This is a genomic window from Variovorax gossypii (assembly GCF_003965815.1).
Taxonomy (GTDB): domain Bacteria; phylum Pseudomonadota; class Gammaproteobacteria; order Burkholderiales; family Burkholderiaceae_C; genus Variovorax; species Variovorax gossypii.
On sequence record NZ_RXOE01000007.1, the window covers coordinates 222,363 to 276,990 of the forward strand.

At 69.0% G+C, this 54,628-nt stretch carries 56 protein-coding genes and 1 riboswitch (2 of these 57 only partly in view); of the genes, 21 read left to right on the forward strand and 35 right to left on the reverse strand.

Going from position 1 to position 54,628, the window contains the following annotated elements; translation table 11 throughout:
* From EJP69_RS23300 to EJP69_RS23335, 8 genes are all read right to left on the reverse strand, one after another.
* On the reverse strand, positions 1-1,090 hold the 5' portion of the coding sequence (locus EJP69_RS23300) for a peptide chain release factor 3 (protein ID WP_093205838.1). The gene continues 539 nt to the left of window position 1, outside the view; only the first 1,090 of its 1,629 coding nucleotides appear in the window; its start codon is at positions 1,088-1,090; the stop codon falls past the left edge of the window.
* An 80-nt stretch (positions 1,091-1,170) separates the two neighbouring features.
* A complete protein-coding gene (locus EJP69_RS23305) occupies positions 1,171-1,785 on the reverse strand; it encodes a GNAT family N-acetyltransferase (protein WP_093304622.1) in 615 nt (204 codons plus the stop codon).
* Positions 1,782-2,858, reverse strand: coding sequence for an alpha/beta fold hydrolase (locus EJP69_RS23310; protein ID WP_093304620.1), 1,077 nt, complete (start codon positions 2,856-2,858; stop codon positions 1,782-1,784). The genes EJP69_RS23305 and EJP69_RS23310 overlap by 4 nt, the downstream gene beginning before the upstream one ends.
* Entirely contained in the window at positions 2,855-3,298 is a 444-nt protein-coding gene (locus tag EJP69_RS23315) for a hypothetical protein (RefSeq protein WP_093304618.1), read from the reverse strand. Before EJP69_RS23315 ends, EJP69_RS23310 begins: the two co-directional genes overlap by 4 nt.
* A gap of 51 nt (positions 3,299-3,349) precedes the next feature.
* Positions 3,350-4,270, reverse strand: a complete 921-nt coding sequence (locus EJP69_RS23320; protein ID WP_093304616.1) for an alpha/beta fold hydrolase — start codon at positions 4,268-4,270, stop codon at positions 3,350-3,352.
* Between the two features lie 35 nt (positions 4,271-4,305).
* A complete protein-coding gene (gene phaP, locus EJP69_RS23325; RefSeq protein WP_093205828.1) occupies positions 4,306-4,806 on the reverse strand; it encodes a TIGR01841 family phasin in 501 nt (166 codons plus the stop codon).
* Positions 4,807-4,966: 160 nt separating this feature from the next.
* Positions 4,967-5,614, reverse strand: coding sequence for a single stranded DNA-binding domain-containing protein (locus EJP69_RS23330; RefSeq protein WP_093304614.1), 648 nt, complete (start codon positions 5,612-5,614; stop codon positions 4,967-4,969).
* 144 nt (positions 5,615-5,758) lie between these two features.
* Positions 5,759-7,834 (reverse strand): hypothetical protein, encoded by a 2,076-nt coding sequence (locus EJP69_RS23335; RefSeq protein ID WP_126472661.1) that lies wholly within the window; start codon positions 7,832-7,834, stop codon positions 5,759-5,761.
* A gap of 178 nt (positions 7,835-8,012) precedes the next feature.
* Positions 8,013-8,081: riboswitch (S-adenosyl-L-homocysteine riboswitch) on the forward strand.
* Between the two features lie 67 nt (positions 8,082-8,148).
* Here EJP69_RS23335 and ahcY point away from each other — a divergent pair.
* The 4 genes from ahcY to EJP69_RS23355 all read left to right on the forward strand — a co-directional run bounded on the left by ahcY (position 8,149) and on the right by EJP69_RS23355 (position 11,912).
* Positions 8,149-9,588 (forward strand): adenosylhomocysteinase, encoded by a 1,440-nt coding sequence (ahcY, locus tag EJP69_RS23340; protein ID WP_093205822.1) that lies wholly within the window; start codon positions 8,149-8,151, stop codon positions 9,586-9,588.
* A gap of 29 nt (positions 9,589-9,617) precedes the next feature.
* On the forward strand, positions 9,618-10,403 hold the full coding sequence (locus tag EJP69_RS23345; RefSeq protein WP_126472662.1) for a TlyA family RNA methyltransferase: 786 nt from the start codon (positions 9,618-9,620) through the stop codon (positions 10,401-10,403).
* Between the two features lie 10 nt (positions 10,404-10,413).
* Positions 10,414-11,238, forward strand: coding sequence for a methylenetetrahydrofolate reductase [NAD(P)H] (gene metF / locus EJP69_RS23350; protein WP_126472663.1), 825 nt, complete (start codon positions 10,414-10,416; stop codon positions 11,236-11,238).
* A 62-nt stretch (positions 11,239-11,300) separates the two neighbouring features.
* Positions 11,301-11,912 carry a septal ring lytic transglycosylase RlpA family protein gene (locus EJP69_RS23355; protein ID WP_126472664.1) on the forward strand — a complete coding sequence of 204 codons (612 nt, stop codon included), beginning with the start codon at positions 11,301-11,303 and terminating at the stop codon, positions 11,910-11,912.
* A gap of 9 nt (positions 11,913-11,921) precedes the next feature.
* Here EJP69_RS23355 and EJP69_RS23360 read toward each other — a convergent pair whose 3' ends face one another.
* The gene (locus EJP69_RS23360; protein WP_126472665.1) at positions 11,922-12,875 is read right to left on the reverse strand and encodes a 23S rRNA (adenine(2030)-N(6))-methyltransferase RlmJ; all 954 of its coding nucleotides are present in this window, start codon (positions 12,873-12,875) and stop codon (positions 11,922-11,924) included.
* 197 nt (positions 12,876-13,072) lie between these two features.
* On the opposite strand from EJP69_RS23360, the gene rplM reads away from it, so the two are divergent.
* From rplM to mdtD, 4 genes are all read left to right on the forward strand, one after another.
* Positions 13,073-13,504: a 50S ribosomal protein L13 gene (gene rplM / locus EJP69_RS23365; protein ID WP_093205810.1), complete on the forward strand. Its 432-nt coding sequence runs from the start codon at positions 13,073-13,075 to the stop codon at positions 13,502-13,504.
* Positions 13,505-13,516: 12 nt separating this feature from the next.
* Positions 13,517-13,909: a 30S ribosomal protein S9 gene (gene rpsI / locus EJP69_RS23370; protein WP_093205808.1), complete on the forward strand. Its 393-nt coding sequence runs from the start codon at positions 13,517-13,519 to the stop codon at positions 13,907-13,909.
* Between the two features lie 183 nt (positions 13,910-14,092).
* Entirely contained in the window at positions 14,093-14,458 is a 366-nt protein-coding gene (gene erpA / locus EJP69_RS23375; RefSeq protein ID WP_007827949.1) for an iron-sulfur cluster insertion protein ErpA, read from the forward strand.
* A gap of 90 nt (positions 14,459-14,548) precedes the next feature.
* The gene (gene mdtD / locus EJP69_RS23380; protein WP_093205806.1) at positions 14,549-15,976 is read left to right on the forward strand and encodes a multidrug transporter subunit MdtD; all 1,428 of its coding nucleotides are present in this window, start codon (positions 14,549-14,551) and stop codon (positions 15,974-15,976) included.
* Position 15,977: 1 nt separating this feature from the next.
* On the opposite strand, the gene EJP69_RS23385 is transcribed toward mdtD, so the two are convergent.
* Together EJP69_RS23385 and EJP69_RS23390 are read right to left on the reverse strand one after the other, a co-directional pair.
* On the reverse strand, positions 15,978-17,102 hold the full coding sequence (locus EJP69_RS23385; protein ID WP_126472666.1) for an anhydro-N-acetylmuramic acid kinase: 1,125 nt from the start codon (positions 17,100-17,102) through the stop codon (positions 15,978-15,980).
* Positions 17,103-17,139: 37 nt separating this feature from the next.
* A complete protein-coding gene (locus tag EJP69_RS23390; RefSeq protein WP_126472667.1) occupies positions 17,140-18,486 on the reverse strand; it encodes a M23 family metallopeptidase in 1,347 nt (448 codons plus the stop codon).
* A gap of 185 nt (positions 18,487-18,671) precedes the next feature.
* Here EJP69_RS23390 and tyrS point away from each other — a divergent pair, with 185 nt between their 5' ends.
* Positions 18,672-19,880: a tyrosine--tRNA ligase gene (gene tyrS, locus EJP69_RS23395; RefSeq protein ID WP_093205800.1), complete on the forward strand. Its 1,209-nt coding sequence runs from the start codon at positions 18,672-18,674 to the stop codon at positions 19,878-19,880.
* A gap of 35 nt (positions 19,881-19,915) precedes the next feature.
* On the opposite strand, the gene EJP69_RS23400 is transcribed toward tyrS, so the two are convergent.
* Positions 19,916-20,536 carry an OmpA family protein gene (locus EJP69_RS23400; RefSeq protein WP_126472668.1) on the reverse strand — a complete coding sequence of 207 codons (621 nt, stop codon included), beginning with the start codon at positions 20,534-20,536 and terminating at the stop codon, positions 19,916-19,918.
* A gap of 11 nt (positions 20,537-20,547) precedes the next feature.
* On the reverse strand, positions 20,548-21,084 hold the full coding sequence (locus tag EJP69_RS23405) for a FecR family protein (RefSeq protein WP_126472669.1): 537 nt from the start codon (positions 21,082-21,084) through the stop codon (positions 20,548-20,550).
* 152 nt (positions 21,085-21,236) lie between these two features.
* Here EJP69_RS23405 and EJP69_RS23410 point away from each other — a divergent pair, with 152 nt between their 5' ends.
* Complete coding sequence (locus EJP69_RS23410) at positions 21,237-22,154, forward strand: cation diffusion facilitator family transporter (protein ID WP_126472670.1); 918 nt, start codon at positions 21,237-21,239, stop codon at positions 22,152-22,154.
* Entirely contained in the window at positions 22,151-22,594 is a 444-nt protein-coding gene (dtd, locus tag EJP69_RS23415) for a D-aminoacyl-tRNA deacylase (RefSeq protein ID WP_126472671.1), read from the forward strand. The genes EJP69_RS23410 and dtd overlap by 4 nt, the downstream gene beginning before the upstream one ends.
* Positions 22,595-22,612: 18 nt before the next feature.
* Here dtd and ybeY read toward each other — a convergent pair whose 3' ends face one another.
* On the reverse strand, positions 22,613-23,080 hold the full coding sequence (ybeY, locus tag EJP69_RS23420; protein WP_126472672.1) for an rRNA maturation RNase YbeY: 468 nt from the start codon (positions 23,078-23,080) through the stop codon (positions 22,613-22,615).
* A gap of 1 nt (position 23,081) precedes the next feature.
* Positions 23,082-24,038, reverse strand: a complete 957-nt coding sequence (locus tag EJP69_RS23425; protein WP_176947543.1) for a PhoH family protein — start codon at positions 24,036-24,038, stop codon at positions 23,082-23,084.
* 20 nt (positions 24,039-24,058) lie between these two features.
* Here EJP69_RS23425 and ruvA point away from each other — a divergent pair, with 20 nt between their 5' ends.
* Complete coding sequence (gene ruvA / locus EJP69_RS23430) at positions 24,059-24,631, forward strand: Holliday junction branch migration protein RuvA (protein WP_093205790.1); 573 nt, start codon at positions 24,059-24,061, stop codon at positions 24,629-24,631.
* A 22-nt stretch (positions 24,632-24,653) separates the two neighbouring features.
* On the opposite strand, the gene EJP69_RS23435 is transcribed toward ruvA, so the two are convergent.
* The 8 genes from EJP69_RS23435 to EJP69_RS29565 form a co-directional block, all read right to left on the reverse strand.
* Positions 24,654-25,649, reverse strand: coding sequence for a Bug family tripartite tricarboxylate transporter substrate binding protein (locus EJP69_RS23435; RefSeq protein WP_126472673.1), 996 nt, complete (start codon positions 25,647-25,649; stop codon positions 24,654-24,656).
* A gap of 30 nt (positions 25,650-25,679) precedes the next feature.
* Positions 25,680-26,957, reverse strand: coding sequence for an alkyl sulfatase dimerization domain-containing protein (locus tag EJP69_RS23440; protein WP_240652272.1), 1,278 nt, complete (start codon positions 26,955-26,957; stop codon positions 25,680-25,682).
* Positions 26,954-28,288, reverse strand: a complete 1,335-nt coding sequence (locus EJP69_RS23445) for a DUF1254 domain-containing protein (RefSeq protein WP_126472721.1) — start codon at positions 28,286-28,288, stop codon at positions 26,954-26,956. The genes EJP69_RS23440 and EJP69_RS23445 overlap by 4 nt, the downstream gene beginning before the upstream one ends.
* A 9-nt stretch (positions 28,289-28,297) precedes the next feature.
* Positions 28,298-29,686, reverse strand: a complete 1,389-nt coding sequence (locus EJP69_RS23450) for a DUF1254 domain-containing protein (RefSeq protein WP_126472674.1) — start codon at positions 29,684-29,686, stop codon at positions 28,298-28,300.
* A 49-nt stretch (positions 29,687-29,735) separates the two neighbouring features.
* The gene (locus tag EJP69_RS23455) at positions 29,736-30,728 is read right to left on the reverse strand and encodes a Bug family tripartite tricarboxylate transporter substrate binding protein (protein WP_126472675.1); all 993 of its coding nucleotides are present in this window, start codon (positions 30,726-30,728) and stop codon (positions 29,736-29,738) included.
* 22 nt (positions 30,729-30,750) lie between these two features.
* Complete coding sequence (locus EJP69_RS23460; protein WP_126472676.1) at positions 30,751-32,862, reverse strand: acetate--CoA ligase family protein; 2,112 nt, start codon at positions 32,860-32,862, stop codon at positions 30,751-30,753.
* A gap of 22 nt (positions 32,863-32,884) precedes the next feature.
* The gene (locus EJP69_RS23465) at positions 32,885-33,949 is read right to left on the reverse strand and encodes a porin (protein WP_126472677.1); all 1,065 of its coding nucleotides are present in this window, start codon (positions 33,947-33,949) and stop codon (positions 32,885-32,887) included.
* A 138-nt stretch (positions 33,950-34,087) separates the two neighbouring features.
* Positions 34,088-34,243, reverse strand: a complete 156-nt coding sequence (locus tag EJP69_RS29565) for a hypothetical protein (protein WP_170217215.1) — start codon at positions 34,241-34,243, stop codon at positions 34,088-34,090.
* Here EJP69_RS29565 and EJP69_RS23470 point away from each other — a divergent pair.
* Positions 34,242-34,856, forward strand: coding sequence for a Crp/Fnr family transcriptional regulator (locus EJP69_RS23470; protein WP_093206039.1), 615 nt, complete (start codon positions 34,242-34,244; stop codon positions 34,854-34,856). The two genes, EJP69_RS29565 and EJP69_RS23470, sit on opposite strands and share 2 nt — an antisense overlap.
* 9 nt (positions 34,857-34,865) lie before the next feature.
* Here the strand turns inward: EJP69_RS23470 and EJP69_RS23475 are convergent, their stop codons facing one another.
* The 7 genes from EJP69_RS23475 to EJP69_RS23505 are packed head-to-tail and all read right to left on the reverse strand — an operon-like array spanning position 34,866 to position 41,352.
* Positions 34,866-35,459, reverse strand: a complete 594-nt coding sequence (locus EJP69_RS23475; protein WP_126472678.1) for a YdeI/OmpD-associated family protein — start codon at positions 35,457-35,459, stop codon at positions 34,866-34,868.
* Positions 35,456-36,412, reverse strand: a complete 957-nt coding sequence (locus EJP69_RS23480; RefSeq protein ID WP_093205772.1) for a phosphatidate cytidylyltransferase — start codon at positions 36,410-36,412, stop codon at positions 35,456-35,458. The genes EJP69_RS23475 and EJP69_RS23480 overlap by 4 nt, the downstream gene beginning before the upstream one ends.
* Entirely contained in the window at positions 36,409-37,101 is a 693-nt protein-coding gene (locus EJP69_RS23485) for a lysophospholipid acyltransferase family protein (RefSeq protein WP_093206037.1), read from the reverse strand. The genes EJP69_RS23480 and EJP69_RS23485 overlap by 4 nt, the downstream gene beginning before the upstream one ends.
* Before the next feature lie 47 nt (positions 37,102-37,148).
* Positions 37,149-37,595: a hypothetical protein gene (locus EJP69_RS23490; RefSeq protein WP_093205770.1), complete on the reverse strand. Its 447-nt coding sequence runs from the start codon at positions 37,593-37,595 to the stop codon at positions 37,149-37,151.
* On the reverse strand, positions 37,585-38,934 hold the full coding sequence (locus tag EJP69_RS23495) for a phosphatase PAP2/dual specificity phosphatase family protein (RefSeq protein ID WP_126472679.1): 1,350 nt from the start codon (positions 38,932-38,934) through the stop codon (positions 37,585-37,587). The genes EJP69_RS23490 and EJP69_RS23495 overlap by 11 nt, the downstream gene beginning before the upstream one ends.
* Before the next feature lie 31 nt (positions 38,935-38,965).
* Complete coding sequence (locus EJP69_RS23500; protein ID WP_126472680.1) at positions 38,966-40,732, reverse strand: bifunctional alpha/beta hydrolase/class I SAM-dependent methyltransferase; 1,767 nt, start codon at positions 40,730-40,732, stop codon at positions 38,966-38,968.
* Complete coding sequence (locus tag EJP69_RS23505) at positions 40,729-41,352, reverse strand: CDP-alcohol phosphatidyltransferase family protein (RefSeq protein ID WP_126472681.1); 624 nt, start codon at positions 41,350-41,352, stop codon at positions 40,729-40,731. Before EJP69_RS23505 ends, EJP69_RS23500 begins: the two co-directional genes overlap by 4 nt.
* Before the next feature lie 88 nt (positions 41,353-41,440).
* Here EJP69_RS23505 and ruvB point away from each other — a divergent pair, with 88 nt between their 5' ends.
* Together ruvB and dmeF are read left to right on the forward strand one after the other, a co-directional pair.
* Positions 41,441-42,505 carry a Holliday junction branch migration DNA helicase RuvB gene (gene ruvB / locus EJP69_RS23510; protein ID WP_126472682.1) on the forward strand — a complete coding sequence of 355 codons (1,065 nt, stop codon included), beginning with the start codon at positions 41,441-41,443 and terminating at the stop codon, positions 42,503-42,505.
* Positions 42,506-42,511: 6 nt separating this feature from the next.
* Positions 42,512-43,471, forward strand: coding sequence for a CDF family Co(II)/Ni(II) efflux transporter DmeF (gene dmeF / locus EJP69_RS23515; protein ID WP_126472683.1), 960 nt, complete (start codon positions 42,512-42,514; stop codon positions 43,469-43,471).
* 40 nt (positions 43,472-43,511) lie between these two features.
* Here dmeF and EJP69_RS23520 read toward each other — a convergent pair whose 3' ends face one another.
* Complete coding sequence (locus EJP69_RS23520; RefSeq protein WP_126472684.1) at positions 43,512-45,257, reverse strand: lysoplasmalogenase family protein; 1,746 nt, start codon at positions 45,255-45,257, stop codon at positions 43,512-43,514.
* A gap of 94 nt (positions 45,258-45,351) precedes the next feature.
* Between EJP69_RS23520 and EJP69_RS23525 the strand changes: the two genes are divergently transcribed.
* Positions 45,352-46,221, forward strand: a complete 870-nt coding sequence (locus EJP69_RS23525; protein ID WP_093205753.1) for a UDP-2,3-diacylglucosamine diphosphatase — start codon at positions 45,352-45,354, stop codon at positions 46,219-46,221.
* 28 nt (positions 46,222-46,249) lie between these two features.
* On the opposite strand, the gene EJP69_RS23530 is transcribed toward EJP69_RS23525, so the two are convergent.
* Entirely contained in the window at positions 46,250-46,495 is a 246-nt protein-coding gene (locus EJP69_RS23530) for a hypothetical protein (protein WP_126472685.1), read from the reverse strand.
* 246 nt (positions 46,496-46,741) lie between these two features.
* Between EJP69_RS23530 and EJP69_RS23535 the strand changes: the two genes are divergently transcribed.
* From EJP69_RS23535 to EJP69_RS23555, 5 genes are all read left to right on the forward strand, one after another.
* Positions 46,742-47,941, forward strand: coding sequence for an acyl-CoA dehydrogenase family protein (locus EJP69_RS23535; protein WP_126472686.1), 1,200 nt, complete (start codon positions 46,742-46,744; stop codon positions 47,939-47,941).
* Positions 47,942-47,950: 9 nt separating this feature from the next.
* Positions 47,951-49,102 (forward strand): acyl-CoA dehydrogenase family protein, encoded by a 1,152-nt coding sequence (locus EJP69_RS23540; protein ID WP_126472687.1) that lies wholly within the window; start codon positions 47,951-47,953, stop codon positions 49,100-49,102.
* Positions 49,103-49,175: 73 nt separating this feature from the next.
* The gene (locus EJP69_RS23545) at positions 49,176-50,297 is read left to right on the forward strand and encodes a CaiB/BaiF CoA transferase family protein (protein WP_093205743.1); all 1,122 of its coding nucleotides are present in this window, start codon (positions 49,176-49,178) and stop codon (positions 50,295-50,297) included.
* 13 nt (positions 50,298-50,310) lie between these two features.
* Positions 50,311-51,870, forward strand: coding sequence for a long-chain-fatty-acid--CoA ligase (locus EJP69_RS23550; protein WP_240652273.1), 1,560 nt, complete (start codon positions 50,311-50,313; stop codon positions 51,868-51,870).
* Positions 51,871-51,914: 44 nt separating this feature from the next.
* A complete protein-coding gene (locus EJP69_RS23555; RefSeq protein WP_126472689.1) occupies positions 51,915-53,063 on the forward strand; it encodes an acyl-CoA dehydrogenase family protein in 1,149 nt (382 codons plus the stop codon).
* 18 nt (positions 53,064-53,081) lie between these two features.
* On the opposite strand, the gene EJP69_RS23560 is transcribed toward EJP69_RS23555, so the two are convergent.
* The 3 genes from EJP69_RS23560 to EJP69_RS23570 form a co-directional block, all read right to left on the reverse strand.
* Positions 53,082-53,459, reverse strand: a complete 378-nt coding sequence (locus EJP69_RS23560; protein WP_093205737.1) for a hypothetical protein — start codon at positions 53,457-53,459, stop codon at positions 53,082-53,084.
* A 73-nt stretch (positions 53,460-53,532) separates the two neighbouring features.
* Positions 53,533-54,360, reverse strand: a complete 828-nt coding sequence (locus EJP69_RS23565) for an AP2 domain-containing protein (protein ID WP_126472690.1) — start codon at positions 54,358-54,360, stop codon at positions 53,533-53,535.
* A 221-nt stretch (positions 54,361-54,581) separates the two neighbouring features.
* Positions 54,582-54,628: the 3' end of an AP2 domain-containing protein gene (locus EJP69_RS23570; RefSeq protein ID WP_240652274.1), read on the reverse strand. 781 nt of this gene lie beyond the right edge of the window; only the last 47 of its 828 coding nucleotides appear in the window; its start codon lies beyond the right edge, outside the window; its stop codon occupies positions 54,582-54,584.

Here is a 54,628-nt window from a genome sequence, read left to right on the forward strand (position 1 = left end):
AGGCCTCTTCCACCGCCTCGCGGCGCTGGCTCATGAAGGTCACGACGCTGGTGGGGCGCAGTTCCTTGGCGGTGCGCTGCACCTTCAGCTTCATGCCCGGCGTGTACTTGCCCGAGGCCATGCGCACGAAGGCGATGCGGTCGCGGTGGTTGGCGTCCATGTTGGCCTGCACCTTGAAGACCACGCCCGCGAAGTCCTTGTCCTCGGGCTGGATCTCCTTGACCACCGGCTGGCGGTTGACCAGCGTGGTGCTGGTGCGCGAGCGCGGCGAGGGCGCCAGGTCGACCAGCGCGTCGAGCACTTCCATCACGCCGAAGTTGTTCACGCCGGAGCCGAAGAACACGGGCGTCTGCTTGCCGGCCAGGAAGGCCTCGCGGTCCCAGGCGGGCGATGCGCCGGTGGCGAGCTCCATGCTTTCCATGGCGGTCTCGAAGTCGGCGCCGAAGCGCTTGACCAGCGTGTCGCGCTCGGCGAGCGGGATGGTCTCGAAGTCCTGCGGCAGCCGCTCGCTGCCCGACTCGAACACCGTCATCGCCTGCGTGCGCAGGTTCATGATCCCGCGGAAGCTCTTGCCCTGGCCCACGGGCCAGGTCATGGGCACGCAGGGCATGCCCAGCTCGCGCTCCACCTCGTCGAGGATGTCCAGCGGCTCGCGCACTTCGCGGTCCATCTTGTTGACGAAGGTGATGATGGGCGTGTCGCGCTGGCGGCAGACCTCGATCAGCCGCCGCGTCTGCGCTTCCACGCCGTTGGCCGCGTCGATCACCATCAGCGCCGAGTCGACGGCGGTGAGCACGCGGTAGGTGTCTTCCGAGAAGTCCTTGTGGCCGGGCGTGTCGAGCAGGTTGATGACGTGGTCGCGGTAGACCATCTGCATCACCGACGAGGCCACGGAAATGCCGCGCTGCTTCTCGATTTCCATCCAGTCGGAGGTGGCATGGCGCGAGGCCTTGCGCGCCTTCACCGAGCCGGCGATCTGGATCGCGCCGGAGAAAAGCAGCAGCTTTTCGGTCAGCGTGGTCTTGCCGGCGTCAGGGTGGGAAATGATCGCGAAGGTGCGGCGGCGGCGGGTTTCGGCTACGAAAGACAAGGTGGGCAATCTGCGGGGGGAATCCGCGATTTTAAAAGGCCGGCGGTTTCCGCCCCCGCCGGCCCGTGCGAAGGGGCACTTCAGCCCCCGAGCGCCTCGCCCATCCCATACGCCCGCATCTGCGCCTCGAACCGCGCCACGTCCTGGCTCAGCACCACCAGGTCGTGCGTCAGCCCCTGGCGGTCCTTCACGTGCTTGCCCAGCAGCGCCTCGGGCTTGAAGCCCAGGGCCTGGAAGACGGCGATGGCGCCGCGCTGGTCGACGGTCATGCGGGCGACGAGCTTTTCCGCTCCGCGCTCGATGGCCAGCGCGCAGGCCTCGCGCGCGAGCTTGTGGCCCAGGCCGCTGCCTCGCAGCTCGGGTGCGGCGAGCACGCGAAGCTCGGCGACGTGGCTGGACCAGGAATGCGGATCGCGGATCACCGCCGCGCAGCCGAGCACCGCCTCGTCGCGCACCGCGAGCACGCTGTCGATGTCGCCGCGCTCGATGGCGCGCACCCAGGCGCTCATCACCTTGGGCTGGGTGATGTCGCGCGGCAAAAAGAGCAGGTCGTGCGCCGGCAAGGCCTGCGCGAAGGCGAGCACGGCGCCGGCGTCTTCCGCGCCCATGAGGCGCAGGACGATGCTGCCCTCGCTGCTCGTCACGGTGCGCGGGTAGGTCCGCGAGAAAGAGTCGGTCACGATGGTGATGCTCATGTCGATCGCACTCCAAGCCATTCGTCGAGTTTGGGCCACAGCCTGCGCACGGCGTTCGGGCCGGCGGCGAGGCTGACGTGGCCACCCTTGAGCACCACCTCTTCCTTGTCGGTGGAGCCTATGCCGGCGACGAGCGGCTGGCCGGCCTCGTACGGAACGATGTGGTCGTGCTGCGCGAGCGCGTGCAGCACCGGCACCTTGATGTTCTTCAGCTGCACCTTGCGCCCGCCGAGCACCAGTTCGCCCTTGAGCAGCTTGTTGCCCCACATCAGTTCCTTGACGGTCTGGCGGAAGTACTCGCCGGCCAGCGGCAGCATCTCGTTGCCCCAGCGGTCGAACATGCGGTACGACTTGACGAACTCGTCGTTGTCCATGTTGTCCCACAGCTGCACCATGCCGGCGCTCCGGCCCGCGGGGCGCAGCATGTCGAAGGAAGTGAAGAGCATCTCGGGCGGCACGTTGCCCACGGTGTCGATGAGCCGGTCGACATCGAAGTAGCGGCGGTCCGACCATGCGTGGAACAGCTTCATGCGGCTGAAGTCGACGGGCGTGGTGAAGAGCGCGAGGTTCTTCATCGGCCCGTCGGGGTGCAGCGCGGCGTACAGCGTGGAGAGCACGCCGCCCATGCAGTAGCCCACGAGCGTGATGTCTTCCTCGCCGGAGCGCTCCTGCACGTGCCGGATCGAGTCTGGGATGAAGTCGAGCACGTAGTCCTCGATGCGCAGGTACTTCTCCTGCGGGCGCGGCGCGTTCCAGTCCATCATGTAGACGTCGTAGCCGCGCAGCAGCAGGTGCTCGACCATGCTCTGGCCCGGCGCGAGGTCGAGGATGTAGCCGCGGTTGGTGGTCGCCATCACGATCAGCAGGGGCACGCGGTAGATCTCGTCGACCATCGGCCTGTAGTGGTACAGGCTCAGCGTGCCCCGGCGGTGGATTTCGTCCTTGGGCGTCTGGCCGACGGAGGGCGCGGTCGAGGCGAGGAAGTCCAGGCCCTTGATGTTGCGCTGGATCGCGCGCTCGATCTCGGCGGCGATGTCGGGCAGGGCGAAGGTGTCGTCTGCCGCTGCGGTCATGACGGGCGCTTTCCGGCGGGCTTGCGCGTACGGGCCGGTGCTGGGGGGGCTTTCGATGCCGTCGGCGCAGGCGCGGCCGCAGGTGGCTGGCGGGTGCGGCGCGGCCCCGGCGCTGCCTTGGCGGTCGCGGCGGAGGACGCGTTCCCGCCTTCCACCGCGCGGGCGATGCGCGCCAGGTGGTCGTCGATGCGCTGCAGCTGCTCGCCGAGCACCTGCAGGTCGGCGCGCGTGGGCAGGTTCAGCATCGTGAGGTAGCGCGCCATGAGGTCGCCCAGCGCATTCTGCGCGGTGAGCGAGGCGTTCATGCCGCCGTGCATGCCCTGGCGGAACGGGTCCGAGGCCATGGTTTCGTTGGCGAATTCGTTGGTGCTCTTTTCCCACTGGGCCGTGAGTTCGCGCCACATGGCCATCGGGTCGAGGGGAGAGAACTTGTTCGTCATGGCGGAAGCTCCCTTCTTGTCTGTCGCCTTGTTCCGTTCGTGCCTGCTGTCTCAGCTGCCCGCGTGCCGCGCCGTGTGCGCCGCGATGGCGTCGACGATCTGCGGCCACATCGGGATCGGCAGCGCGTGCCCCATGCCCGGGATGCGCAGCAGCTGCGCGCCCGGAATCGCATCGGCCACGTCCACGCCGCAGGCCACCGGCACCAGCGGATCGTCGTCGCCGTGGATCACCAGCGTCGGCACGCGCACTTCGCGCAGCGCGGGCTTGCGGTTGCCCGAGGCCAGAATGGCGGCGAGCTGCCGCGCCACGCCGGCCGGGTTGAGTCCGCGCAGAAAGACGAGCTGCGCCTTCTCGGCATCGCGCGCCTCGTCCAGCGGAAAGCTCGCCGGGCCGCGCAATATGCGCCACACCTTGGCGTGGTGCGCCTGGTAGGCATCGAAGGTGGTCGGCGCGGGCGAGAAGAGCACGGCCATCGCCTCGGGCGTCGGCGGCGGCAGGCCCGGCGCGCCGGTGCTCGACATGATGCTGGTGAACGACAGCATCCGCCGCGCGTGGTGGATGCACATCTCCTGCCCGATCGCGCCGCCCATCGAGGCGCCCACGACGTGGGCCCGCTCGATGCCCAGCGCGTCGAGCAGCCCGACGCAGTCGGCCGCCATGTCGCGCAGGTTGTAGGGCGTCCGCAGCGGCTGGCCGGCCATCGCCTGCACCATCAGCGCCTGGATGTCGGGCACGCCCAGCAGCGTGAGGTGCGTCGAGTGGCCGATGTCGCGGTTGTCGAAGCGGATCACGCGGTGCCCGCCGGCCTCGGCGAGCCGGGCGCAGAAGGCGTCGTCCCACGCCACCATCTGCGCGCCGAGGCCCATGACCAGGAGCAGCGGCGAGCCGGCCGGGTCGCCGAAGCTGTCCCAGGCCAGCTCGATGTCGTTGGCGCGCGAGCGCCGCTCCACGCGCGGCGCGACCGTGGTCATGCTTGCGGCTCCGGCTTGTTCCTGCCTGCGGGCTCTTACTTGCGCTGCAGCAGCTTCGTCACTTCGTCCACGTTGGCCTGGATGCGCTGGCGCACCACGTCGAAGGCGTCGGCCTGCGACTTGGCCGCGAGATTGGCCAGCTCCTTGATGTCGTCGATCGCGCGCTGGAACGACTGGCGGCCGAGCTCGTCGAGCTTGGCGAGGTTTTCCTTCGGGTCCTTGCCGGGCATTTCCTTGGCGGCGGCCTGCCACTCGGAAATGGCGCTCTTGATCATCTCTGTCTGCCGCGCCACGACGGTCTGCAGGCCCTGGTAGGACTTCTCGTTGGCCTGCATCAGCGCCGCCAGGTCCTTGCGGCCGCTCTCCAGCAGCTTGCCGGCGCCGCCGGTCAGGTTGAGGTTCTGCAGCCTGTCGGCCATGCCTTTCAGCGGATTGAGCATGTCCGCGGCGTTCGGTGCCGCCTTCTTCGCGCTGGAGGTGCTGCTGCTACTGCTGGCGGTGGTCTTCTTCGCGGCGGCTTTCTTGGCAGTGGCCATGGTGCGGAATCTCCTGTGACGTTGGACGTATGGATGGCGAGGACCAAGCCTGACGGCAAAAATCCCTCGCCACGATACGCCGCGCCGGAGCGCCGCAACGACAAAATTGCCTGCGGGATTTCCCTTGGATGCCCGCCGGGCCTCCCGCTCGCGGCCTCGCCTACATCGGCGGCGCGAAGCCGTTGCGCCCGGCCGTCACGCGCAGCGCCGTGGGCGTGCCGTTCTTCTCCTGCGCGTTGACCAGCACGCGGGCGCCGGGCACCAGCAGCGCATCGGTACCGGGACGGAAGGTGACCACCGGCACGTCGGGTGGCACGACGACGGTCTTCTCGCCGCCCTTGTAGGTCAGGTGCAGCTGCTGGCCGCCGCGCACCGACTTCGGCGCCGCGGCCAGGTCGGCGACGGTGGCGTTGGTCATGGTGCTCTGCGGCAGCAGGTCCCAGGGGCGATGGCCCTCGCCGGTGCCGCGCGCCGCCTCGGGAAAAACCACCACTTCGAGCGCCTTCTGCGTGCCGTCGGCCTGCGGCATGGCGGCGGTGCCGATGAAGCTGCCGCGCTTGATGTCGGAGAGCTTGATCGGATAGACCTCGGAGACGGCCAGGTCGGCAGGGCGGGCGAGCGAGACGACCTCGCCGCCGCGGTCCTGCACCACGAGGGTGCTGGCATCGACGCGAACGAGGGTGCCGCGGATGCGGACGGTTTCGGCGCTCTGGGCCGAGGCGACAGTCGGCAGGGCGGCTGTCAGGCAAAGGGCGGCAACGGCGGCGAGCAGGTGAGCCCTGGACGCGCTGGACGAAGGAATCGGCATGGTGGCTTTCGGGACGATGGGGCTGGCCAATGTACGTCCCGGCGGCGAAACGTGCAGGCGGCCGTCTTAGGCCTGAATGAGCAAGAAAAAAGGCCGCATGCCCCGCGACGCGGCATGCGGCCTTCCGGGCGGGCGCCCGCGGCTTCAGTCGATCAGGTCGATCTCCATCGCGCCGGCCGTGGCCGGGTTGCGCGAGCCGACCATCGCGAAGAGCTTGCTGCTCTGGCTGGCGAAGTGGTAGGCCGGGCCGGCGAAGGTGGCAGCGCGCATGTTGACGGGACCGTTCGTGCCCATGGTGCCCAGGCTCGCGCTGAGCGTGGCGCTGGTGCCGTCGGGCAGCGTCTGCGTGCGCGCGTAGCTGGAGGCGTCGACGGCCGTGCTGCCCCAGCTGCCGCTGGTGGCGCCGCCGCGCGCCGTGACGGTGGGCCATGTCGCGCGCTCCGGCAGGCCGATGCGGAACACAGACCTCGTGGGCGTGGACGGCACGATGCCGGCCGAGAGGTAGATGTTCTCGCTGCCGACGCGCGCGATCGCGAAGCTGCCGTTGTCCGACGGATTGGCCACGTTCACGATGCGCCAGGTGTCCACGGTCGTGCCGGCCGATACGGTGTAGGTCAGCACGGAGGCCGCGGGGCAGATGTCGATGCGGTAGACCACGTTGTCGTTGCACAGGTAGAGCACCGTACCGCCGCTGGCGATCTGGATCTGCGTGATCGACGAGTCGCCGGCGGTGGCCGTCAGGTTGATGCCCAGGCGGTTGTAGGTGCCGTCGAGCGCACTCTGCGTCTTCACCAGCGCGCGCGATGCCACGAAGGGCCGCACGGCATAGCTCTCCGGCGTGACCTGCGCGACCGCGAACGGGAACGAGCCGACCACCGTGTCCGTCGCGAAGCGGAAGCGCGCCGTGTTCGCCGTGCTCGTGATGCGGCTGCTCGCGAAGACGAAGCTGCCGGCCTCAGCCGTGTCCTCGGCGAAGCTGCCCGAGGCGACGGTGCCGGCGCCGTCGGTCATCTCGTAGCGCTTGCTGTCGAGGTTCAGGGCCAGCGTCTGCCGCGAGCCGTTGGTGGCGTAGACCTTGTAGCGGCCGTTGCGTGCATCGGGTGCGGCGCCGGTGTCGATCAGGTTGAGCTGGATGTAGCCCTGCGTGGCGGTGTTGCTGCGCGCGCCGACCAGTACCGAAAGCTCGCCGCCCTGCATCGCGAAGTATTTGCTCGCGCCGCTCATGTTGACGCCGCGGATGCCCAGGGGCTGGTTCGCGTAGGCGGTGCTGTCCACCGGCATCGTCAGCGTTCCGTAGGTGTCGTCCGTGCCGGTGGAGGTGCGCACCGAGCTTGCGGTGTCGATCAGGTTCGTGCCCCAGCTGCCCGTGGTCGACGAGCCGATGCCGCGCGTGGTCGGCCAGCTCGAAGACTCGGGCAGGGCGATGCGCATGAACTGCTGGGCCGGCGAGACGCTGACGCCCCCGCCGAGGTACACGTTCTGGCCGCCGATGCGCGCAACGCGGAAGTTGGCGACGTCGCTGCTGTTGGCAACGTTGGTGGCGACCCAGGCGTCGTCGGTGCCGGCCGTGACCGCGTAGGTGCGCTTCGAGGCGGCGGGGCAGAGGTCGATCTTGTAGATGATCGCGTCGTTGCAGAACTCCAGCACCGTGCCGCTGCCCGACAGGCGCATCGAGAGGATCGACGAGTCCTGCGCGCCGCCGGGGCTGCGCGTGACGCTGAAGCGGTTGTAGGTGCCGTCCAGCAGTGCCGCGGTGGTGACGAAATCGCGCGCTGCCACGAAGGGCTGCGCGGCGTACGCTGCGGGGCTCGAGTACGCGGTCTGGAACGGGAACGCGCCGACGAGGGCGTCGCTCGTCACCCGGAAGCGCGAGGTGTTGGCCGCGGTGGTGATGCGGCTGCTGGCGAACACGTAGGTGCCCGGCTCGGTGAAGTCCTCGGCGAAGGTGCCGGACTCGGGCACGCCGAGGTTGTCCGTCATCGTGTAGCTGCCGGCGTCGAAGTCGACCGAGAGCTGCTGCTGCGTGCCGTTGGCCGCGTAGACGCGGTAGCTGCCGTTGCGCACGTCGGGCGTGGCCAGGGTCTTGGTGGCCTGGGCTTCCGGCTTGGAGCTGCCGCCTGCCGACAGCGACAGGCCGCCGGAGCTGCCGCCGCCTCCTCCTCCGCAGGCCGCCAGCAGGGCGGCCATGCTCAGGCTTGCGAGATACCTTGTCATCCTCATGTGTTGTTCCCTCTTGTTTTCAGAACGGGCCCTGCAGCGAGCCGGCTGGCTCCTGAACCTGGCCCGGGGGAAATCGTAACCAGAGGTCAATGCAACGCCGAGGCTGGCGGATGTCAGCCGATGCCCGGCCGAATCCCGCAGCATTGGCGCGGACGGCCGCGGCGACTACAATCCGCCCCTCCGAGGAGCGTTGCAGCGCCGTCAGGCGTGAGGCTCGGACCACATATAGCAACGACGCTCACCCGCTGTTCTTGCGGTGAGCCTTTTTCCCCGTATCCGGCGGCATCTTTCAAACCAGTTTTGTTGGAGTTCCCATGAGCGCTGTTCTCAAGCCCACCCCCGTTTCGACCGCCGACCAGGCGATCGCCGACCTGTCCCTCGCCGCCTGGGGCCGCAAGGAAATCAGGATCGCCGAAACCGAGATGCCCGGCCTGATGGCCATCCGCGAGGAGTTCTCGAAGTCGCAGCCGCTGAAGGGCGCGCGCATCACCGGCTCGCTGCACATGACGATCCAGACGGCCGTGCTGATCGAGACGCTGCAGGCGCTGGGCGCGCAAGTGCGCTGGGCATCGTGCAACATCTTCTCGACGCAGGACCACGCCGCCGCAGCCATCGCCGCCGCCGGCACGCCGGTGTTCGCGATCAAGGGCGAGTCGCTGAAGGACTACTGGGACTACACCCACGCCATCTTCGACTTCGGTCCCAAGGACTCGAAGGGCGAAGGCCCGAACATGATCCTGGACGACGGCGGCGACGCCACGCTGCTGATGCACCTGGGCCAGCGCGCCGAGAAGGACCAGAGCGTGCTCGCGAACCCGACCAGCGAGGAAGAGCGCATCCTCTACGCCGCCATCAAGGCCAAGCTGGCTGTCGACGGCACCTGGTACACCCGCAAGTCGGCCGAGATCATCGGCGTGACCGAAGAAACCACCACCGGCGTGCACCGCCTGAACGAGATGTCCGCCAAGGGCACGCTGCTGTTCCGCGCGATCAACGTGAACGACTCGGTCACCAAGAGCAAGTTCGACAACCTGTACGGCTGCCGCGAGTCGCTGGTGGACGGCATCAAGCGCGCGACCGACGTGATGATCGCCGGCAAGGTGGCGCTGGTGGCCGGCTACGGCGACGTGGGCAAGGGCTCGGCGCAGGCACTGCGCGCGCTGTCGGCGCAGGTGTGGGTGACCGAGATCGACCCGATCAACGCGCTGCAGGCCGCCATGGAAGGCTACAAGGTCGTGACGATGGAATACGCCGCCGACAAGGCCGACATCTTCGTGACCACCACCGGCAATCGCGACGTGATCCGCCACGAGCACATGGCCGCCATGAAGGACCAGGCCATCGTCTGCAACATCGGCCACTTCGACAACGAGATCGACGTCGCTTCGATCGAGAAGTACGAGTGGGAAGAGATCAAGCCGCAGGTCGACCACATCAAGTTCCCCGACGGCAAGAAGATCATCCTGCTGGCCAAGGGCCGCCTCGTGAACCTGGGCTGCGGCACGGGCCACCCGAGCTTCGTGATGTCGTCGTCGTTCGCGAACCAGACCATCGCCCAGATCGAGCTGTTCACCAAGCCCGACGCCTACCAGGCCGGCAAGGTCTACGTGCTGCCCAAGCACCTCGACGAGAAGGTCGCGCGCCTGCACCTGAAGAAGGTCGGCGCCATGCTCACCGAGCTGACCGACACCCAGGCCGCCTACATCGGCGTGGACAAGAACGGTCCGTACAAGCCGGACACCTACCGCTACTGAGCGGGCAGGCAGGCGACAGGCAGCAGCGCGTGCGCGCCGATCAGTTGCTGGTGGAGCGCGGCCTGGCCGCGTCGCGTTCGCAGGCGGTGCGGCTCATTGCCGGCGGCCTGCGCTGGCGCGACGCGGGCACCAGCGACGCGTGGCGTTCCGTCGTCAAGAACAAGGACGACGTGCCCGAATCCGCCGAACTCGAACTTGTCGACGCGGCGGAGGCCCGGTACGTCTCGCGCGGCGGGCTCAAGCTCGAAGGCGCGCTGGCGGCGAGCGGCATCGACCCGGCCGGCAGGCTGTGCCTCGACGTGGGCCAGTCGACAGGCGGCTTCACCGACTGCCTGCTGCAGCGCGGCGCGGCGAAGGTGGTGGGCGTCGACGTCGGCCACGGGCAGCTGCATGCGAAGCTGCGCGAGGACGAGCGCGTGGTGCCCATCGAAGGCGTCAATGCGCGCGCGCTGTCGGCCGACGATCTCGGGGAAGAAGGCGAGTCGCGCTTCGACCTGATCGTGGGCGACCTGTCGTTCATCTCGCTCACGCTGGTGCTGCCGGCGGTCGTCGGATTCATGGCGGACGATGGGCGCCTGCTGATGCTGGTCAAGCCGCAGTTCGAGCTGCAGCCCGGCCAGGTCGGCAAGGGCGGCATCGTGCGCGACGAGTCGCTGTATGCGGTGGTCGAGAAGCGCCTGCGCGATGCCTGCGAGGCGCTCGGCCTGCGGGTGCTGCAATGGTTCGACAGCCCGATCGCCGGGGGCGACGGCAACCGTGAGTTTTTCATTCACGCCGTTCGCGTTGTTCACGCTGTTCACGCGAACGGTTCCTAAGGAGACGCAGGTGCGCCTTCCGTTGAGTTTCGAATTCTTCCCGACCAAGACGCCCGAAGGCGCGGTCAAGCTGCGCGCGGTGCGCCAGCAGCTGTATGCGCGCAAGCCGCAGTTCTGCTCGGTCACTTACGGCGCGGGCGGCTCCACGCACCAGGGCACCTTCGGTGCGGTGCAGGAGATCCTGTCCGAGGGCGTGGATGCCGCGAGCCACTTCTCGTGCATCGGCGCCACGCGCGCCACGGTGTGCGAGCAGCTCGCCGAGCTGAAGGCCATGGGCGTCAAGCGCCTCGTGGCGCTGCGCGGCGACCTGCCGAGCGGCTACGGCATCGGCGGCGAGTTCCAGTACGCGAGCGATCTGGTGGGCTTCATCCGCGAGGAGACGGGGCGCGACTTCCACATCGAGGTGGCCTGCTACCCCGAGATCCATCCGCAGGCCCGTTCGCCCGAGGCCGACCTGCAGGCCTTCGCCGCCAAGGTGAAGGCGGGCGCCGATTCGGCGATCACGCAGTACTTCTTCAGCCCCGAGGCCTACTTCCGCTTCGTCGACGACGTGCGCAAGCTGGGGCTCGACACGCCGATCGTGCCGGGCATCATGCCGATCACCAGCTCGACGCAGCTCATGCGTTTCTCGGACGCCTGCGGCGCCGAGATCCCGCGCTGGATCCGCCTGCGGCTGCAGAGCTTCGGCGACGACACGGCGTCGATCAAGGCCTTCGGCCTCGACGTGGTCACCGACCTGTGCGCGCGCCTGCAGGAAGGCGGCGCACCGGCGCTGCACTTCTACACGATGAACCAGTCGGCGGCCACGCTGGCTGTGCTGGAGCGCCTCGATTGAGAGGGCGCGCGGGGCTTCGGGCGGCGCTTGTCGCGGCGGCTTGCGTTCTCGCGGGATGCGCGATGCCGCCTGCGACCGACGCCGAAGGCAACGCGAAATTGCTGCCCCTGCCTCGCGCCATCGCGGTGCCCCCGGGCGCGGCCGCGCGCTCCAGCGTGCCGGCGGTGCGCTATGACCTCGCCGTCTCCGGTACCGGCGAGCAGGCCCCGGACGACGGCGTGCCCGACGATGGGCCGCGCGAGATCTTCGAGCGCGGCGGAGCCTCCTGGTACGGCATCCAGTTCCACCAGCGCAAGACCGCCAGCGGCGAGCGCTTCGACATGACCGCCATGACGGCGGCGCACAAGACCCTTCCGTTCAACACGCGCGTGTGCGTTCGCAGCCTCGTCAACGGCAGCGAGGTGCTGGTGCGCATCAACGACCGCGGTCCCTATGCGGCAGGCCGCATCATCGACCTGAGCCGCGCGGCGGCCGACCGGATCGGCCTCACGGGGCTGGGCATCAAGCAGGTGGCGCTGACGGTCGTCGACCGCGATGGCATGCGCTGCGGCGGCCTGTCGGTGGAAGCTGGCGATGCAGCTGCACCGGTGGCGTCGAGCGAGCCGCAGCAACGCGCGCGTGCATCGGTTCCGGCACGGCGCAAGGCGGTGGTGCCGCCGCGTCGCCGCAAGTAGGCGACGGCTTCAGCCGTCCGAATCGAGCGAGAACGCGGCGTTGCGGTCTTGCCCGAGTCGCTGCACCAGCTGCGGCAGCGCCGCCGCCAGCAGCGGCTTCAGCGTGTAGGGCGGATTGATCAGGAACATACCGCTGGCCGGCAGGCCGGGCCGGTGCGTTTCGCCTGAGGCCGCATCCTTCGTGATCTTGCTGGACTTGACCGTCAACGTGGCGTGCAGCCAGGGCTTGCCGGCCTTGGTTGCCATCGTCTTGAGCCGGCGCGGCAGGTCGTGCGCCTCGGGGCGCGGAATGATCGGATACCAGACCGCGTAGGTGCCGGTGGCGAAGCGCTTGAGCGCCTCGGCCATGAAGTCGAGCACGCGGCCGTAGTCGGTCTTCATCTCGTAGCTGGGGTCCATCAACACCAGCGCGCGGCGCGACGGCGGCGGCAGGAACTTGGTGGCGCTGCCGAAGCCGTCCTCGCGCAGGACGGCGATCTGGCGGCCAGCCTCGAGCTGGGCGATGTTGGCGTCCAGCGTGCGTGCGTCGGTGGGGTGCAGCTCGAACAGCTTGAGCTTGTCGTGGTCGCGCAGCAGGTGCTGCACGATGAACGGCGAGCCGGGATAGACGCGGGCGCCGCCCTTGGGATTGAAGTCCTGGACCACGCTCAGGTAGCGGGCGATGGCGTCGGCCAACGGGGCCTCGGCTTCGGATGCTACCTTTTTGGTAGCGGATTTCGCCGTGGGGGCAGGGGTAGCGGGATCTTTCTTGTCCGAAAGAAGGCGCAGGATGCCGTCGGCCGCCTCGCCGCTGGTGCCAGCGTAGTCGCCGTCGAGCCGGTAGAGGCCGGCGCCGGCATGGGTGTCTACGACCGTCAGGGCTGCTTCTTTTTCAAGCAGGTGGTCGAGCGTGGCAATCAGCACCGTGTGCTTGAGCACGTCGGCGTGGTTGCCGGCATGGAAGGCGTGGCGGTAACTGAACATAGGGGGAGGATGGTAACGGTGTTGGGGCCGGATACGGGTGAATTTGCCTGCCCAGGGCCATTCTTCGTATAATCGCGGGCTTCGCAGCGTTTTTGTGGCCCCGCGGCGAAGACTTCAAACCCACCTAAGAGATTCCCGCCAGAGGAACGCCGACCGTGGAAAAGGGCCCGCCAAACCCTCTTTTCAAGAGAAAACTCATGACCAAAACGTTCAGCGCCAAGCCCGCTGACGTGACGCACGAGTGGTTTGTGATTGACGCGACCGACAAGGTCCTCGGACGAGTAGCCAGCGAAGTTGCTCTCCGTTTGCGCGGCAAACACAAGGCCATTTACACGCCTCACGTCGATACCGGTGACTTCATCGTCATCATCAACGCATCGCAACTGCGCGTCACCGGCGCCAAGTCCATCGACAAGGTGTACTACCGTCATTCGGGCTACCCGGGCGGCATCACGGCGACCAACTTCCGCGACATGCAGAACAAGCACCCGGGCCGCGCCCTGGAAAAGGCTGTCAAGGGCATGCTGCCCAAGGGCCCGCTCGGTTACGCAATGATCAAGAAACTCAAGGTGTACGGTGGCGCTGAGCACCCGCATACCGCCCAACAGCCCAAAGTGCTGGAACTGTAAGGAGCCTTGAGAATGATTGGTGAATGGAACAATGGCACCGGCCGTCGCAAATCCAGCGTCGCCCGCGTGTTTCTGAAAAAGGGCTCGGGCAAGATCACGGTCAACGGCAAGGACATTCAAGAGTTCTTCGGCCGCGAAACCTCGATCATGATCGCGAAGCAACCCCTCGCGCTGACCAACAACCTCGAAACCTTCGACGTGATGGTCAACGTGCACGGCGGTGGCGAATCGGGTCAAGCCGGCGCTACGCGCCACGGCATCACCCGTGCGCTGATCGACTACGACGCAGCACTGAAGTCGGTGCTGAGCCAGGCTGGCTACGTCACGCGCGATGCACGTGAAGTCGAGCGTAAGAAGGTCGGTCTGCACTCCGCCCGTCGTCGCAAGCAGTTCAGCAAGCGCTGATCCGCTTATTGCGAGGAAGAAGCCGCCTTCGGGCGGCTTTTTCATTGGAACGCCCTTGGCGGTGGGCGCTCCGACCCCACTTGCAATGGGGTGCGCGCCTGTACCGGCCTGCCGAGATTGCGTCATTGCAGTAGGATTCGTTTCATTGGCCGCACATCCGGCCCCCCAAGGAGTTATCAGTCCATGAGCGCCGTAGCCGAAAACATCCAGACCCAGATGCCCGAGCCGATCGTCTTCACCGACAGCGCGGCAGCCAAGGTGGCCGACCTGATCGCCGAAGAAGGCAACCCCGACCTCAAGCTGCGCGTGTTCGTGCAGGGCGGTGGCTGCTCCGGCTTCCAGTACGGTTTCACCTTCGACGAAATCACCAACGAAGACGACACCACCATGACCAAGAACGGTGTGTCGCTGTTGATCGACGCCATGAGCTACCAGTACCTGGTCGGCGCCGAGATCGACTACAAGGAAGACCTGCAGGGCGCCCAGTTCGTGATCAAGAACCCGAACGCCACCAGCACCTGCGGTTGCGGATCGAGCTTCTCGGCCTGATCTCCCGCCGAATGCTGCTCACCCAGCCCCTCTGAAAAAGCCGCCTCCGGGCGGCTTTTTCGTTCCCGCCGTTTTCCCTGCCCTGCCCCCATGACATCCGAGGCCGAAGCCGCCGCCGCCAATCCCGTCCGCAAGAGCCTGCTGTGGCTGGTCGCCGTCGGCTTCTTCATGCAGACGCTCGACGCCACCATCATCAACACGGCCCTGCCGGCGATGGCCGCGAGCCTCGGCGAGAGCCCGCTGCGCATGCAGTCGGTGGTGGTGGCCTATGCGCTGACCATGGCGATGCTGATCCCCGCCTCGGGCTGGATCGCCGACCGCTTCGGCACGCGCCGCGTCTTCTTCTCGGCCATCGTGCTGTTCGCGCTGGGCTCGGTGCTGTGCGCGCTGTCGCACAGCCTGGGCCAGCTGGTGGCGGCGCGCGTGGTGCAGGGGCTCGGCGGGGCGCTACTGCTGCCCGTGGGGCGGCTGTCGCTGCTGCGCACGGTGCCGCGCGGGGAGTTCCTCCAGGCGATGAGCTTCGTGGCCATTCCGGGGCTCATAGGCCCCCTGCTGGGCCCCACGCTGGGCGGATGGCTGGTGCAGTACGCCTCCTGGCACTGGATCTTCCTGATCAACGTGCCCGTGGGGCTGGCCGGGTGCATCGCCACGCTCAGGTACATGCCCGACCTGCGCGGCGTGGTGCTCAAGCGCTTCGACAGCGTGGGCTACGCCCTGCTGGCCTTCGGCATGGTGGCGATTTCGCTCGCGCTGGACGGCGTGGGCCTGCGCCAGGGCGGCGTGATGGTCGTGCTGATCTTCGGCTTCGCCAGCATCGTCGCCTACTGGTTGCGCGCTGCGCGCACGCCCGAGCCGCTTTTCTCGCCGTCGCTCTTCCATGTGCCGACACTCAGCATCGGCCTGATCGGCAACCTGTTCTCCCGGCTGGGCAGCAGTTGCATGCCGTTCCTGGTGCCGTTGCTGCTGCAGGTGTCGATGGGCTACTCGCCGGTGCATGCCGGGCTGATGATGTTGCCGATCGCGCTGGCCGGCATGGCCATGAAGCGCTTCGCCACGCCGCTGATCACCCGCCATGGCTATCGCAGGGTGCTGGTGGTCAACACCATCCTCGTGGGCTGCACCATGGCGAGCTTCGGGCTCACGGCGCCTGGCCAGCCGATGGCGCTGCACCTGCTGCAGCTGCTGGCCTTCGGCGCGGTCAATTCGTTGCAGTTCACAGCCATGAATACCATCACGCTGAAGGACCTGGACGGCAGCATGGCCAGCAGCGGCAATAGCCTGCTGTCGATGGTGCAGATGCTGGCCATGAGCATGGGCGTGGCCGCCGCGGGCGCCGTGCTGGCAGGCTACAACGGCATCTTCGGCACGGATACGCCGGCACACACGCTGGATGCATTCCAGGCCACTTTTGCGAGCATGGGGCTCATCACGGTGGCTTCTGCTTTGATCTTCTGGCATCTGCCATCAGAGGTGCGCGCGCCGCACCCGGCGCAGCCGGAGGTTTCCGGCCAAGGCTGATTCAGGCCGGGTAGATCGCGCCGAGCACGCGTTCTCCGCGCGCACCGGTCACGCTGGCGAGATTGCCCGCCTCGCGACGGACGCTGGCGCGGGCAAGCCAGGCGAATGCCGCCGCCTCGACCTGCTGGGGCGGCAGGCCCTGATCGGTCGAGGCTGCGACCGTCACTCCGGGCAGCAGGGCGCGCAACCGGTCGAGCAGGTGGTCGTTCAGGGCGCCGCCGCCGCAGACGATCAGCAGCTTGCTATCTTTTCCATAGCTTTTGAGGTCCGCCGCGCATGCCTGAGCGGTCAGTTCGGCCAGGGTTGCCTGAACGTCCTCCGGCGCCATGGCCGTCGTGCCGAGTTGCGCAGCCAGCCAGGCCGGATTGAACAGGTCGCGCCCGGTGCTTTTCGGCGGCGTCCGCGCGAAGTACGGATCCGCCAGAAGCTGCGCGAGCAGGCCGGGCAGCACCTGTCCGCTGGCTGCCCATTGGCCGCCGCGGTCGAAGGGCTGGCCTTGATGGGCCTGGCACCAGTGGTCCATCAGCGCGTTGCCGGGGCCGCAGTCGAAGCCGAGCACGGAGGTATCGCCGGCCGTGTTCGTGGCCGGTAGCAGGCTCAGGTTGGAGATGCCGCCGATGTTCAGCACCGCGACCGTCTCGTCGGGTCGCGCGAACAAGGCCCTGTGGAAGGCTGGCACCAGCGGTGCGCCCTGGCCGCCGGCCGCGAGGTCGCGGCTGCGGAAATCCGCGACCACGTCGATGCCGGTCAGCTCGGCCAGCAGCGAGGGATTGTTGATCTGGAGCGTGTAGCCGACCTCGTCGAACTCGAGCGGCCGGTGGCGCACGGTCTGGCCGTGCGCGCCGATGGCGGTGACGGCGCGGGCGTCGGTGCCGCTGTCCGCGAGCAGTTGCTGGACCACGCCGGCATAGGCCCGAGCGAGCCCGTTGCCGGCAAGGGCTGCCCTGTGCAGTTCGTTGTCGCCGGGGGTGTTGAGTGCGAGCAGTTCCGCGCGCAGTGCCACGGGGAACGAGGCCGTGGCGTAGGAGCGCACCGCGATGCGGCCGCCCGAGAAGTCGGCGAGTACGCCGTCGACGCCGTCGAGCGAGGTGCCCGACATCAGGCCGATGAAGAGCTCGGCCGCCATGGCTGGATCGGTGGGAGGCCGCGCGGCGACGACGGAATCAGTCGGCGCTGGCCTGGATGACGGAGAAGGCCGCGGCCAGTTCGGTGCGCGCGCCAACGGCCACGCGTTCGAAGGCCGGACGCATGGCGGCGGTGATCGGTGCGCCGCCTTCCTGGGCGATGGAGGCTGGATCTTGATAGACGCCGCCAACGCGGAATTCGAAGTGCAGGTGCGGGCCGGTGGCCCAGCCGGTGGAGCCCACCGCGCCGACCGTCTGGCCCTGGCTCACGACCTGGCCGGCCTTGACGTCGATGCGGCTCAGGTGCGCGTACGCCGTCTGCTGGTTGTTGCGGTGATTGATGATGACGATGTTGCCGTAGCCGTTCTGCGTGCCGGCGAAATCGACCGTGCCGTCGCCGACCGAGCGCACCGAAGTGCCCGTGGGCGCCGCGTAGTCGATGCCGTTGTGCTGGCGCCAGCTGTTCAGGATCGGATGCATGCGCATCGCGAAGCCGCTGGACACGCGCGAGAACTCGACCGGCGTCGCCAGGTAGGCCTTGCGCAGGCTGTCGCCGTTCGGGCGGTAGTAGCTGCCCTTCTGGCCCGCGCCCGGGGGCTGGAACCAGACAGCCTGGTGGATCTTGCCGTTGTTCTCGAACTCGGCCGACAGCACGCGGCCGCTGCGCAGCGCCTGCCCGTCGGCTTCGAAGGTCTCGTACACCACGGCGAAGCGGTCGCCCTTGCGCAGGTTACGCACGTCGACGTCGCCCGCGAAGATGTCGGCCAGCTGGCTCGCCACCGCGTCGGGAATGCGCGAGTCGTCGGTGGCGGCGAACAGCGAGGTGCGGATGGTGCCGCTCGCCAGGCGCGTGCCCGGGGTGAGCGAATCGCGCTCGGTCACGCCGGCGAAGCCGGTGGGCGTGCGCTCGATGACGAAGCGCTTGAAGCCGCCGTCGCCGTCGGGAATCCAGCGCGCGCTGAGCTTCTTGAGCTGGTTTTCCTGCGTGGCCTCGGCCGTCACGGTGCGGCCGGCGCGAGAGAAGAGTGCATTGCGGGCCTCGACGCTGCCGCGCACGAAGGCGGTGGCGGCCGGGTCGGAGATGCCCAGGCGCTTCATCAGCGCGTCGGCGGTGTCGCTCGAGCGGGTGACGTCGGTGCGGAAGAGGGTGAAGCTGAAGTTCTCGAGCGATTCGCTCTGGTCGGCGAACGAGACGGGCGCCGTGGCTTCGAGGATCTGGTGGACCGGGAGGTCGGATGCGTCGGGGCCGAGAGAGGCCACCGCGAGGGTGCCGGCGCTCAGCAAGGCGGCCGCGATGACCGCGGTGATCTGCCTGGGGTACGTCCGGAATGTATAGGCCACGCGAGAAGCGAGTAGCTCCTCGGCGGCAAGAATGCCGTTGATCAAACTATGAATTCCAGCTCAGGTTCTGCAGGTCCGTGCTGCAAGGCCCAGTCACGTTCAGGGCGGCAGGAGACGGTGCGGAAAGAAGCGCCGCTTAGAATTCGGCGCTTGAAAAGTCGGGCTGAGTATAGCTTCGGCACCCCAAAAATCAGCCAAAAAAGCCCGTAAAGGCCGAATCTGTTACATCCATGAGCCTCTCGAATAGTGTAGGACGCGCGCTCGAAATCTCCCTCCGGGGCGCCGACGAGCTGCTGCCGCAGGACGAATGGGTGCGCAAGCTCCAGCGCTCCGAAGCGACCGGAACCCCCCTGCGGATCAAGCTGGGCCTGGACCCGACCGCGCCGGACATCCACGTCGGCCACACCGTCGTGCTCAACAAGATGCGCCAGCTTCAAGACCTGGGCCACCGGGTGATCTTCCTGATCGGCGACTTCACCACCACCATCGGCGACCCCTCCGGCCGCAACAGCACCCGCCCGCCGCTCACCCGCGAGCAGATCGAGGCCAACGCCCAGACCTACTACAAGCAGGCCAGCCTGGTGCTGGACCCCGAGAAGACCGAGATCCGCTACAACTCCGAATGGAGCGACCCCCTGGGCGCTCGCGGCATGATCCAGCTCGCCGCCAAGTACACGGTGGCCCGGATGATGGAGCGCGACGACTTCAACAAGCGCTTCAAGGCCGGCCAGTCGATCTCGGTCCACGAATTCCTCTACCCGCTGATGCAGGGCTACGACTCGGTCGCGCTGAAGAGCGACCTGGAACTGGGCGGCACCGACCAGAAGTTCAACCTGCTCGTCGGTCGCCATCTCCAGCAGGAATATGGCCAGGAGCCGCAGTGCATACTCACTATGCCGCTGCTGGAGGGCCTCGACGGCGTCGAGAAGATGTCGAAGAGCAAGAACAACTACATCGGCATCAGCGAAGACGCCAACACCATGTTCGCCAAGGTGCTGTCGATCTCCGACGACCTGATGTGGCGCTGGTACACGCTGCTGAGCTTCCAGTCGCTCGAGCAGATCGCGGCGCTGAAGGCCGAGGTCGAGGGCGGCCGCAACCCGAAGGACGCCAAGGTCGCGCTGGCCAAGGAAATCACCGCGCGCTTCCACAGCGCGGCGGCGGCGGACGCGGCCGAGCAGGATTTCATCAACCGCAGCAAGGGCGGCGTGCCCGACGAGATCCCGGAAGTGTCGCTGTCGGGCGCCCCGCTGGGCATTGCCCAGGTGCTCAAGCAGGCGAACCTCGCGCCCTCGACCTCGGAAGGCAACCGCCTGATCGACGGCGGCGGCGTGCGGATCGACTCCGCCGTGGTCAGCGACAAGGCGCTGAAGCTGCCCGCGGGCAGCTACGTGGTGCAGGTCGGCAAGCGCAAGTTCGCGCGCGTGACCCTGAGCTGAGCCGGGGGGGCCGGCTCGTCACCTGCTCGACCCGATCAGCGGACCTCGATAGTGACGCGCCGGTTGCGCGGCTCGTCCACCTCGTCGGCGGTCGGGATCGCCAGGTCGCGCTCGCCGCGGCCCACGGCCTCGATGCGGTTCGCCGGGAACTGGCGCTCGACGAAGAGCTGGGCCACTTCCTGCGCCCGGCGGCGCGACAGCTCGTCGTTCTGCTCGCCGCTGCCCTTGGTGTCGGTGTGGCCGGTGACCACGATGTCGCCGCCGCTGCGTGCCAGCGCCGCGGCCAGCGCCTCGGTCATGATCTGCTGCGACGCCGGTGTCAGCGTGGTGCCGCCGAGCTCGAAGTACACCGTGTAGCGCTGCGGCGGGGGCGGGCGCATGTCGAAGAGCGCCTTGTTCTCCGCCTGCACCTTGGCCGGATCGACGCTGTCGACCACCGGCGCGCCCTTGGCGCCGACCGCGGCCGTGGCGCGCTGGTAGGGCGTGGAAAGCACTTCCTCGCCGTCCTTGGCGCGCACCACCACTGCGGAGGGCTTGCCGTCGGCCTGCGGCAGGAGCACCACCCGCGTGCCGGGCGTCGAGCACGCGGCCAGCAGCGCTGCAGCCAGCGTGGCCGCGAAAAGGGAGGCGAGGCGGGAGGATCGGAGTTTCGGCATCTGCATCTTCATCATGGCTGGCCGTCGGCTTGCACGATGAAGTCGGTACCGCGGATGCCGATGGTGGCAGTCTGCGTCTCGACCCGGACCGCGTCGGGGTTGGTCTTGCCGATCAGGCCGGTGATCATGCGCATCGAGCCGCGCAGCAGCGAAAGAAGCATGCCGCCGTCGCGCGTGGTGCCGTCGAAGTGGAATTCCTTGAGATCGAGCCGGGAGGAAGGGCCGACCACCAGCGTCGTGTCGTCGCGCAGCACCACGGAGGCCGAGGAGTCGGGGCCGGTCACGATGCGATCGACTGCGCCCAGCGCGTCGCCCGGGTTGGCGGTGCGGGCGGCGCCGGCGCCGTTGAGCAGCTGCACGCTGCCGCGCACGGATTTCACGAAGCCGGCCTGGAGATCGGGTTTCGCGACTGGTGCGGCCGGTGCGGCTGCTGTTGCTGCGGGCGCGGGCGCCACAGCGGGAACTGCCGGCGGCGTCTGCGTCTGGGTCTGTGCCAGCGCGGCTCCCGCGATGGCGAGGCCGCCCAGGGCAGTCAGGAGATTTTTCATCGTCTGGCTCTCTGCGAAGAACTGTTGCGCAATGGTCGCAAATATTAATGCGAAGGCGTTACATATGGACACGAGGCCGATAATTCAGGCAGTTTCTGCGGCCTTTTACCGCTTTTCGCGTTGCTTCCTGCCCCTTTCCTGATGGCTTTTGCATGATGTTTACCCCTAAGACGCTGCTTCGCGTGTCGATCGGCGTGGCATTGATCACGATCGTGCTCAAGGGCCTGGCCGGCTACATGACGAACTCCATGGGCCTGATCTCGGACGCCATGGAGTCCTTCGTGAACCTGGCGAGCGCCATGTTCGCGCTCGCCATGGTGACCATCGCCGAGCGGCCCGCCGACGAAGACCACCCCTACGGCCACCACAAGGCAGAGTACTTCTCCTCGGGCTTCGAAGGCGTCCTGATCGTCGGCGCGGCCATCGCCATCCTCTGGGTCTCGGTGCAGCGTCTGCTGTCTCCCCAGCCGCTGGAGCAGCTGGGCTGGGGCCTGGCGTTGTCGGTGCTCAGTTCGGGCTTCAACGCCGGCCTGGCCTTCCTGCTCTTCCGTGCGGCGCGGGCCCACCGCTCCATCGCGCTGGAGGCCGACGGCCGCCACCTGATGGCCGACGTCTGGACTTCCGCCGCGGTGCTGGCCGGCATCCTCGGCGTGCTGCTCACCGGCTGGTTGTGGCTCGATCCGCTGCTGGCCATCGGCGTCGCGCTGAACATCGCGCGCGAGGGCGTCAAGCTGGTGTGGCGCTCGTCGCAGGGGCTGATGGACAAGGCCCTCGACCCCGAAACCATCGCCATCGTGCGTGCCACGCTGGAGGCCTTCGCCGCCCGCGTGCCCGACGGCGCCCGGCTGCGCTTCGACGACATGGCCACGCGCGGTGCCGGCCAGCGCCGCTTCGCCGACCTGCACATGCACGTACCCGGCGAATGGACCCTGCAGCACGCCGCGAGCATGCGCGACGAACTCGAGCAGGCGCTGATGGACGCCGTGCCCGGCCTGCGCGTCACGATCCAGCTCCTGCCCCTCACCATGGAAGCCCGCGCCACCCAGGCCGGCGAACATCACCCCCTATGAAAGCTGTTCTGCAACGCGTCGCGAATGCACGCGTCGACATTTCCGGCCGCACCGTCGGCGCCATCGACGCGGGCCTGCTCGTGCTGCTTTGCGCCGAGCGCGGCGACGTCGACGCGCTCGCCGACCGCATGCTCGCCAAGATCCTCAAGCTGCGCATCTTTGCCGACGAGGCCGGCAAGATGAACCGCAGCGTGCAGGACATCGGCGGCGGCCTGCTCGTGGTGAGCCAGTTCACGCTGGCGGCCGACGCGAGCGCCGGCAACCGCCCCAGCTTCACGCAGGCCGCGCCGCCCGACGAAGGACGGCGCCTCTACGAATACTTCGTGGCGCAGGCCCGCACCGCGCATCCGGTGGTGGCCACCGGCGAATTCGGCGCCGACATGCAGGTGCACCTGCTGAACGACGGACCCGTCACGATCCCGCTGCAGATGACGGCCTAGCGGCGGCCGGCTGCCCGGCTACTTGCCGTACGGGCTGCGGATGCCCAGCCCCGCGAGGATCTCGATCTCGTACGCCTCCATCTCGTCGGCGTCGGCCTCGCTGGTCTCGTGGTCCCAGCCCTGCGCGTGCAGCGTGCCGTGCACCAGCAGGTGCGCGTAGTGGTCGGCCAGCGTCTTGCGGTTTTCCTTCGCCTCGCGCGCGACCACCGGCGCGCACAGCACCAGGTCGGCCATCACGACCGGGCCCTGCGCATAGTCGAAGGTCAGCACGTTGGTCGCATAGTCCTTGCCGCGGAACTCGCGGTTCAGGCGCTGGCCTTCCTCGGCATCGACGATGCGCACCGTGATCTCGCCGTCGATGTCGAGCGCATGGCGGATCCAGCGCGTCACGCCGTGGCGCGGCAGCGCGGCGCGATGGCGCTCCACGCCCTTGAAGCGGCCGAACTGCAGCGAGAGCGAAAGCGCCGGGAGCTTCGATGCGGCCATCTCAGTGGCTCCCCGCGCGCTTGCGATGGCCGTCGTAGGCATCGACGATCTTCGCCACCAGCGGGTGGCGCACCACGTCCGCGCTCGTGAAGTGCGTCATGGCGATGCCGTTCACGCGCTTGAGCACGCGCTCGGCATCGATCAGGCCGCTGAGCTGGTTCTTCGGCAGGTCGATCTGGCTCACGTCGCCCGTCACCACCGCGCGCGCGCCGAAGCCGATGCGCGTGAGGAACATCTTCATCTGCTCCGGCGTGGTGTTCTGCGCCTCGTCGAGGATCACGAAGGCGTTGTTCAGCGTGCGCCCGCGCATGAAGGCCAGCGGCGCGATCTCCAGCGCGTTGCGCTCGAAGGCCTTCTGCACCTTCTCGAAGCCCATCAGGTCGTAGAGCGCGTCGTACAGCGGGCGCAGGTACGGGTCGACCTTCTGCGTCAGGTCACCGGGCAGGAAGCCCAGCCGCTCTCCGGCTTCGACGGCCGGCCGCGTCAGCACGATGCGCTGCACGGCGGCGCGCTCCAGTGCATCGACCGCGCAGGCCACCGCGAGATACGTCTTGCCGGTACCGGCCGGGCCTATGCCGAAGGTGATGTCGTGCTTGGCGATGTTGTCCAGGTAGATCGCCTGCGTGGGCGTGCGCGGCCGCAGGTCGCCGCGGCGGGTGACGAGCATCGCCACGTCCTCGTCGCCGTCGATCATTCCGCCGTCGCCGGCCAGCGTGAGCTGCACCACCGCCGCGTCGATGGGCCGCTGCGCGATCTCGTAGAGCGCCTGCAGCACGTCCATCGCGCGCTGCGCGGCGGCCTTGTGCCCGTCGACCTTGAACTGCTCGTGGCGGTGCGCGATCTTCACGTCCAGCGCCTCCTCGATGCGGCGCAGGTGGGCGTCCAGCGGGCCGCACAGGTGGCTGAGGCGCGAATTGTTCAGTGGGGTAAAGGTGTGTCGCAGAATCACGCCGGACATTTCAAGGAAAAAGGGCACCCATGATAGGCAAACTGACCGGCACCCTGGCTGAGCGCAATCCGCCGCAGGTGGTCGTGGACTGCAACGGCGTCGGCTACGAGGTCGACGTGCCGATGAGCACGTTCTACAACCTGCCGAACGTCGGCACCAAGGTTTCGCTGCTAACGCACTTCGTCGTGCGCGAGGACGCGCAGATTCTCTACGGCTTCGGCACCGCCGAGGAGCGCGCGGCCTTCCGCCAGCTCATCAAGATCACCGGCGTGGGCCCGCGCACCGCGCTGGGCCTGCTCTCGGGCATGAGCGTGGGCGAGCTCTCGCAGGCGATCACCACGCAGGAGCTGGGCCGGCTCGTGAAGATCCCGGGCATCGGCAAGAAGACGGCCGAGCGGCTGCTGCTGGAGCTCAAGGGCAAGCTTGGCGCCGACATCGGCCTGCCGGCGCACGCCGCCTCCGACGCGCAGGCCGACATCCTGCAGGCGCTGGTCGCGCTGGGCTACAGCGACAAGGAGGCCGCGCTCGCGCTCAAGGCGCTGCCGAAGGACGCGACGGTGAGCGAGGGCATCAAGATGGCGCTGAAGTCGCTCGCCAAGTAGGCCTCGGCCAGCGGGCGGCTGCTCACTCGAGCGTCAGCCCGATGTCCTTCACCAGCACGCTCCAGTCGTGCAGGTCCTTCTGCATCGTCGCGGCGAACTGCTCGGGCGTGTTCTGCGGCAGGTCGGTGAAGTTGAGTTCGCGCAGGCGCTGCACCACGGCCGGGTCCTTCAGCACCTGGTTCACGGCGATGTTGAGCTTCTTCACGATGGCCGGCGGCGTCTTCGCGGGCGCCAGCACGCCGTACCACGAGTAGTTGGTGAAGGGGTAACCGGCCTCGGTCATCGTCGGCACATCGGGCAGCATCGGGATGCGCGATGGCCCGCTGTTGGCCAGCGCCTTCAGCCGCCCGGCGCGTACCAGCTCCACCGTGGACGACATGTCGGCGAACGCAGCGTCCACCTGGCCGCCCATCAGGTCCTGCACGCAGGGGCCGCTCCCCTTGTAGGGCACGTGCGTCATCGCAAGGCCCGCCTGCTTCTTGAGGCTTTCCATCGCGAGGTGGCCGCCCGAGCCGTTGCCCCACGAGCAGTAGTTGAGCTTGTCGGGGCGCGCCTTGGCATAGGCGACGAATTCCTTGAGCGTCTTCACCGGCAGGTCCTGCCGCACCAGCAGCAGGTTGCCGCCGCGCCCGATCTGCGCCACCGGCGCGAAGTCCTTCACCGGGTCGTAGGGCAGCTTCCTGTAGAGGCTGGGGTTCACCACCATCGCCGCGGCGTAGGTGAACAGCAGCTTGTAGCCGTCGGGCGTGGCGCGCGCTGCGAGTTCGGTGCCGAGGATGCCGTTGGCGCCGGGGCGGTTGTCGATGATGAAGGGCTGCTTCAGCTGCTTGGAGAGCGCGTCCGCGATCAGTCGCGAGATGGTGTCGGTGCCGCCCGCGGCTGCCGTGGGCACGATCAGCGTCACCGGCTTGTCGGGGTAGGCATCGGCGCCTTGCGCGTGGACGGCCGTCACCGCCCAGGCCGCGAGCGCGCCCAGCGCAAACGCACGCAGGTGGCGCCGGAGGAGTGTGGTTCTCATGTCTTGTCTCCTGATCTCTGTATCGGTCTGTCAGTGGATGCCGAAGCGCCCCTGCGTTCCCTGCTCGATCATGTCCGCACCGACGCGATACAGGTTGCGCGACACGTAACTGGGCACCTGCCGCGCGCGCTCGCGCAGCCACTCGGCCTTGAGCGAGCGCGCTTCCGCGATCTCGGGCGCGTCGCCCTCGGCGATGGCCAGCAGGTCGATCACGTGCAGCGCCAGCTGCCAGCGGCCTTCCTTCGCCAGGCTGCACGCATGCGCGATCACGCCGCGCTTGTCGGTGATGGCCTCGGCGACGGCCCGGCCGATGGTCTCGGGCGCCTCGGGGTGCAGCGAGGTCGGGTTGCGGTCCCACCAGCCGTTCTCCGAGCGGTAGATGTCGCGCACGATGTAGCCGGGGTCGCCGTAGGTGGGCTTCATCCACTCGACACCGAACAGCTCGTCGGGAAAGCGGATGCGCGCGAGCACGCCGCGCTCGTTGAAGCCCTCGTTCATCAGCCGCACGACCTCGGCGCGCAGCCAGCGCAGCGCCCGCGCTGTGTGCGTGAGCACGTGCCGCACCTGCTCCTCGCCTTCGAGCGTGGCGCCGAACTCGCGCACCGCCTTGCGCGCGCCGAGCGCCGCGAGCGCATCGAGCGTGTCGGCCCAGCGCACCGTGTCGCGCATCGTGCGAAAGGGCGTGCCGATGTTGGGAATCGAGTCGATCAGCGCCGCGCCGCCGTACAGCACGCGCTGCGACGGGCTCCACAGCGCGATCGCGTCGTCGGTCTCCGAAGGCGCCCAGCGCAGCTCGATACGGCTGTCGCCCTGGCCGATATGCAGCCGGTCGTCGAAGGTTTCCGTGGGCGCGTGCATGGTGAGCCGACGGTCGAAGAAGCTGGCGGGCCGGTTGAACTGGATCTCGGCCATGCGGTGCTGCAGCGCCTCGGTTTCCCGGTAGCGGGCCTGGCGTCGCAGCACGTTGCGGTGTGCGATGACGCGAGGCGGCGCATCCCCGCGCTGCGCGGCATGCGCGAGCCACATCGGCACGCCGGAGTTGTAGCCCACGTGCCCGTGGCTGTAGCAAAGCGCATGCAGCGGCGCGTTGCTGAGCTGGCGCACCGCGTCGATCATTCCCTGCGTCACCGGGCCGCCCGGCCCGGCATCGATCACCACCAGGCCGGCGTCCGTCTCGGCCACGAAGGACTGACCCTGCCCGCGCAGGATGTGCAGGCCCGGCGCCACCGTCTCGGTGCCCGTGCCGACGATGAGGAAAGGCTTCTCCTGCTCGGCCTTGTCGATGTTGCTCGTGTCTTTCGTGTTCATGCAGCCTCCCCGGTACGGACCAGTGCCGGCAGCGCATAGCGGCCGTCCAGCATTTCCTCGCGCGGCACATAGGCGCGCAGGCAGAGATAGAAATCGCCGGCAGGTGCCGGCAGCCAGTTCGCCTGCGCGGCCTCGCCTTCGGGGCGCGCATGCTGGATATGCAGCGTGAGCCCGCCGTCGGCGTCGCGGCGCAGGTCGGGCGTGCGGTCGCCGATCGCGTAGCGGTCGATGGGGTTGTCCACCAGCATGTAGTCGCGGCTGTCGTACATCGTGAGCGACCAGAAGGCCTCGACCGGCGGCAGCGTGCCGGGCGCGAAGCGCAGCGTGTAGCGGCCGCTTCCGTTGAGCTTGCGCCCCGAGGCGTCGTTCCAGGCCAGCGGATAGGTCGCCTCGCGGCTCTCGAGCATGCCGATGTACTTGAGCGCCACCAGCGCGCGCGCCAGGTGGTCGTCGCCGAAGCTGCCTTCGACCAGCGGCATCTGCACCCAGCCGGAGGGCGCCGTGGACCCGGACTGCGCGCCGCGCAGCCGCGGCAGCACGGCATCGAGCGCGTCCTGCAGCACGCTGCGCTGCGTGTCGTCGAGTGCATCGGCGTCAGGCCCGAGACCGAGTGCGGCGAAGCGGGCGATCAACCCGGCATCGCGCGCGGGCGGCGGGTTCTCGCGCAGCGCGCGGTTCACCTGCGCCGCGAAGTGTTCGGCGCTCAGCGGCGCCTTCGGGTCGCAGGCCGGGCCGAAGTGCTTCGGCATCGAAGAGGCCTTGCCCGCCTGCCAGTCGCCGAGCGTGCGCACGATGAAGCCGTCCTGCAGCGCATTGACGGCAGGCACGTCCTGCGGCCCGTCGACCAGGATGCGGCCGATCACCCAGAGCCAGCGCGTCGGCGCCTCGACATGCGAGCCGGCCTCGCGGAACGCGGCCGGCACTTCTCCGCGCCAGCCCGGTGGCGTGACGAGAAACGAACGCGCGGCCGTGCCCGTGAGCCGCTGGCCGATGTGCGCGAAGGGGTTCGTGTAGAAGTCCAGCAGGCCCAGCACGTAGTAGCGCCCGGCGGTATCGGGCACATCGATCACGAGCGGCCCGTCGCCCAGGTCCAGCCACGCGTTGGTGTAGAGCGTGTCGTTGTTCGGCGTCACCACGCGGCTCTTGCCCGCGCCCAGCAGCTGACGCGCGTGCGTGAACACGTTGCACCAGCGCCGGGGCTTCGGAGCTTCTCCTGCGATGTCGGTGCGCTGCGGCGAGGTGGCTGCGCGCATGCGGCTCATCTCGTAGAGCGGGAAGGCGTAGACGATGGCCTCCTCGGCCAGCGTGCGCAGTTCGTTGTCGATGGGCATCGGCACGGCTCAGCTCTCTTGTGCCTGCAGGGCCGGAACGCGCCAGCTCTGCACGCCTTCGCGCGGGTAGTACATGCGCAGGATCAGGTAGAAGCGCCCGGCCGGCGCGGGCAGCCAGTTCGCGGCGTCGGACGGACGCGTGTGGCTCATGTGGATCTCCAGGCCGCCGTCGGCACCGTGCTTCAGGCCGGGCGTGCGGTCGCCGATGGCGTGGCGCTTGATCTCGTTGGGGTAGAGGAAACGGTCGGCGTCGTAGAGCGTCACCGACCAGAAGGCATCCGCCGGCGGCAGGTCGTCGGCCTCGAAGCGCATCGTGTAGCTGCGCTTGCCGTCCAGCGGTTCCTGCTTCGCGTCGTAATGCGCCGCGGCGTACACGGCCTCGCTGGTGGCCAGCGCGCCCAGGCCCAGGTAGGCGGTGCGGGCGCGGCCGAGGAACTCGTTGCCGTAGCGGCCCGTGGCGGGCGCCATCGACCAGGGCTTGGGACGGCGGTTGCGGCCTGCAGCACCGACGAGCTGCACGCCTTCGGCGAAGCCCTCGATCAGGCCTTCGCGCGCGGGCTCGTCCAGCGAGTCCCATGAGAAGGCTGCGTCCGGCCGCAGCCCGGCCTGGCCGAACCAGGCCACCAGCGCGCGGTCTTCCACGCGGCCCGGCGCCTCGGCGAGCTCGCGGCACATGTTGGTGAAGAAGCGCTGCGCCACCTGCGCGGCCGGCTCGCCGTTCTCGAAGGCTGCGGCCATCGCGTCCACCAGAGGGCCGTCCCAGTGCTCGACAGCGGACGGCCGACCCTGCAGCACGGTGCCGGGGGCGGGGGCCAGCCTGATCTCGGACTGCAGCGCGCGCGCTGCCAGCCAGTCGCTTTCGTCGCCTACGAGGATGCGGCCGATCAGCCAGACGAGATCGGTCGGGCAATGCACCACGCGGTGGCCCGCGAGCGATTCCGGCACCGTGCCGCCGGGACCGACGAGCACCACGGTCTCTCCATCGGGGTTGCAGTTGCGCGGCCCCAGGTTCTCGAAGTTCTCGGTATAGGCGTCGTACAGCGGCAGCACGAAGTAGCGCCCCGGGTGGCGCGACGACGCGGGCACCGTCAGCAGCATCGGCCCATGGGCCAGGTGGACCCATGCGATGGTGTAGAGCAGGTCGTTGGCCGGCGTCACCACGTCGCGGTCTTCATGGGTGGAGGGGCGCGGTGCGTGGTGCAGCGTGTTCAGCGGCGCGCGCACGTCCGAGCCGTGCGAGGCTCCGGCGCGGCGCTCGGCCTGCGGCGCGGTCTGCATGGCGCAGGTGCGGTAGGTCTCGGTGAGCGGGTAGCCGTAGACGAAGGCGGCCAGGCCGACGGAGCGGGCGAGCGCCTTGCGCGCGAGGACGACGGCGAGATCGGGATCGGGAGCGTTCATGGTGGATGTCTCTTTGCTGGAGTTCATGGAATGCGGATGGGCGCGGCGCTCAATCGAGCTTCACGCCAGTGGCCTGCGTGAGCCGCAGCGTCACGGGAAGGAATGCCTTGTAGGCGGCAGTGGCCTCGGCCGGCAGGTTGCCCACCGGCTCGGCGCCCAGCTCCTCGATGCGCCGGCTCACTTCCGGCTGGCGGACCACAGCGCTGACTTCGCGCCCGAGCCGTTCGATCACCGCGTCGGGCGTCTTCGCCGGTGCCATCAGCGAGGTCGGCCCGGTGAGCGCGTACACCTCGTCGGCGTAGCCCTGCTCGGCGAAGGTCGGCACATCGGGCAGCGCCCTGGCGCGGCGCGGGCCGGCCACCGCCAGCGGTCGCAGCTTGCCGGCCGCGATGTATGGCTGCAGCGTGGTGACCGAGCCCACGGTCATGTTGATGACGCCGCTGATCAGGTCCACCGCCATCGGGCTTTCGCCCTTGTAGGGCACGTGCAGCGTCTGCAGGCCGTAGGTCTTGTCCATGTAGACCTGGATCTGGTGCGGCTGCGTGCCCGGGCCCCACGAGCCCATCGTGTACTTGCCGGGCGCGGCCTTCACGGTGGCGATCAGGCTCTTGAAGTCCTTGGCCGGTACCGAGGGGTGAACCGCCAGCACGGTGCGCGTGGTGGCGATGTCCGAGACCATGCGCAGGTCGGTGCGCGGGTCGTAGGGCAGCTTGCTGTAGAGCACCATGTTCGCGGTGACCGGGCCCGGCACCGTCAGCAGCAGCGTGTAGCCGTCGGGCGCGCTCTTGGCGACGTAGTCGGTGCCGATGATTCCGCCCGCGCCGCTGCGGTTCTCGACCACCACCGGCTGGCCCAGCCGCCTCGACAGCCCCTCCGCCACGATGCGCGCGAGGATGTCGGTGGAGCCGCCCGCCTGGTACTGCACGATGATGCGCAGCGGCTTCGACGGAAAGGGCGCTTCGGCCTGCGCGCTGCCTGCTGCGAGCGCGATGGCGGCGCCGATGCTGCCGAGCAGGGCGCGTTGTCTTTTCGATGTCGTCATGCGATCTGTCTCCGGTCGTTGTTCATCCGGCGCGTCCGACGACCAATGCGTCGACCGCCACGCAGCCGCCGTCGGCCAGCGGCCGCGCGATCAGCGGGTTGATCTCGGCGCTGTCGAGCGAATCGCCGGCGCGCAGCGCAAAACCGGCCAGCGCACACAGCGCATCGGCGATCGAATCGAGGTCGACCGGCGCACGGCCGCGCGCCCCATCGAGGATCGCGAAGGCGCGCAGTTCGCGCACCATGGCCAGCGCGTCGTCGCGCGTGATCGGCAACGCGCGCAGCGACACGTCGCGCAGCGTCTCCACGTGAATGCCGCCCAGGCCGAACATCAGCACCGGCCCGAACACCGGGTCGCGATGCACGCCCGCGATGCATTCGACGCCGCCGCCCAGCATGCGCGCCACCAGCGCGCCGTCGAGCCGCGCATCGGGCCGCGCGGTGAGCGCGTGGTCGCGCGTGCGCTCGAAGGCGGCGCGCGCCTGCGCCGCGCCGCGCAGGCCGAGCGCCACGCCGCCGACGTCCGACTTGTGCGGGATGTCCGCGCTCACGATCTTCACCACCACCGCGTCGCCGATCGCTTCGGCGGCGGCAGCGGCCTCGTCTGCGCTGCGCACCACGCAGTGCTCGACCACGGGCACGCCGGCTTCGGCGAGCAGCGCCAGCGCGTCGGGCTCGGACATGGTGCCGGGGGCGAGCTTCAGCGGATTCGACGCAGGAGCGGAGGCTGTCGAAAGCGGCGCGCCGGTCTTCAACCCGGCGAGCGCGGCAATCGTGCGGATGCCGTCCGACGGATCGGCGAACACAAGGCAGCGCATCGCCTCCAGCTCGGCGCGGCGCTCTGGCGCCAGCAGCGTGCTGATGGCGAGCAGCGTGTCGGGATACGCCGCGCGCAGCGAGCCCACCAGCTCGCGCAGCACCGGCCAGAACGCGTCCGACGCACCGGCGGCTGCGAGAAAGCCCATCCACGACGCGAAGCCGCGGTCATCGAGCATCACGCGCGCGCTGCGCTCCAGCAGGCTCATGTCGTTCGTGACCTGCCCCGTGATGTCGACCGGGTTGCGCGGCGCCGCGAAGGGCACCCAGCTGCGCAGCGTGTCTTGTGCTGCATCGCTCAGCGGCTGAACGTCGAGGCCCTGCGCTGAGGCTTCGTCGGCCATCAGCGCGCCCACGCCGCCCGAGAGCGTGAAGAGCCCGATCGAGCGGTCGCGCGGCCTGCCGGCCACGGCCGCGCTGTGCGCCAGGTCGAAGAACTCGGTGAGGTTGCGCGCGCGCAGCACGCCGTACTGGCGAAACACCGCGTCGTACACCGCGTCGTCGCCCGCCAGCGCGGCCGTGTGCGAGGCGGCGGCCTGCGCGCCCAGCGCCGTGCTGCCGACCTTGACCATCACCACCGGCTTGCCGTTCGCCTGCGCGAGGGCCAGCGCGGCGCGCAGCCGGGGGCCGTCGCGGCAGCCTTCCATGTAGCCCATGATCACGTCGGTGGCCGGGTCCTGCGCGAGCCAGGCCAGGCAGTCGGCGAACTGCACGTCGGCCTCGTTGCCGGTGGTGGCCCACAGCGACAGGCCCACGCCGCGGGCCCGCGCCATCGAGTAGGCGTACGCGCCGAACGCGCCCGACTGGCTCACCAGCCCGATGCGCCCCGCCGCCACCCGGCCCACGCCGGGCGCGGGCGAGAAGGTCGCGTAGACATTGCGGGCGATGTTCATGAAGCCCAGGCAGTTCGGGCCGATGAGCCGCACGCCGGCCGCGCGCGCCTTGTCGCCGAGCCGTGCCTGCGCGGCGGTGCCCTCGGCGCCGGTCTCTGCGAAGCCCGACGAGAACAGCACCACGCCCTTCACCTTCGCGGCGATGGCGTCGTCGAGCGCGCCGTCGACCAGCGCGGCGGGCACTGCGAGCACGGCCAGGTCCACCGGCTGGCCGATGGCGCGCAGGCTGGGCCATGCCTGCAGCTCCTGGATGCGGTCGGCGTTGGGGTTGACCGGGTAGAGCGCACCGTCGAAGCCGAAGCGGCGCTGATAGTCGACCGGGATGCCGCCGATCTTCTGCGGGTTGGACGAGGCGCCGACCACCGCGATGGAGCGTGGCGCGAACAGGGCCGAAAGCGATTCGGCCTGGGGGCTGAAGAAATCCATGAGTCGAGGCGGGAAGGCGGTTTCAGAAGTTGTGGCGGATGCCGGCGGCGAGCACGCGCACGCCGTTGCCGCTGTCGGGTGCGACCGTGATGGTCGCGAGCGAGGCCGAGGCGCCGTTGCGGTTGAGCAGGCGCAGCCAGCGCGCGTACAGCACGGTGCGCTTGCTCAGGTAGTAGTCGTAGCCCAGCGTCCAGGCGAGTTGCGAGCGGCCGGTGTCGTCCACCTTGCGCTGCATGGCCTCGAACATCAGGTTCGAGGCGGGCGTCACGTTGTAGGTGACGCCCAGGCTCGCGAGCTTCGCGGCGGGCACGCGCGGCAGGCTCGATGTGTTGCGCACGTAGTTGGCATAGAACTGCAGCCCGATGTCCGGCAGCTCGTACGCGCCGCTCAGCGCCTGGTAGGTGGTGGTGGCCGGCTCGGCCACGGGCGCCGCGGCCGAGCCGGAGCGCGCGCGCTGGAACGCATAGGCGATGTAATAGGGCTTGCGCGACCAGCCCAGGCTGCCGCCGTAGAAGTTGCCGCTCTGGTGGCTGGGCGCGCTCGATTCGCCAGGTGCGTAGGCGATGTCCGCGAAGAAATCGCTGCTGGCCGGCGTACGGTAGCGAATCATGTTGCTGGCACGCGCGGCGAAAGGCGTGAGCCCCGGCTGCGCGTCGGTGGCCGCCACCAGGTTGATCGGCGAGAACACCGAGTTCACGCCGTACGGGTCGGCCTTGAACAGCGTGTAGAACATCGGCGTGTACATGCGGCCCGCGTCGATCTGCCCCCACGGCCCCGACAGGCCGACGAAGGACTGCCGGCTGAACGACATGGCCGGCCCGGGCAGCGTGCCGTTGCCGGTGTCGGGCGCGAAGCCGCTCTCCAGCGTGAAGTGCGCGCTGAGCCCGCCGCCGAGGTCTTCGGTGCCGCGAAAGCCCAGGCGCGAGGCCGTCTGGCCGCCGTCTTCCAGCCGCTTCGACGACGTGTTGCCCGACTTGGCGAAGGCCATGTAGAGGTCGACCGTGCCGTAGATCGTCACGCTGCTCTGCGCCAGCGTGAGCGAGGAGTAGGCCGCCAGCGCGAGGCCGGCGGCTGCTGTCTTCTTCATGTGTCGTATGTCTCCGGTAGGGCTTGCCGCATGCCGGTGATGCATGTCGGTGCCGCTTGTGTGCTTGTGGATGTCCGGTGCTTACGATAGAAATGACGGACTCCCGAATCTGTCAACGCTTTGACAGATTCATGAACATCACGGCAGGGAGAACCCGCTGACCCGATCGCCCCGCTCAACCCCTCGGAACGCAGAAGAAAGCACCGCGCTCATCGAGCGCGCGCTGCGCTGGAACGAGCTGTTCTCGCGCTGGCCCGACGCGCGCCGCACCGAGCTCATGAAGTCGGCGCGCATGGAGCGCTACAGCCGGCGCACGCAGGTGCTGGCGCACGACCGCAGCCGGCGCGAGCTGCTGGTGGTGGTGTCGGGATGCCTCGAGATCAGCAGCATGAGCACCCACGGGCGCAAGTACGTCAACGCGCTGCTGGGGCCGGGGCAGGTGGCGCCGCTGGTGCGCCTGCTGGAAGACGTGCCGCTGCCCTATGACTACCACGCGCACGAAGACTCGGTGATCATCCACCTGCCCAGCGACGCCGTGATCGCGGTGCTCGACGCCGAGCCGGTGCTGTGGCGCGACGTGGCCAAGCTGGGCCTGCAGCGCCAGCGGCTGAGCATCGTGCTGCTGCAGAACCAGATGCTCAACTCGATCCACGGGCGCGTGGCCGCGACGCTGATGAGCCTGGTCCACTTCTACAACGGGCAGGGGCCGGGCGCGGGAGAAGGCGACGATGCCGGCCCGCTGGTGCGCCTGTCGCAGAACGACCTGGCGGCCATGCTCGGGCTGTCGCGCCAGACCATCAACAAGGAACTGGGGCGCCTGGTGGAAGAGGGCGCCATCGACATGCGCTACAAGCGCATCCGCATCGTCGATGCCGAGCGGCTGGCGCGCATCGCCGCCGGCACCTGAGCAAGACGCTCAGGTGTGGATCTTCTCGCCCTTGGCCAGCATTTCCACGAACTGCGCGATGCGGCGCGCGCGGGTCTCGGGCTTCTTCGCGCTCTGGGTACGGAACAGAATCGCGAAGCGGTTGCGCGAATCTAGCGTGGCGAAGAACTTCGCGGCTTTCTTGTCGGCGTCGAGCGCGGCCTGCAGGTCGGGCGGCACGGTGGCCGCGGCGACGCCCTCGTAGGCCGCGTCCCAGCGGCCGTCGGCCTTCGCGCGTTCGATCTCGGCATGGCCGGCCGGCTGCATGCGGCCTTCCTCGAGGAGCTTCAGCACCTTGGCGCGGTTGATCTGCGACCAGATGCTGCGCTTGGTGCGCGGCGTGAAGCGCTGCTGGAAGTACTGCGCGTCGTCGCTCTTGCGCTGGCCGTCGATCCAGCCCCAGCACAGCGCTTCTTCGAGAGCCCCGGCGTAGTCGATGGAGGCGATGCCGCTGTCCTTCTTCGCGATGCGAAGCCACACGCCGGCGGCGCTGGCGTGGTGGCGCTTGAGCCAGCGCGCCCACGAGGCGGCATTGGTGCATTCGACGGGCGTGTCGTGCACGACGCGCTCTTCTGTCTTGCTCATGGCACCCACCAGTAGCGCAGCGCGTGGAAGTAGATAGGCGCCGCGAAGATCACCGAATCGAGCCGGTCGAGCATGCCGCCGTGGCCTTCGATCATCGAACCCCAGTCCTTCACGCCGCGGTCGCGCTTGATGGCCGACATCACGAGGCCGCCGAAGAAACCCATGAGGCAGATGGTGAGCGCCATCAGCGCCGCCTGCCACGGGTTGAAGGGCGTGGCCCAGTACAGCGCCGCGCCCAGCGCGGTGGCGCTCGCCACGCCGCCGATCAGGCCTTCCCAGGTCTTGGAGGGCGACAGCTCGGGCGCCACCTTGCGCTTGCCGAAGAGCTTGCCCCACACGTACTGCAGCACGTCGCTGCCCTGCACCACGATCACCAGGAAGGCGATCAGCAGCAGGTTGCGGCCCTCGAAGCCCGGAATCTGCAGCGTGAGCAGCGCGGGTACGTGGCTGATGCAGAACACGCAAACCATCAGCCCCCACTGGATCTTCGAGGTGCGTTCCAGGAAGCGCCGCGTGTCGCCGCTCACCGCCGCCAGGATGGGCAGCAGCAGGAAGGCGTAGACCGGGATGTAGATGGCGTAGAGCCCATACCAGTCGATCCAGATCAGGAAGTACTGGCCCGGCAGCGCGAGGTAGAAGGCAAGCGCGATCGGCGCATGGTCGCCGCGCCGCGTGTAGGCCAGGCTGATGAACTCGCGCAGCGCATAGAACGAGATCAGGTAGAACAGCACGATCACGCCGCCCTTGCCGAAGGCGAAGGCGATGCCGATCACCGCCACCATCACCCACCATGCGTTGACGCGCGAGTTGAGGTTGTCGATCACCGAATGCGGCTGGCCGTGCGCCACCCGCCACTTGAGCAGCGCGCCGATGGCCGAGGCCAGCACCAGCACGCCGGCCACGCCGCCGAAGAGCTTGAGCGTGGTCCATGCGAAGGGAGAAAGCTCGATCATGCGGCGGTCCCTCCGTTGTTGTTCTGGCTGCCGGCCGTGCCGTTCTCGTCGATGCGGTCGTACTCGGGCCTCAGGTCGAGCATGGCGGCGCGGGCCCGGGCGATGAAGCTGTTCTTGTCCTCGCCCTCGGCCAGCGAGATCGGCGCGCCGTAGCGCACCGTGCAGGCCAGCGGGATCGGCACCAGCGTGCCCTTGGGCAGCACGCGCTTGAGGTTCTCGATCCACACCGGCACCAGCCGCACGTTGGGACAGGCGCGCGCCAGGTGGAAGAGGCCGCTCTTCAAGGGCAGCAGGATCTCGTCGCCGGTGTTGCGCGTGCCCTCGGGGAACATGATGAGCGAGTCGCCGGCGTCCAGCGCCTGCTTCATCTGCTCGACCGGGTTCTCGCCCTGGCCCGAGCCGTCGCGGCGGATCATCAGCGCGTTGAACACGTCGATGCCGATGAACTGCCGCGTCTTCGAGGCCATCCAGTAGTCCTGTCCGGCCACCGGGCGCGTGAGCGCGCGCAGGTCGGGCGGCAGGGTGGCCCACAGCAGCACGAAGTCGCCGTGGCTCGTGTGGTTGGCGAAGTACAGCGTCTGCTCGGCCTTCGGCGTGGAGCCCGACCAGATGGCGCGCACCCCGGTCAGCAGCCCGGCCGCACCGATGATGAGCTTGCCCGCCACGATGGCGAGGCCGCGCCGCAGCACGGTGCTTTCGGGCTTTTCGTCCTTGTTCTTGTTTTCTTCTTCTGCGTTCAAGAGATGTCCTGTGTCATCAAGGCAAGTAGGAACATGGCGCTCTGGCAGGCCACCACGATGGCGTGGCGCTGCATGAGCTGACGGGTGCCCTGCACGCGGTCGTCCAGCGGGCGGGGAGCGTGCTGCGAGGGCGGCGGCTCGCGCAGCCCGAGGGAGGCGAGCGAGCGGTCGAGGGCGTCGAGCGAGGCGACGGTGTTGCGCGCCAGGCCGTCGAACAGCGCCTCGTCGAAGCGCAGCCGGAAAGCGAAGTAGCGCTCCAGCGCGCCGAGGATGACGACCGCGCCGAAGCCCATGGTGGCGGTGGTCGAGAGCGAGCGCAGCGTCAGCGCGAGCACCAGCGCCGAGATGCAGGTGAGCGCGAAGCCCCAGAGGGCCAGCAGCGCCATCGCGCGCAGCAGCGCCGCGAGCGCGGCGCAGGTGGTTCTGTCGTTGTCATCGGTCATGGCGCGGCACCTCCTGCAAGGGCTTGATCGGCTCCAGCGACATCCGCCAGGCGTCCCGCAGCACGATCTGCGGCCGCGCCCGGCGCACCGTGTCCTCGGCCTGGGCAACGCCGCCGGCCGCCCCGTAGCGGCCCAGCCAGGCGATCACCGCCGCCGCGCTGCGCGAGAAGCCGAGCGCGCAGCAGACCCACACTGTGGCACCGTCCGCGCTCCTGCGCTGGCCTTCGATGACGGCGGCCGCGCGCTGCAGGCGCACGGTGGGCGGCACCGTCAGGTCGAGCACCGGCACGCAGCGCGCATGCGGCACGCCGGCAGGCATCTGCAGCTCGGCGCACAGGCTCACCAGCCGGGGCCGCCCGGCGGCCAGCCATTCGGCGTGCGTCGGCCGGCGGCCCAGCCGAAGGCCCGGCACCACCTCGACCGAGGCCGGGAGCTTGCGGGTCCAGAGCCAGGCATTGACGGCTGCGCCGAGCCGGTAGGGCGCCAGCATCCAGCGTGCGGCCCAGCCCATGCGGCCGCGGCCGTTCATCTGGAAGCCGCGCGCGCCGAAGCCGGCGTAGTTCAGCGCCACCAGCGCGAGCGAGGCGGCCGGCCATGCGAGCCACAGCGCGATGCCGCCGCCGTACAGCGCGGCCGCCAGGAACAGCGCCGCGCCCACGGCGTAGAAACTCGCCAGCTTCCAGCGCTGCGCATCACTGGCGGTGCGCCATGCGCGTGGCATCGACACCACGCGCTCCAGCGGCCACAGCCACACGCAGAACAGGCCGAGCAGCGCGCCGGTAGGAATGTCGATGAAGTGGTGCTGCCAGGTCGTGAGCACCGAGGCGCAGATGGCGAAGGCCCACAGGTGCAGCACCAGCCGCGCCCACAGCGGCCGGATGAACTGCCGGTACCAGTCCCAGAGGATCACCGCCAGTGCGATGTGCAGCGAGGGCGCCTGGTTGAAGGGCTGGTCGAAGCCGCGCAGCGCGTTGAACAGGAAGGCCGGTGCCCCGTCGACCGGCGGCTGTCCGAAGCTGAAGTGCAGCGGCCAGAGGATGAAGCAGGTGCAGGCGACCAGCGTGGCCGTCACCAGCCGCAGCGCATGCCGGTCGAGCGTGTGCCTGCTGCGCGCGAGGAATAGCGACAGCGCGTAGAAGACGTTGATCGTCCAGTACGGGAAGATGGTCCACGGCCAGAACGGCACCTGCCGCTCCCACTCGAAGGCCATCGAGGGCACGTCGGCGCGCGTGGTGGCCCACCAGTTGGCGAAGCCGTAGGTCGCGTAGAACAACGGCCCCAGGAACACCAGCCAGGCGGCGGCGCGCTTCCATGGCCGTCGTGCCAGCGGGGCGCTCATTGCGGGGCCTCGGTGCTGCGTGCCGCTGCGCTCATCGCTCGGTGCGCACCGCCAGCGACACCGTGAAGATGCCCCATTCGTCCACCCGCTGGTCGATCTTGCGAAAGCCCGCTTCCTCCACCAGCTGGTCCATTTCGTACTGGGTGCGGCGGCGCATCACCCAGGCTTCGCCCTGGCGGTGGCTGGTGAGGGCGCGCGCGATCATCTCGAGCTGCGGATGCCATGGCTGGCCGGTGTAGACCAGGTAGCCGCGGTCTTCCACCGCGTCGCCCACGCCCGCGAGCGAGCGGCGAACCATCTCGTTGTCGGGGAAGAGCTCGTACAGGCCCGACACCACGGCCAGCGTCGGCCGCGGCGTGACGCTGGCGAGGCTCATGCGGTCGAAGGCGTCGGCCTGCACGAACCGCGCGACGTCTTCCAGGCCTTTCTCGGCGATGAGCGCGCGGCCGTCGCGCACGTTGATGTCGCTGTAGTCGCGCAGCAGGATCGAGCTGGCCTTGACGGGGCTCGCCAGCACCGCGTCGAGCACGTAGCGGCCGTGGCCGGCGGCGATGTCCATCAGGCGCACCTCGCGGTGCATTTCGGCCAGCCGCTCCATCGCGATGCGCAGCAGCTCCTCGACGTGGATCTTGCGCTGGCGGATGCCGCGCCAGCCGATCGACTCGAGGTAGGTCTTGTCGATCGAGCGGCCGATGCACGAGCTGCCCTGCGGATGGTTGCGGTAGACGTAGTCGAGCGTGCTGCCCGAGTCGAAGCCGGTTTCGTGGCCGAGCTTGATGCCCTCGGACATCGTGCCGCCCAGCTTCAGCCCGGCGCGCGTCATGGCCCAATAGGCGCCGCGCGGCGACAGGGGCGAGAGCGGCTCGGCCAGCGCGCGCGATTCGTCGGCCGTGTCGCCGCTCAGGTGCGCCTCGCGGCGGTCGACCGGCACGGCGGGTTCGTCGAAGCGCTGGAGGATGAATTCGCGGATCTGCGCCACGGCCGGCGCGCGGTCCTTCTCGCCCAGCGTGTCGTGGAAGAAGCCCGGCAGCTCGGTCTTGGTCTTCACCGCGCTGCCCAGTCGCTCGAAGAACTGGTGCTGTGGCTTGTGGTGCACCACCCAGTCGGCGCCCGAGATGAGCAGCTGCACAGGCAGCGTGATCGCGTTGGCATCGGCCACCACGCGGTCGGCCGCCTCGTACAGGCCCAGCAGGATGTTCACCGCGATGGGCCGGCTGATGAGCGGATCGCTCTCGTAGCTGGCGATGCGCTCGGGGTCGTGCGTGAGGAACTTCGCCTTCACGTAGCTGTTGACGAAGAAAAGCCCGCGCAGCTTGTGCATCAATGCCAGGCCGGGCCGCGCGAAGGGCACGTAGAGCTTGACCTTGAAGGCCGGCGATGCGAGCGTGAGGCCGCGCACCTTGGGCGCGTAGTCGTGCGCCCAGGTGGCGATCAGCACCGCGCCCACGCTCTGCGCGACCACGTGGATGTCCTGCTCGGGCACGCCGTGGACGGCGCCGATGTGCTGCACGAAGGTCTGCACGTCGCGCACCGAGGTGCCGAAGCTGGGGCTGTAGCCGCGCTGGCCGGGCGAGCGGCCGTGGCCGCGGGCGTCCCAGGCGTAGAAGTCGAAGTCGGGCAGGTCGAGTTCGTCGACCAGGTGCGCCATGCGCGCGCCGTGCTCGTGGCCGCGGTGGAACAGCAGCACGGCGCCGCGCCGCGCCGCGCCCGTGGCGGGCCAGCGGCGGTAGAACAGCGATTCGCCGTCGTGCGTCTGGAAGTGGAGTTCTTCGGCGATGCGAGAAGTCGTATTTGTCATTGAGTCCCTGTGGAATTGGTGTCGGCCTCCGCCAGTGCCCGGCGGATGCGGTTGACGATGGTCCAGGCCACGAGCGCGGCCAGCAGCGGCATCAGCCAGGCCGTCCAACCCGGCAGCGGCCCGCCCAGCGCCACGTAGAGGCCTAGCGCGCCGAACACGAAGGCCCGGTCGCTCTTGCCCAGCGGGCCGTCGTAGCGGCGCGAGGCGCCCACGGTGGGGCCCAGCGCGCCGGCGAATTCGCTCAGCCCGGCCAGCACGATCACCGTGCCGACCCAGAAGCCGCCGAAGGGCTGCACCAGCGCGAAGGGCAGGTACAGCGCCGCGTCGGAGACCACGTCGGTCAGTTCGTTGAGGAAGGCGCCCAGCCTGCTTTGCTGGTTGTGCTCGCGCGCCAGCATGCCGTCGATGGCGTTGAAGGCCATGCGCAGGAACATCCACAGTGGGATGAACCCGAAGGCCGCAAGCGAGGGCGCCGCGAAGAAGAGCCAGAGCCCGAGCGCGACCGAAACCACGCATGCCGCCAGCGTGACCTGGTTGGCCGTGACGCCCATCGCATGCAGGCGGACCACCAGCGGCCGCAGCAGTGCCTGGAAACGCGGCTTCAGTTCGTAGATCGACACGTGCTGGCTTCCCCTCGTTCGTTATATGGCCGAAGCATTCTGCCAGTGTGTGGCAGGTACTAAACTCCCCGGCGAAGACCCCTCCGCAATGACCATCCAGACTGACGACTTCGCGCCCGCCCCCCAACGCGTGGTGTCCGCCGCCCCGGCCTCTCCCAACGAGGAGGCGATCGAACGGGCCCTGCGCCCCAAGCTGCTCGACGAGTACGTCGGCCAGGCCAAGGTGCGCGAGCAGCTCGAGATCTTCATCGGCGCCGCGCGCAAGCGGAAGGAGGCGCTCGACCACGTCCTGCTGTTCGGCCCGCCGGGCCTGGGCAAGACCACGCTGTCGCACATCGTCGCGGCCGAGCTGGGCGTCAACCTGCGCCAGACCTCCGGCCCCGTGCTCGAGAAGCCCAAGGACCTGGCGGCGCTGCTGACCAACCTGGAGCCGAACGACGTGCTCTTCATCGACGAGATCCACCGCCTGAGCCCGGTCGTCGAGGAAATCCTGTACCCCGCGCTGGAGGACTACCAGATCGACATCATGATCGGCGAGGGCCCCGCGGCGCGCAGCATCAAGCTCGACCTGCAGCCCTTCACGCTGGTGGGCGCCACCACCCGCGCCGGCATGCTGACCAACCCGCTGCGCGACCGTTTCGGCATCGTCGCGCGGCTGGAGTTCTACACGCCCCAGGAGCTCGCGCTGATCGTGCGCCGCAGCGCAGGCCTGCTCAAGGTGGAGGCCGACGAGGCCGGCGGCTTCGAGATCGCCCGCCGCTCGCGCGGCACGCCCCGCATCGCCAACCGCCTGCTGCGCCGGGTGCGCGACTATGCCGAGGTCAAGGGCAATGGCCGCATCACCGAAGACATCGCGCACCGGGCGCTGGCCATGCTCGACGTCGACCCGCAGGGCTTCGACCTGATGGACCGCAAGCTGCTCGAGGCCGTCATCCACCGCTTCGACGGCGGCCCGGTCGGCCTGGACAACGTGGCCGCCAGCATCGGCGAGGAGCGCGACACCATCGAGGACGTGATCGAGCCGTACCTCATCCAGCAGGGCTACCTGCAGCGCACGCCGCGCGGGCGCATCGCCACGCTGGCCGCGTACCGCCACCTCGGCGTGGCCCCGCCTTCCGGCCGCGCCGACGGTCCCGATCTCTTTGGAGCCTGATTCCCCATGCATACCCACGACCTGAGCGCCTGGCAGCACGACCACCATTTCGGCGCAGACACCTCTTCCGCGGAGCGCAGCACGCGCCTCGTGATGTGGATCACCTTCGCGATGATGGTCGTCGAGATCGGTGCCGGCTGGTGGTTCAACTCGATGGCGCTGCTGGCAGACGGCTGGCACATGAGCTCGCACGCGCTGGCCATCGGCCTGAGCGCTTTCGCCTACGCGGCCGCGCGCCGCTATGCGCGCGACCCGCGCTTCGCCTTCGGCACCTGGAAGATCGAGGTGCTCGGCGGCTTTGCGAGCGCACTGGCGCTGCTGGGCGTGGCGGCGCTGATGGTGTTCGGCTCGCTGGAGCGGCTGTGGTCGCCGGCGGCCATCCACTATCCCGAAGCCATCACGGTGGCGGTGCTGGGGCTGGTGGTCAACCTGGTCTGCGCACGGCTGCTGGGTGGGGCGCATCATCACCACGGGCATGACCACGGCCATGCGCACGACCACCACGATCACCACGACCATGGGCATGGCCACGACCTGAACCTGCGCTCGGCCTACCTGCACGTCGTGGCCGACGCCGCGACCTCGGTGCTCGCCATCGCGGCGCTGCTGGGCGGCTGGTTCTACGGCTGGGCCTGGCTCGACCCGGCGATGGGCATCGTCGGCGCGGTGCTGGTGGCGGTCTGGGCCAAGGGGCTGCTGAAGGAAACCGGCAAGGTGCTGCTCGACCGCGAGATGGATCACCCGGTCACGCAGGAAATCCGCGAAGGCGTCGAGACCATGCTGGCCGACTCCGAGACCCGCGTGGCCGACCTGCACGTGTGGCGCGTGGGCCGCGACGCATACGCCTGCGCGCTCACCGTGGTGACGCACTCGCCGACGCTCACGGCCGACGAGGTGCGGGCGTGCTTCTCGATGCACGAGGAAATCCGCCACTCCACGGTGGAAATCCAGCGCTGCGCCGACTAGTTTGGCTCCTTCCCCCGCTGGGGGAAGGCGCAAGCCAAAGTCAGGCGACCTTGGCGCGCGCGTGGCGCACGATCAATATCTGAGCCGCGTAGTAGGTAGCCAGCACCCACAGCGGCGCCAGCGGCAGCGGCATCACGAACTGGTTGGTGGCGAGCAGCGAGTCGCTGAGCATGAAGAAGCAGGCACCTACCGCGACCCAGGCTGGGGACGAGTCCGAATCCTTCAGCACGGTGGCGCGCCCGATGGCCTGCGCAGCCATGCAGGCGATCACCACCACATAGGCGCCGACCGGAATCCGCAGGGCCGCGGGCAGTCCGCCCTGCCAGAGAAAGGCGTACATGCCGGCGCCGATCAGCAGCGTCGCCGCCAATACCCCGCGGCGCGGAAACATGCCGACGCCGATGCGGAACAGCGCGATGTAGGCGAGGTGGGCCAGCAGGAAGCACACGAGGCCGGGAACGAACATCCTGTCCGGCCCCATCAGCAGCACGTCGCCCGCCAGCGAGGCGACCAGGCCGGCCAGCAGCAGGCCGTCGAAGCCGGTCACGGCGCCGGCGGCCATCGCCCGCCGGGCCGCGAAGAAGATCGCGATCGACAGCGCCAGCGGCTTGAAGAGGTGGTGCAGCCAGCCGATGCCCAGTGCCGCGCTGGCCGTGGCCAGGGCGGCCGCCTCGACCAGTAGCACCTCGGTGACGGTCAAGCGCCCCTGCAGCACGCCGCCGATGGCCCACAGCATGGCCGTCAGCGCGGCCAGCCACACGGCGGACTTCGCCAGCGGCATCTGGTCGGAGAACCACAGGAAGACCACCGCGAACCCGATCAGCAACAGGAATTGAATGCCCGCGAACCATTGCACGCCCGCACTCACCGCCGGCTCGTAGCGCGTCACACGGGCGATGTCGAAGGCCGGCTTCGGAAAACGCGCCGCCACGTCGGCCGGCCGCCAGCCGGGCGGCTTGATCCACACGCGCAGCTTGTCGGCCCAGCTGCGCGCGTGCCATGAGTCTTTCGCCAGCGCCCAGTACACCTCGGCGTTGGCCCACAGCGGGTCCCAGCTGCGCAGCTCGCCGCGCGTGCCGTAGACGCAGCGCTCGTCCTCCTCGCGGAAGCTGCCGAACATGCGATCCCACACGATCAGGATGCCGCCGTAGTTGCGGTCGAGGTAGCTGTCGTTCACCGCGTGGTGCACGCGGTGGTTCGACGGCGAGCAGAACCAGCGGTCGAACCAGCCCAGCTTGCCCACCTGCTCGGTGTGCACCCAGAACTGGTAGAGCAGGTCGATCAGCGCCACCACGCCGAACACCAGCGGCGGCACGCCCGCCACCGCCATCGGCAGATAGAAGATCCAGCCCAGCAGCGCGCCGCTGGAGGTCTGCCGCAGCGCGGTCGACAGGTTGTAGTGCTGGCTCTGGTGATGCACCACGTGCGCCGCCCACAGCACGGCCGACTCGTGGCCCATGCGGTGCAGCCAGTAGTAGCAGAAGTCGTAGAACAGCAGGGCGAGCAGCCAGCCGTACCAGGTGGTCCAGAACTCCTTCGCGGCCTCCTGGGGAAAGAGCGCCACCGCCGAATACACGGCCGTGTAGATGCCGATGCGCAGCAGCCCGGTGAGCACCGCGCTGACCTGGCTCAGCATGCCCAGGCCGATGCTGTTCACGGTGTCGGCGAGGCGGTAGGTGTCCTGCCCGGCGCCGCGGCGGGCGCGGACACGGCCGACCGCGAATTCGATCGCGATCAGCAGGAAGAAGACGGGGGTTGCGAGAACGATGATCTGGCCAGGACGCATCGCGCGATTGTGGCGTTGCCACAGCCCCACAAGTCATCGGGATGTCACGGGGGCGCCATCGTATGGTCACCCGGCGGTGGGAGCCTACCGGGCCATGCAACGCGACGACGCTTTCCTTCGCGCATGGCGCGACACCGCGGTCCGGGCCCTCGACCCGGAGGACGACGACCGCGCGCGTCCACCACTGCAATTCCGAACCCTCTGGATCTCCGACCTGCACCTGGGCACGCCCGGCTGCCAGGCCCGGGCCCTGCTCGACTTCCTCAAGCACACCGAGTGCGAGACGCTGTTCCTGGTCGGCGACATCATCGACGGCTGGCAACTCAAGCGGCACTGGTACTGGCCGCAGGCGCACAACGACGTGATCCAGAAGCTGCTGCGCAAGGCGCGCAAGGGCACGCGCGTGATCTTCATCCCGGGCAACCACGACGAGTTCGCCCGCAAGTACCTGCACCACAACTTCGGCGGCATCGACGTGGCCGAGGAATGGATCCACGAGACGGCCGACGGCCGCAAGCTCTGGATCATCCACGGCGATCTGTTCGACGGCGTGATCCAGTGCGCCAAGTGGTTGGCCTACGTGGGCGACTCGCTCTACGAATTCACGCTCAAGCTCAACCGCCACCTCAACTCGCTGCGCGCGCGCATGGGGCTGCCCTACTGGTCGCTTTCCAAGTACCTCAAGGGCAAGGTCAAGCGGGCCGTGAGCTACGTGGGCGACTTCGAGAAGGCCGTGGCCCGCGAGGCGCGCAACCGGGGTGCGCAGGGCGTGGTCTGCGGCCACATCCACCATGCCGAGATGCGCGACATCGACGGCATCCTCTACTGCAACGACGGCGACTGGGTCGAGAGCCTGACGGCGCTGGCCGAGCATGCCGACGGCAGGCTGGAAATCATCGAGTGGGCACAGCACATGCCCGTGCCGTCGAAGGCGACGCCGCAGCGCGAGGTCGTCGCGGCCTGACTCGAGAAGAGAAGCAGGGCTGCCGGGGTCAGCCCTTGCGGTCGCGGTCGTTCGGCTTCGTCGCGTGCTCGAGCTGCTCGCGCCAGGTGTCGTAGTGCCTGAACATGCTCTTGCCCAACTCGTCCATCCACAGCCACCAGGCCAGCGCGAGGTTCTCGGGGCCGTCGGGTTCCGGTGGATTCCGGGAAAGCGTGGCGTCAGGCTGTTCCGGCAACTCGTAGTCGCACAGGCGCTCGACGCTGCTGTGCGAAAAGCCGGGAATGACAGTGCTCACTGCAATGCTCCTTCGGGGGCGGCGCTTTCTTCTCTGCCGCCCGGAACAACTCCCCGGGGGCGATTGAAGCAGGAACCGGTGCCCCGCCGTATCGGACTATCCCGAATGAAAACAAAGGTCTACGGAAATCCGTGAGTTCCGGCGGCGCACGACGCGCACCGCCACGTTCGTCCGATCCGACGATGCCGGCCGGCCCCGCCGGCATCACACTCGGGCGGAGCATTCCGACAGGAGACGACCAACATCATGGCCTGGGCACTCACGACCGCGGAGGCCGCGTTCCGCGACGAGGTCAGAGACTTTCTCGCGCGCGAGCTGACGCCCGAGCTGCGCGCCGCCGGCCGGCGCAGCTCCGGCATCTTCAGCGACCACGAATTCGGCAACCGCTGGCACCGCATCCTCGCGAAGCGCGGCTGGAGCGTTCCGCACTGGCCGGTGGAGCACGGCGGCACCGGCTGGTCGCCGATGCAGCACTACATCTTCTCGGCCGAGCTGGCGGCAGCCGACGCTCCGCCGCGCGCGCCCATGGGCCCGGGCATGGTGGCGCCGGTGATCATCGCCTTCGGCACCGAGGCGCAGAAGCGCGCGTGGCTGCCCGGCATCCGCTCGGGCGAGGACTACTGGTGCCAGGGCTATTCCGAGCCGCAGTCGGGCTCCGACCTGGCATCGCTGCAGTGCAAGGCCGTGCGCGACGGATCCGACTACGTCATCAACGGCACCAAGATCTGGACCACCCACGCGCAGTACGCCAACCGAATGTTCTGCCTGGTGCGTACCACGTCGGGCGGCAAGCCGCAGCAGGGCATCAGCTTCCTGTGCTTCGACATCCCGGCGCCGGGCATCACCATCCGGCCGATCATCAGCATCTCGGGCGACCACGAGCTCAACCAGGTGTTCTTCGACGACGTGCGCGTGCCGGCCGAGGGGCTCATCGGCGAGGAGAACCAGGGCTGGACCATCGCCAAGTACCTGCTGCAGCACGAGCGCGGCGGCGCGTGGGCGCCGATGCTGCGCGCCCGCCTGCGCCGGCTGCAGGCGGCGGCCGATGCGGCTTTCGCGGCCGCGGCGCACGACGCGCACGAGGCCGACGACATGGCCCTGCGCCTCGCCGAGGCTGAATGCGCCATCGACGCGCTCGAGGCCACCGAACTGCAATCGCTGCGCGCGCAGGCCCGCGGCGAGCCGCACGGCATACGCCCGTCGATGGGCAAGGTGCTGGGCTCCGAGCTGCGCCAGCGACTGACCGAACTCGGCGTGGAAATCGCCGCCCACTACGCCGCGGCCGACCTGCCACTGGACGACAGTCTTCAGCGCGGCGAGCTGCCCATTCCCGAGGACGCCGTGTTCTCCATGTCGGCCTACCTCAACGACCGCGCGGCGTCGATCTACGCGGGCTCCAACGAGGTGCAGCGCAACATCGTCGCGGCCCACCTGCTGGCGAACTGAGGCTCTTCGATGACGACAGCCACCACCGAACGCGACGACACCCTGGCGATGCTGCGCGACAGCCTCGCGCGCTACCTCGACGACAACCACGGCTTCGAGCAACGCCTGTACGCGCTGCGCAAGGCCGACGACGCACCACCGCCGTTCTGGCGCGGCCTCGCCACCGAACTCGACCTGCTGGGCGCGGCCCTGCCCGAGTCGGCGGGCGGCCTCGGCGGCGGCATGGCCGCGCACCTCGCGCTGATGGAGACGCTGGGCGGCGCGCTCGCCGCCGAGCCGTACCTGTCGACGATGGTCATCGGCGCAGGCCTGCTGCAGCGCAACCCCGGCGCACAGGCCGACGCGCTGCTGGGGCGCGTGGTCGCGGGCGAGGCCGTGCTCGCGTTCGCGCACGGCGAGCCGCAGAGCAGGCACGACCGCGCCGACGTGCAGACCGAATTCGTGCGCGATGCCGACGGCTCCTTCCGCCTGAGCGGCCGCAAGGCCGTGGTGCACGCAGCGCCATGGGCCAGCCACCTGCTCGTGAGCGCGATCGGCAGCGCCGGCCTCTCGCTGTTCGTCGTCCCGAAGAACACGCCCGGCCTGCGCCTGCGCGCCTACCCGACGCGCGACGGCGGCCGCGCCGCCGACATCGTCTTCGACAACGTGCGCCTGCCGGCCGACGCATTGCTGGGCGAGGAGGGCGGCGCACTGCCGAAGATCGAACAGGCGCTCGACGAGGCCACGCTCGCCGTCTGCGCCGAGTCCGTCGGCGTCATGCGTCGCCTGATGCGCGACACGCTCGACTACGTGCGCCAGCGCAAGCAGTTCGGCGTGCCGATTGCCAGCTTCCAGGTGCTGCAGCACCGCCTGGCCGACATGCACATGGCGCTGGAGCAGGCCGCGGCGCTCACCGCCAGCGTGGGTGAAATCATCGACGACGCATCGAGCGGCGAACGTGCGCGTGCCGTCTCGTCCGCCAAGGTGGCTGCCGCCAAGGCATGCAAGGCGGTCGGGCAGGGCGCGGTGCAGCTGCATGGCGGCATGGGCATGACGGAGGAGCTGGCAGTCGGGCACTACGTGCGCCGCGCCACGCTCATCGAGGGCCAGTTCGGCCCGCCGTCCTGGCACCTGCGCCGCGTCGCGAAGCTGCGCGCCGCCCTGGTGCTGGCGCAGGCGTAGCGCATTCGTCGCTTTCGACGATGCGGCGCCGTGGGGCCGGCGCCAAGATGTCTCCACACACAGGAGACAGACCATGGCAGGTCCACTGCAAGGCCTTCGGGTGATCGAGATGGCGGGCATCGGCCCCGGCCCGTTCTGCGCGATGCTGTTCGCCGACATGGGCGCGGAGGTGATCCGCATCGAGCGCCCCGGCACGCGCACCGCGCCGCACGACATCCTCGCGCGCGGACGCAGCACGCTGCAGGTCGACCTGCGCGCGGAAGGCGCGGCGCAGTCCGTGCTCGACGCCATCGCCAAGGCCGACGTGCTCGTCGAGGGCTTCCGCCCCGGCGTGATGGAGCGGCTGGGGCTGGGCCCCGCCGAATGCCACGCACGCAACCCGCGGCTGGTGTACGGCCGCATGACCGGCTGGGGCCAGCACGGCCCGCTCGCGCACGCTGCGGGGCACGACATCAACTACATCGCCATCAGCGGCGCGCTGCACGCCATCGGCCGCGCGGGCGAACCGCCGGTGCCGCCGCTGAACTACGTGGGCGACTTCGGCGGCGGCGCGATGCTGTTGGCCTTCGGCATCCTGGCCGCGTTGCACGAGGCGAAGAACTCCGGCCAGGGCCAGGTGGTCGATGCCGCCATGACCGACGGCGCGGCGCTGCTGTCGGCCATGATGTACGGCTTCAAATCGGCGGGGCAATGGAGCAACCAGCGCGGCGAGAACATGCTCGACGGTGGCGCGCACTTCTACGACACCTACGCCTGCGCCGACGGCAAGTACGTGGCGGTGGGCGCCATCGAGCCGCAGTTCTACGCGCTGCTGCGCGAGCGCTGCGGCATCGCCGACGACACCGCCTTCGACGCGCAGATGGACGCCGACCGCTGGCCGCTGCTCAAGCTGCGCATGGCCGACGTGTTCCGCACGCGCACGCGCGACGAGTGGTGCGTGCTGCTCGAAGGCAGCGACGCCTGCTTCGCGCCCGTGCTCGACTGGGACGAGGCCCCGGAGCACCCGCACAACGTGGCGCGCGGCACCTTCGCCAACGTGGGCGGCGTGGTGCAGCCCGCGCCCGCGCCGCGCTTCAGCCGCACCGCGCCGGTGCTGCCGCAGGCGACCGCGCGCGACGACGGCCCTGCCGTGCTGCGCCGCTGGGGCGTGGCGGCGGATGCGATCGCGCCTCTTGCGCCTCTTGGCAGTGCCTGAAGGAGACAACCTCGTGTTCCTCACCCAACCCCTGCACAAGGGCCGCCGCGAGAAGGCGAAGGCCATCGCCATCGTCTGCGGCGGCACCAGCCTCGATTTCGCGACTTTCACCGACCGCGTCGCGCGCCTGGCCACCGTGCTGAAGCAGTTCGGCATGGCGAGCGGCGACCGCGTCGGCATGCTGAGCCTCAACTCGCACCGCTTCGTCGAATACTTCTTCGGCACCTGGTGGGGCGGCGGCGTCATCAACCCGGTCAACATCCGCTGGAACCCGAAGGAGGTCGCCTACTCGCTGGACGACTGCGACACCCGCATCCTGCTGGTCGACGACCTGTTCGTGCCGATGGTGCCGGCGCTGCGCCAGCTCTCGGCGTCGCTGCGCACGGTGGTCTATTGCGGCGACGGCGCGGTGCCCGAGGGCATGGTGGGCTACGAGGCGCTGCTGGCCAAGGCCGAGCCAGCGGAAGACGCGCCGCACGGCACCGACGAGCTCGCAGCCATCATGTACACCGGCGGCACCACCGGGCAGCCCAAGGGCGTGATGCTCACGCACGGCAGCCTCTGCATCAACGCGCTGAGCACGGTCGCGGCACTGCCGCGCGATGCGCAGAACGCGGTGTCGCTCGTCGCGGCGCCCATGTTCCATGTGGCGGGCTGCGGCGCCTCCATCCAGAACCTGCTGCGGTTGATGCCCATGCACGTGCTGCCCATGTTCGACGAGCTGGCGGTGCTGCAGGCCGTGCAGTCCGCGCGCATCACCGAGATGTTCATGGTGCCGACCATGATCAAGCGCGTGATCGAGCACCCGCGCTTCGCCGAGTTCGACCTGTCGAGCCTGCGGCTGCTGTTCTACGGCGCGGCGCCCATCGACGCCGCGCTGCTCGACCAGGCGATGCGCGCGATCCCGAAGGCCGCCTTCGCGCAGGTCTACGGCATGACGGAGCTCTCGCCCGTGGTCGCCGCGCTGTCGCCGCATTGCCACCAGCCGGGCCCCGATCGCGACCGACTGCTGCGCTCGGCGGGAACGCCGGTGCCCATTGCCGAGATACGCATCGTCGACGGCGAAGACAGGGAGGTGCCGCCGGGCCAGGTCGGCGAGATCGTCGCGCGCGGCCCGATGGTCATGAAGGGCTACTGGAACAAGCCCAGGGAAACCGAGGCCGCGCTGCGCGGCGGGTGGATGCACACCGGCGACGGCGGCTACATGGACGACCAGGGCTTCGTGTTCGTGGTCGACCGCATGAAGGACATGATCGTGAGCGGCGGCGAGAACGTGTATTCGGCCGAGGTCGAGAACGCCATCGCGCAGATGCCGCAGGTGCTGATGTCAGCGGTGATCGGCGTGCCCGACGACAAGTGGGGCGAACGCGTGCACGCGGTGATCGTGCGGCGCGAGGGCATGGCGCTGGAGGCCGAGGCCGTCATCGCCCACTGCCGCGAGCACATCGCCGGCTACAAGTGCCCGCGCAGCGTGGAGTTCCGCGACGCGCTGCCGCTGTCGGCGGCCGGCAAGCTGCAGAAGTTCCAGCTGCGCGAGCCCTTCTGGGCCGGCAGGGAACGGCGCGTCGGTTGAGCTCCGCGCACGCGACACAAAAGAAAGCAAAGGAAGACAACATCATGGCAATCGATTTCCGCCGCTCGTGGAGCGACGAAGACCTGGAGCTGTACCGCGACAACGTGGTGCGCTTCATCGAGACCGAAGTGCTGCCGCACGACGAGGAAGCCCGCAAGCGCGGCCACGTGGGCCACGAGGTGTGGCGCAAGGCCGGTGCGCTCGGCCTGCTGTGCGCCGACATCCCCGAGGAGTACGGCGGCGCCGGCGGCGACTTCCGCCACGAGGCCGTGTTCTACGAGGAGATGTCGCGCCGCGCGCTCACCGGCATGGCGACCTCGGTGCACAGCATCGTCGCGCACTATTTCCTCAACCACGGCACCGAGGAGCAGAAGCGCAACTACCTGCCGCGCATGGCACGCGGCGAGATGGTGGGCGCGGTCGCCATGACCGAGCCCGGCGCGGGCTCCGACCTGCAGGGCGTGCGCACCCGCGCCGAGAAGAAGGACGGCGGCTACGTCGTCAACGGCTCCAAGACCTTCATCACCAACGGCTTCCTGGCCGGCGTGGTGCTGGTGGTGTGCAAGACCGATCCCGCGCAGGGTGCCAAGGGCACGTCGATCCTCATCGTGGAGACCGAGGGCTGCAAGGGCTTCCGCGTGGGCCGCGTGCTCGACAAGATCGGCATGAAGGCGCAGGACACCTCCGAGCTCTTCTTCGACGACGTGCGCGTGCAGGCCGACGCACTGCTCGGCGGCGTGGAGGGCCAGGGCTTCTTCCAGCTCATGAGCGACCTGCCCTACGAGCGCACCATCATCGGCCTGAGCGCGCTCGCCACCATGGAAGGCGCCTACCAGGCCACGCTCGACTACGTGCGCGACCGCAAGGCCTTCGGCAAGCCCATCGCCGAGTTCCAGAACACCAAGTTCAAGCTGGCCGAGATCGCCACGCAGATCAAGGTGGGCCGCGCCTTCATCGACCGCTGCATCGAAGACCTTGTGGCCGGCAGGCTCGACACCGCCACCGCCTCCATGGCCAAGCTCTGGGGCTCGGAGGCGCAGGGGCGCGTGATCGACGAGTGCCTGCAGCTCTTCGGGGGCTACGGCTTCATGAACGAATACATGGTGGCGCGCATGTACGCCGACGCGCGGGTGCAGCGCATCTATGGCGGCACCAACGAGATCATGAAGGAAGTGATCGCCAGGGCGCTCTGAGCCCCGGACCGCGCCCGCTCAGGACAGCCGCCGGATCTCCGCCCGCGCGATCTCGCGGTGGTGGTACGAGGGCGACAGGCCGATGAACTGCGTGTACTTCTCGCGCGCCGCCTCGGTGTCGCCGGCGTCTTCCAGCTCCAGAGCCTCGAGCGTGAACTGGGTGAAGAGCCGGTTGGCGTCGTGCTCGCGCGCGGTGGCGGCCAGCGTCTTCGGCTGCAGTTCGGGCTGCGCGGCGTAGATCTGCCGCTGCACTTCGATCACCTCGATCAGCGCGCGGCCGATGCGCTGGATGTTCTCGTCCACGGGGTCGAGCCCGGTGCCGCGCACGTCCGTCGCGGCCTGGTCGAGCAGGTGCGAGGCAACTCGCAGCAGCTGGTGGATCCGCCTGTGTGTCATGTGCGGCCCGCTCCGTCCGGGCGACCGCTTCCGGGCTTCGCCGCTTCCGCGAAGCTGCGTCCTTGCAATTCACTCATCCGTTGTTCCGCTTGGCGCCGGGGGCCGTTGCGGCCCGCCCGCGCGACTGGCGCCCCAGGGCCGGCGAGGCCTCCCTGCCGGCAGCCAGGGCTTCTTCTTCCGTGCGCAGCTTGTCGGCGAGCTGGCTCGCGCGCTCGGCGATGGCCAGGCTCTTGGCCGCCTCGGCGCCGTGCGTCTTCACCGAGAAGGCCTTGCTCACGCTGCCCTTGCCGGCGGTGTAGGTGATGGCGAGCCAGTAGCCGGGGTGGCTGGGGTTGGGCGTCTTGAAGTGCACGCCGCTCACGCCGCTGGTGTTGTTGCGCCGGGTGATCTCCGACTTCGATCGCTTGGCCGTGCGCGGTCCCGCCGCATGGGCCGACAGCCCCATGCGGATCGCCTCCTCGGCCGGATGGATGCGTGCCAGCCCCGTCATGCGCTCGAGCTGCCGAGCGCGCTCCTGGATCGCCAGCGCCTGCGCGTCGTCGCCCAGGTCGGCCACGGAGAAGTCGGTGCGCAGGATCTCGTCGGGCGCGATGTAGGTCTTGGCCATCCAGGCGCGCACCCGGCCGTTCGGTGCGAGATGGTGGAACACGCCCGTCACGCCGGTGCTGTTGTTGGTCCGCTGCTTCTCGGCGCGCTCGCTGCGCGTCTGCGGCGGCACGCTGCGCACGATGTGGTCGCGCCAGTCCTGCGCGTGAAGCAGCGCCTGCTCCGCGCCGCCGTAGCTGGCCTTGCCGAACAGCCTGTGATGGCGAACGCCGTTGCGGACGATGGAAACTTCGAACCCCCAGGACCTGGAGTAGATGCCGTACATGGCTGCCGGGTTCGGGATACCTTTGGGCATTCTCGACTTGATGCTGCTACTTTCGTACTCAGCGCTGCTGATTCCGATGGGCTCCCCGACTTGCCCGCTGCTCTTTGGCGCGCGAATTTCGCGGCTATTTTGGCCGAAGCACAAAGGCAAATCGGCGCGTGCGGCCGCGCCTGAAAAAATATCATCGACCCGGGCACGCGAGCATCCGCCGGCCGCCGTGCGAACGGGGCCGGCCCCTGCGAATCGCGTGTTCACTGCTGCGGCCTTGCCCCGGCGGCCAGGCCGTGCGGGCGAGCAC

Coding starts and splice junctions, on each gene's coding strand:
- erpA (WP_007827949.1), top strand. CDS start 14,093: ATGAGCGCCGTAGCCGAAAACATCCAGACCCAGATGCCCGAGCCGATC.
- EJP69_RS23555 (WP_126472689.1), top strand. CDS start 51,915: ATGGCAATCGATTTCCGCCGCTCGTGGAGCGACGAAGACCTGGAGCTG.
- EJP69_RS23455 (WP_126472675.1), bottom strand. CDS start 30,728: ATGACGACATCGAAAAGACAACGCGCCCTGCTCGGCAGCATCGGCGCC.
- EJP69_RS23545 (WP_093205743.1), top strand. CDS start 49,176: ATGGCAGGTCCACTGCAAGGCCTTCGGGTGATCGAGATGGCGGGCATC.
- EJP69_RS23490 (WP_093205770.1), bottom strand. CDS start 37,595: ATGACCGATGACAACGACAGAACCACCTGCGCCGCGCTCGCGGCGCTG.
- dmeF (WP_126472683.1), top strand. CDS start 42,512: ATGCATACCCACGACCTGAGCGCCTGGCAGCACGACCACCATTTCGGC.
- EJP69_RS23520 (WP_126472684.1), bottom strand. CDS start 45,257: ATGCGTCCTGGCCAGATCATCGTTCTCGCAACCCCCGTCTTCTTCCTG.
- EJP69_RS23330 (WP_093304614.1), bottom strand. CDS start 5,614: ATGCCGATTCCTTCGTCCAGCGCGTCCAGGGCTCACCTGCTCGCCGCC.
- EJP69_RS23355 (WP_126472664.1), top strand. CDS start 11,301: ATGCCGCCTGCGACCGACGCCGAAGGCAACGCGAAATTGCTGCCCCTG.
- ruvB (WP_126472682.1), top strand. CDS start 41,441: ATGACCATCCAGACTGACGACTTCGCGCCCGCCCCCCAACGCGTGGTG.
- EJP69_RS23465 (WP_126472677.1), bottom strand. CDS start 33,949: ATGAAGAAGACAGCAGCCGCCGGCCTCGCGCTGGCGGCCTACTCCTCG.
- EJP69_RS23335 (WP_126472661.1), bottom strand. CDS start 7,834: ATGAGGATGACAAGGTATCTCGCAAGCCTGAGCATGGCCGCCCTGCTG.
- dtd (WP_126472671.1), top strand. CDS start 22,151: ATGAAAGCTGTTCTGCAACGCGTCGCGAATGCACGCGTCGACATTTCC.
- EJP69_RS23410 (WP_126472670.1), top strand. CDS start 21,237: ATGATGTTTACCCCTAAGACGCTGCTTCGCGTGTCGATCGGCGTGGCA.
- ahcY (WP_093205822.1), top strand. CDS start 8,149: ATGAGCGCTGTTCTCAAGCCCACCCCCGTTTCGACCGCCGACCAGGCG.
- EJP69_RS23310 (WP_093304620.1), bottom strand. CDS start 2,858: ATGACCGCAGCGGCAGACGACACCTTCGCCCTGCCCGACATCGCCGCC.
- EJP69_RS23540 (WP_126472687.1), top strand. CDS start 47,951: ATGACGACAGCCACCACCGAACGCGACGACACCCTGGCGATGCTGCGC.
- EJP69_RS23315 (WP_093304618.1), bottom strand. CDS start 3,298: ATGACGAACAAGTTCTCTCCCCTCGACCCGATGGCCATGTGGCGCGAA.
- rplM (WP_093205810.1), top strand. CDS start 13,073: ATGACCAAAACGTTCAGCGCCAAGCCCGCTGACGTGACGCACGAGTGG.
- EJP69_RS23470 (WP_093206039.1), top strand. CDS start 34,242: ATGGAGCGCTACAGCCGGCGCACGCAGGTGCTGGCGCACGACCGCAGC.
- EJP69_RS23440 (WP_240652272.1), bottom strand. CDS start 26,957: ATGAACACGAAAGACACGAGCAACATCGACAAGGCCGAGCAGGAGAAG.
- EJP69_RS23425 (WP_176947543.1), bottom strand. CDS start 24,038: ATGTCCGGCGTGATTCTGCGACACACCTTTACCCCACTGAACAATTCG.
- EJP69_RS23460 (WP_126472676.1), bottom strand. CDS start 32,862: ATGGATTTCTTCAGCCCCCAGGCCGAATCGCTTTCGGCCCTGTTCGCG.
- EJP69_RS23320 (WP_093304616.1), bottom strand. CDS start 4,270: ATGACCACGGTCGCGCCGCGCGTGGAGCGGCGCTCGCGCGCCAACGAC.
- EJP69_RS29565 (WP_170217215.1), bottom strand. CDS start 34,243: ATGCGCGCCGACTTCATGAGCTCGGTGCGGCGCGCGTCGGGCCAGCGC.
- mdtD (WP_093205806.1), top strand. CDS start 14,549: ATGACATCCGAGGCCGAAGCCGCCGCCGCCAATCCCGTCCGCAAGAGC.
- ruvA (WP_093205790.1), top strand. CDS start 24,059: ATGATAGGCAAACTGACCGGCACCCTGGCTGAGCGCAATCCGCCGCAG.
- EJP69_RS23435 (WP_126472673.1), bottom strand. CDS start 25,649: ATGAGAACCACACTCCTCCGGCGCCACCTGCGTGCGTTTGCGCTGGGC.
- phaP (WP_093205828.1), bottom strand. CDS start 4,806: ATGGCCACTGCCAAGAAAGCCGCCGCGAAGAAGACCACCGCCAGCAGT.
- EJP69_RS23495 (WP_126472679.1), bottom strand. CDS start 38,934: ATGAGCGCCCCGCTGGCACGACGGCCATGGAAGCGCGCCGCCGCCTGG.
- EJP69_RS23535 (WP_126472686.1), top strand. CDS start 46,742: ATGGCCTGGGCACTCACGACCGCGGAGGCCGCGTTCCGCGACGAGGTC.
- EJP69_RS23305 (WP_093304622.1), bottom strand. CDS start 1,785: ATGAGCATCACCATCGTGACCGACTCTTTCTCGCGGACCTACCCGCGC.
- EJP69_RS23500 (WP_126472680.1), bottom strand. CDS start 40,732: ATGACAAATACGACTTCTCGCATCGCCGAAGAACTCCACTTCCAGACG.
- EJP69_RS23360 (WP_126472665.1), bottom strand. CDS start 12,875: ATGTTCAGTTACCGCCACGCCTTCCATGCCGGCAACCACGCCGACGTG.
- EJP69_RS23565 (WP_126472690.1), bottom strand. CDS start 54,360: ATGCCCAAAGGTATCCCGAACCCGGCAGCCATGTACGGCATCTACTCC.
- EJP69_RS23480 (WP_093205772.1), bottom strand. CDS start 36,412: ATGATCGAGCTTTCTCCCTTCGCATGGACCACGCTCAAGCTCTTCGGC.
- EJP69_RS23525 (WP_093205753.1), top strand. CDS start 45,352: ATGCAACGCGACGACGCTTTCCTTCGCGCATGGCGCGACACCGCGGTC.
- EJP69_RS23450 (WP_126472674.1), bottom strand. CDS start 29,686: ATGAACGCTCCCGATCCCGATCTCGCCGTCGTCCTCGCGCGCAAGGCG.
- EJP69_RS23475 (WP_126472678.1), bottom strand. CDS start 35,459: ATGAGCAAGACAGAAGAGCGCGTCGTGCACGACACGCCCGTCGAATGC.
- EJP69_RS23560 (WP_093205737.1), bottom strand. CDS start 53,459: ATGACACACAGGCGGATCCACCAGCTGCTGCGAGTTGCCTCGCACCTG.
- ybeY (WP_126472672.1), bottom strand. CDS start 23,080: ATGGCCGCATCGAAGCTCCCGGCGCTTTCGCTCTCGCTGCAGTTCGGC.
- EJP69_RS23445 (WP_126472721.1), bottom strand. CDS start 28,288: ATGCCCATCGACAACGAACTGCGCACGCTGGCCGAGGAGGCCATCGTC.
- EJP69_RS23385 (WP_126472666.1), bottom strand. CDS start 17,102: ATGGCGGCCGAGCTCTTCATCGGCCTGATGTCGGGCACCTCGCTCGAC.
- EJP69_RS23405 (WP_126472669.1), bottom strand. CDS start 21,084: ATGAAAAATCTCCTGACTGCCCTGGGCGGCCTCGCCATCGCGGGAGCC.
- tyrS (WP_093205800.1), top strand. CDS start 18,672: ATGAGCCTCTCGAATAGTGTAGGACGCGCGCTCGAAATCTCCCTCCGG.
- EJP69_RS23400 (WP_126472668.1), bottom strand. CDS start 20,536: ATGCCGAAACTCCGATCCTCCCGCCTCGCCTCCCTTTTCGCGGCCACG.
- rpsI (WP_093205808.1), top strand. CDS start 13,517: ATGATTGGTGAATGGAACAATGGCACCGGCCGTCGCAAATCCAGCGTC.